The organism is Lachnoanaerobaculum sp. ICM7, assembly GCF_000287675.1.
Lineage (GTDB): Bacteria > Bacillota > Clostridia > Lachnospirales > Lachnospiraceae > Lachnoanaerobaculum.
The window spans coordinates 1-57,671 of record NZ_ALJL01000038.1 but is presented as its reverse complement, the minus strand read 5'-3'; the positions used below and the strand labels follow the sequence as shown (position 1 = coordinate 57,671).

The window sequence follows — 57,671 nt, the reverse complement described above, 5'->3', positions numbered from 1 at the left end:
TGCTGAAGTATCAAGCATTGCCTTTCCGGATACCACTATTCCGTCAAGCGGTATTATCTCACCGGCTTTTATCTGTATATATGAGCCGACTTCAACGTCATATGGATCCACTGTTTCCACACTGCCGTCTTCTTTTACAAGATTTGCATAATCGGGTCTTATATTCATCATATCCGATATGGATTTTCTGGATTTATTTACTGCCAGAGATTGTAAGAACTCGCCCACCATATAAAAGAGCATAACTCCGACAGCTTCCGGATATTCACCTATTATAACCGCACCTACGGTAGCAATAGTCATAAGGAAGTTTTCATCAAATACCTTACCTCTTTTTATATTTGAGAAGGCTTTAAGTAATACCTCCTTTCCCACTATTATATATGCCGCTATGAACAGTCCGAAACTGATTATATTTGACATGGAAAAGTTTATTTTTGAAACTATGACGGCGATTATATAAAGACTTGCCCCAATAATTATTTTTCTTAACATCTTCTTTTGCTTATCGTTCATATTATCCTTCTATCTAATGAATACACCTGCATTAATTAAATTATGCTCTCTTTACCTCTACATCAGGCTCTTCAACCTTTATAATTTCCATAGCCTTTTCAATAATCTCATTCATCTTCTCAGCCTCAGCCTCAAGGGTGCATTTTAATGTCATAAAGTTGATATTTGCACTTGTAATACCGTCAATGGCGGCAAGCTTTTTCTCAAGCTTTGCAGCACAATCAGCACAATCCAAACCTTCTAATTTATAAACTCTTTTCATTTCTTTTCTCCTTTAAAAATCTGCTTTACATCTATGAGAGACATGTACGATACCTGTTTCAAATATCTCCTTTACATGTTCGTCATCAAGTGAATAATATACTTCCTTACCTTCTCTTCTTGCTTTAACAAGCTTGGCTTCCTTAAGTGTACCAAGCTGATGTGATACCGCCGACTTTGTCATTCCCAGCACTTCACAAATATCAAGTACACATAAATCATGTACATTTAATGCCCAAAGTATCTTTATCCTTGTCGGATCTCCTAATACTTTAAAAAGCTTTGACAGAGAATCTATCGTTTCAGCCTCAAGCATATTTATCTTTGCTCTGTCTATTGCCTCTTCTCTGCTTAAACTCTCTACTTCAACACACCTCCCTTTAGTTGAATATATGTTCAACTGTTATGTTGCTATTATAGTTGAATATATGTTCAACTGTCAAGTGTTATTTTAAAATTTATAAAAAAATTCAATCAAAAAATCCAAGCTTGATTTTACAATCTCATATAAGATCATAAATAAAGCTTGGATTTAAATTTTAAACTTTATTATTTATTGTGAAATCTATCTGCCTGTGACTTTATCAACTCTACATCATCAAAGTAATTTATTCTCATAGCATTCTTTACTTCTGAAAGTGTATTTGCAGCTTCATTTCTTGCAGCCTCACAGCTTTCCTTAAGCATCTCATAGATTGCCGGAATATCTTTTTCAAATTCCGCTCTTCTTGCTCTAATCGGTGCCAAGGTTTCTTCCATTATGCTTGCAAGGAACTTCTTTACCTTCATATCTCCCAATCCGCCACGTGTATAATGCTCTTTGAGCTCATCAAGTGAATTATAATCCGGAAGATACTCTGCGAAATGCTCCGGTCTTGAAAAGGCGTCCAGATATGTAAATACCGTGTTACCCTCAAGATGTCCCGGGTCGCTTACCTTTATATGTAAAGGATCTGTATACATAGTCTTTATAGCTGATGCAACAGTATCTGCATCATCTGAAAGATAAATACAATTTCCAAGCGACTTACTCATCTTTGACTTACCGTCCGTACCCGGAAGTCTCTTAGCTGCATCTTCCTGTGGTATAAGCGCTTCAGGCTCTACCAAAGTTTCACCGTATACTGAATTAAACTTTCTTACTATCTCTCTGGTCTGCTCAATCATAGGCAACTGATCCTCACCCACAGGTACTGTAGTTGCTTTAAACGCTGTAATATCCGATGCCTGTGATATAGGATATGTGAAAAATCCTACCGGAATACTGTTTTCAAAATTTCTAAGACCTATCTCAGCCTTTACTGTAGGGTTTCTTTGAAGTCTTGAAACAGTAACAAGATTCATATAGTAAAATGCCAGTTCTGTAAGCTCCGGTACCATTGACTGTATGAATATAGTAGACTTCTTAGGGTCGATACCGCATGCCAGATAATCAAGTACTACCTCTATAATATTCTGTCTTACCTTCTCAGGATTTTCCATATTGTCGGTGAGTGCCTGAGCATCTGCCACCATTATAAAAATCTTTTTAAATTCTCCTGAATTTTGTAATTCAACTCTTCTTTTAATAGAGCCGATATAATGTCCTACATGTAATTTCCCTGTAGGACGATCTCCTGAAAGGATTATCTTATCCATTTATAACTTCTCCTTTGTCTCTAAGTATTGCCACCATGATACTTAGGAATATCCATAAAAATGGTGTTACCACAGGTAAGTTCAAGTTTACGACAGCCTGAGTGGCATAGCAAATTACCGCAATAGCACATGCATACAAATATGGCAGCATTGTATTGTCTCTAAGATAAAACAGTCTTGTTCTTAGCGCTTCAACACTTGGAAGTATAAGTGCCAGAATATAGGCTATTGTAGCTATAGGTCCAAGAGTAAATAAAAATTGTATATACTCATTATGTGTCGCATCAAAGAACTGACCGGTTACACTTGTCATTTCTTCGTTTCTAAGTAAACCGATATATAAGCCGAAAGTATCCGGTCCGCTTCCGAAAATCTTGTGAAGCAACGGGAACTTCATATACTCTTCCACAGCGGCTCTCCATATATAACCTCTGAAAGTACCCCATGAATCGTTAAATACAAAATAATCTGCAAGAGCACCGTACTTTTCTTTAGCAGCAGTTACATCCGAGTTTATCTTCATTCCCATAAATACTATTGCCGCAAATATTATAACAAGTATTGCAAGCCAGATATATCTTAAGCTTCTTAAAAGCACTTCGTTGTCTCTTCTTTTTTCTTTCTTTCTGTATTCAAGTACATACATGATAATAACTACGATTGCCAAAGCAACAATTATTAAATCCAGATATTTAAAATCACTTATAAAATCGTATAAACCTGAAATACCGAGCACTTTGCCCGCATAGCTTATATTTATCAGCTGTATTATCTTTATTCCGAGAAGATAAGTAAAAATTGTCAGTAAGAATCTTCTTACACCCTCCATAGTTCTGAATGCCACAAAAGGTACAAGACCGAAGAATGCGGCAAGTGTAAGATAACCGTTATCGGAAGTACCCATTGCAAGTGCAATAAAGTTCATAAGCATTATCACATAGTAGAAAACTATTTTTCCAATGCTCTCACCTCTGCCGTTGTCACTTTTAAATGGAGTAGTAATGAACAATGTTCCGGCAATTGCAATATAAAATGCCAATACAGCGGTATATGTATTTATATTTCCGATGGTTGAAGTGAATATAGGCCACTGCTCAGGGCTTATTTTCTCCTTAAATCCCAATATGTCCATATTGAAATAATCGGTGTATCCAAACAAACATACAGGAATACTTACTGCAAGGAAAACTGTAAAGTAGACCTTGCCAAATGAAAACATGCGACTTACTGTAAAATAAAGTATCACATAGATAGAAATAAGTAGGAGTCCCGAATATCTTCCCTTATCTCCTGTAATGGATTCCATTATAAATCTTCCTGCAAATGCTGTAGAAAGTGCACTCATCAGCCAGAATACCATTATACATATATCCCATATGCTGAATTCTTCTTTGAACCATACGACAAACCCTTTTTTATTCAGATTATCAAAGAAATTTTTAAATCCGCCTGCAAAACCGCATATTACAATCAAAGCCAAAATCATTATTATTGAAAGAGTCAATACCGTATAATATTTTGTCTGCAAGATGTCAAAATAAAAATCATTGTAAATCAAAGGGAAGATGGTAAACATAGCCATAACCCAAAGTCCGACTATAACATTTGATGCATTCATCAGCTTTCTTTTAGATTTCATATAACCTCCATATCTACAGTCCTAAAAATACCGCTATAGGGTTCATTCTTGATAAAAATACCAAAATCGGGCTGCATTCCAACATTTCAGAAAGATTCGCCCCCATCTTTGTTGTAGAAAGGGCGATGATAAAAATACAGCCGACCCAGAATATTATCAATGCAAAAATAAAACCTGTAAAAGCTCCCAGCAGCTGATTGACTCCGCCCAAAACCGGTATCTTGCTTAGAATCTTGTTACCTTTAAACAGTATCCCAAGCACCAGCCAAACCAGTACAAATGAACCGATGAAACTTATAGAATTGACAGTCATCTGAGTAACATAGCTTGCAATATAATCTGAAAAAGTATATACTCCGAGCTTTTCATAAAATACTCTGTCATCATTTTTCTTCAAAACATCTTTGACCTTTGTGGGTACATTCAGTTTATCAATCGCCTCTCTTCTTCCATCGGCATTTGATGAGTCTTCATGCATCTCATTAAGTCCTATTTTTTCATAAATTGTGGTCAAAACAAGTTGGTTTAGTTTGGTGTTTTGCTGCAACTCATTTCTAAGATATGGATTCACAAAATTCAAAGCAATTACACTTGATATGAGCGCCAGCATTGTAATGGATATTTTTAAAAGGCCCTTCATATACCCTCGCGCTATCATACCTATAAAAAACAGTAATATACAGACCTCCAGAACATTAAAACACATTATATCCTAAAATGCTCCTCTCTTAGAATCAATCTGCCTTCTTTATCATACTTAGGATTCATAAATCCGAATATAGCCTTCACAACCCCCGGCCTTTCAGCAAGGTCTGCTGCGTGATCTATAAGATTTCTGGCATTCTTTCTGGTCAATGGAGTTTTATCCTCCTTCATATAATCCGCTCTTTCTTCAACAGCATACTTTGCCTTGTTGTAAAGCACGCATTCTATTTCCTTTGCATAACTGAGTGCATAGTTAATAAAATCGTCCACATCCATAGGAACGTTATCCTCACCGTCTTCTTCCTCATACGCTATATCGGCTTCTGCCTTCTCTTCAATCTGATTAGGCTCTTCATCCGGTGTCTCAGCTTTTTCTACTTCTTTATCTTCTTCCTTTACAGTCTGTGACATAACAGGCTCAATCTTAATGGCCTCTTTTTCTTCCTCTTTCACATCAGACTCCGGTTTGTTGTTTGCATGTAAGGTAATGCTGTCCGAGCTTCCGATTTCCTGCATTTCAAACTGAAAATCCTCGCCATATTCCTTCTTTAAAATATTCGCTATGATTTCAAGGTCCGATAATTCTTCAGTACTCTGCGGCTCTTTTTCCGTATCGTCTTCCTCAACAACTTTCTCCTGTGCCTCCTTGCTTTCTTCCTTCTCAGGCTCCTTTGCTTTATCCTTCAGCTCAATATTTGCCACAATATTCTTTCTCTTTACAGGAACCTCTTCCTCTCTCATAACAAGACTCATTCCATGCAAAAGATCGTTTGCTTCTATAAGGTTTGCAATACCTTCGATTGTATCCGCAAATACTACAGTCTCCTTACCGTCTCTGATAAACTCTATGAGTTCCGCAATAGTATTATCATCAAGGTATCCCGCATCAACTATAATAAGATCTTTACCTTTAATCTTATCAATAGAGTTCATCACTCCTTTTGCCTTAAGACTCTTTGCCTTGATTTTTAATACTGTATGTTTTATCTTTGTAAGTTCATTTACCTCTCTCAATACCTCTATGGCATTTTCAAGAGCCTTTTGTCCTGTTATACCCTCTACCATTATGGAGCCCGGTCTTCTCATCAAATATTCCTTCGGCTCTCTTGATTTTGGCGCTTTTGCTTTCATTACCTTTCCGTGCACAGGTAAATCAACCTCCCTACTATCATCATTTGCAGCCTCTTCCACACTCTCTTCAATAACAACGGTATCGCCCTCTTCTTCATCTTCAGGTGAATCGGATTTTGCAATCTCTTCAGTTCCCTTTTTTTCTTCCCCTTGAATATCTGTTTCTTTTGTTGTATCCTCTTGAATATCGTTTTCTTCTATCATAACGGTACCTTCATCCTCGGCTTCCACTTCTTTATACTCAGGCTCTATAAAGATTTCCTCAGGTTCTTCACCCTTCTTTACCTTTGTTACAAAAGTTCTTTCTTCCTTTGTGTAATAGATTTCTTCATCATCTACCACTTCCATTGTTGTTTCACTTTTTATACTGCTTTGGACCACATCTTTTTGCTCTTTTCTTTTGGCCATAACAGATGAAACGGTAGGTACACCCATGTCTATTTCATCGTCAAAATAGCTGTTTATTAAATCATCCTTATCAAATATAGGATTCTTCTTTTCCGGGACATAGTTTTCCAATACCTTTGTTGAGGCCGTTTCTGTAACCGTGATATTCTCTACAGGCGGTTCATCAGGTATATCCTCTATGAAATCATCATCCTCATCACTTTGATCCGTATTACTTTGAAGTACATCACTCTTATTTGTATTTATATTTATCAAATCAATCTTATCGTTTTTTTCTTCTTCGATATCCGACTCAACCGCAACATCAGCCTCGTCTACATCAGCTTTGACTACTTCATCAGCCTGCTCTTTTATATTTTCACTGTCTTTGGCCTGCTCGGCTTTAGTAACCGTATCTTCTAAAACAGGCTCCGCAAGGTGTGAATCTTCAGATGTATCGTCATTGTCTGAAGACTTTCTTTCCTCTTCATCGCTTATCCATGTGTTTTGTACTTTGTCCATGCCCTCACGTTCATCTCTGCTTCCGTGAGTTTTTGGAAGTCCCATACTGTCAAAGTGATTACTGATTCTGCTTTTTCTTCTTTCACCCACGACCGGTGGAGCATTAAATCTTCCCTGTTTGATTCTCTCCACTCTTTCCATATGTGCTCTGACTTCTTCATCTATCTCTCTCATAGATGCATGATCGCCTTCAGTCTTCATCTTATTCAAATTTTCATTTGTGATTGCTATGGCTCTCTTGAGTTCTATTTCAAATTCCGGGTTCACGTTTTCCCCCTTAAATGTTGTTTCTGATATCCTTATTTCGTTTACACCGACAGTCTTTGGAAAAAGCTCAGTATTTATGGAAGCATCCTCATTTGGACTTTCTTCCTCATCAATCAGACTTATAGTAGTTCTTTTTTCCTCTCTGGGTTTATATGCACTCATATCATCCAGATTAAGATTCGGATAATTCTCACTTTCATACTGTTTTGCAAGCGAGTTTAATCTGTCCTCATAGAACTCCTTGTTATCAACCTGCTCCTGCTGCTTTGAGCTCAAAGGACAGCCTGTTGACTCCTTCAAAGCCGCGGCCTTTTCCACATACTCACCGACTCCGAATAAAAGCATTATTTCATCACAGGTCTTTATACAATCATCTATTCTTCCTGCCTGAGCATAAAGCTGTGCGAGTTCGTATTTCCACTGCTCGTCCATCTTCTCGATATCACTGTACTTCTCAAGAATTCTAATCTTCTTATGTATGTCTTCACCCTTTGCCACAGCAATATGATATTCCATAAGATATTTTCTGCTGTCTTGAGGTGATATCTCGATATATTCTCTGTAGTAAGCTTCAGCCTCCGCTATATCTCCCTCTTTTATCGCAAGCATGGTAAGCCTGTACAAAGCTCTTTTACCGACCGGTGCTCTGTCATAGGCCAAAAGCAATACCTCTCTGGCTTCCTTATACTCATCGTTTTTTTCATAGACTTCTGAAACGGTTGTCAATAAGCCTGCATTATGAACTCTACTCCAGTCGATTGTATCGGTGATTCTCATGGCAGCCTTGTAGTCACCGCTTTTCACCAATTTATTCAGTTGTTCAACCTTTAAATTAAATTCATATTTATCCATACTTGCACCAAACCTCAAGATTTTTTACTTTTGCACCCTAGAGTGCTCTTCTTCCTTCAAGTGCCCTCAACAGAGTCACTTCGTCAATATATTCCAAATCCCCGCCTACAGGGACTCCGCTTGCTATCCTGCTCACCTCTATACCTGTGGGTTTTACAAGTTTTGCTATATACATTGCCGTAGTCTCACCCTCAAGTGTGGAGTTTGTGGCAATTATAACTTCATCTACATCACCCTCGAGTCTTTTTATCAGTTCCTTCAGCTTAATATCCGCCGGACCTATTCCAAGCATAGGTGAAATTGCCCCGTGTAAAACATGATATACTCCATTATACTTTCCGGTCTTTTCATATGCCGCCAGATCCCTTGTGTTTTCCACTACCATTATGGTCTTATGATCTCTTTTTTCACTGGCACATATAGGACAGACTTCTCCGTCTGTCAAGGTATAGCATTCTTTGCAATAATTCACATTGCCCTTGGCATCTTTTATTGCCCTTGACAATGACTCTACCTGTTCACTTGACATTCCAATTATGTGAAAAGCAAGCCTTTGCGCGGACTTTGCTCCCACCCCCGGCAGCTTTGAAAGTTCCTCTATAAGCTTGCTGATATGACTGCTGTAATAATCCATTAGAATGGCAACTTTCCTGCTCCACCTGCAATGCCGCCCATCAGTGCGGAATGCTCTTCTTCCATCTTTCTGAGAGCCTCATTTGTAGCCGCCATTATCAAATCTTCTAACATTTCCACATCGTCAGGATCTACCACTTCTTTATCTATAGATACCTTTGTGATTTCCTTTTTACCTGAAACGGTAATGCTTACCGCACCGCCTCCGGCACTTGCGCTAAACTCCTTACCTTCAAAGGCCGCACTTTGCTCTTCCATCTGCTTTTGCATCTTCTGAGCCTGCTTCATCAACTGATTTATATTACCGGGCATCATGCCTCCACCGAAACCGCCACGCTTTGCCATAAATATCTCCTTACTGTTCTATAATAATGTCTGTGTTTATAACAGATTTTATCTCGTCTATCGAAACATATCTTGTGTTTCTTACAACCTTATTTTCTCTTAAAGAAATCCGGATTGCAATATCTTTTCCGTATTTTTCACTTAAAAATGTACGCAAATCTAAGATTGTCGTCTCCTTATTTCCCATATCGTAAAACATCTTGTTAAAGAAAATAACATCGATACCGCCTTCTTTTACCGGCTCTATCTCAGCTTCCTTATAAACACTGCCCGCCTTGCCTCCAAGATGTTCCACTATGCTGTTCCATTCCTTCTTTATTGCCATGAAATCATCATAGGTCGCTTTCGGAAGCTCTATGACTTCATCCTCTATCGGAATATCCGCCTTTTCTTCCTGACTTCTTTGTACCGTATTAACAGGCCTTACTCCCGACTCAAGTCTTGAGAGTCTCTCAAGCACACTGTCCAGATTATCCTCCATCTCAGGAGTCATAAGTCTTATAAATTCAAGTTCCGCCACAACTCTTTTTTGTGTGGCCGTCTTTAATTTATTGGAAAGCTCCGACAAATTTCTAATATACCGCATAAGCGTTTCTTTGGAAACAGTATTTGCTTTTTCTTTTAAATTTTGTAAGTTCTGTTCCGACATGTCAACCAGCGAACTGTCATTTTGTGTGGACTTAAGTATCAGAATATTTCTCAGATACCATAGAAAATCCGTCACAAACTGCCCTATCTCTTTTCCGTCTATTATGGAATTATTCAAAAGATTCAACACTTCTATAGTATTGCCCTCAAGTACTCCGTCCAAAAGCTCATTAAATACACTTATATCTGAAGCCCCAAGTATATCCAGTACCGCTTCATAGCTTATCTTTTCATTTTGTAAAAACGAAATACATTCATCCAAAAGGCTGAGTGCATCTCTCATAGCTCCGTCTGCAGACTTTGCAATATACTCAAGCGCCCTGTCTTCTATATCAACACCTTCACTCTTACACAGGCTCTTTAACCTTTCCGATATGGTGTCGATGCCTATTCTTTTAAAATCATATCTTTGGCATCTTGACAGCACTGTAACCGGCAGCTTATGTACCTCTGTGGTTGCCAGAATAAATATAACATATTGCGGCGGTTCTTCAAGAGTTTTTAAAAGTGCATTGAATGCTCCTGTAGAAAGCATATGCACCTCATCTATAATAAACACTTTGTACTTTCCGAAAGTTGGCGGATATTGTACCTGTTCCTTTATATCTCTTATATTGTCCACACCGTTATTGGAAGCCGCATCTATTTCCACTACATTTATGGAAGCTTCGCTTAATATTGACTTACAGGTTGGGCATTCATTACACGGTCCCGCATCTGTAGGATTTTCACAATTGAGTGCCCTTGCCATTATCTTGGCTATACTTGTTTTTCCTGTACCCCTTGTTCCGCAAAAAAGATATGCATGTGATATTCTTCCGGTCTTTAACTGATTTTTTAAAGTTCTTGTTATAGCTTCCTGACCTACTACCTCATCAAAATTTGAAGGTCGAAACTTCCTATATAATGCTGTATAAGCCATTTGCTTCCTTTCTATTTGTCGCCAAAGCTTATTCCCACAAGTCTTGCCTCTCTTACAAGTGAAGACTCGGGATCTACATATTTTAATTTGCCGGCAGACTCATTTAAAGCAATATCTGTAACCTCTGTGCCCTTTAATACCACAAGACGACCGAACTTTTTTCCAAGTATAAGTTCGGCTCCATGCGCACCAAGCCTTGTAGAAAGAGCTCTGTCATAAGGATTCGGGTCTCCGCCTCTTTGAGTATGTCCCGGAACCGTCACTCTTACATCCACATCTGTCTCGGCACTTAGCATATCTCCTATTTCATAACTTATAGAAGGATATCTTCCTGCGTCTTTCAGCTTCTTCTTTTTTAATTCTTTTTTTGAAAGGGCCGCATCTTCCTTTGATATTGCGCCCTCTGCCACTGCAAGTATGGTAAACTTCTTACCTTCCTTTTCTCTTATCTTTATAGCTTCGGCTATTTTTTTGATATCATAAGGTATTTCAGGTATCAAAATGATGTCCGCACCGCCTGCAAGACCTGCATACAGTGTAAGCCACCCCACCTTATGCCCCATTACTTCTACAATAAAGACTCTGCTGTGAGAAGCAGCTGTAGTATGTATACAGTCAATAGCATTTGTAGCTATTTCCATTGCACTTTGAAAACCGAATGTCATATCCGTACCGTAAAGATCATTATCTATAGTCTTTGGAAGTCCTATGACATTTAATCCCTCTTCACTTAAAAGATTTGCGGTTTTTTGTGATCCGTTTCCACCAAGCACCACAAGGCAATCAAGTTTTAACTTCTTATAAGTTGATTTCATTGCCTCCACTTTATCCATACCGTTTGCATCGGGCTCTCTCATAAGTTTGAAAGGCTGACGACTGGTTCCGAGCATAGTTCCGCCCGTTGTCAATATACCCGAAAAATCTGAAGGTTTCATTACTCTGTATTCCTCATACATAAGCCCCTTGTAGCCTTCAAGAAAACCTATTATTTCCACCTCTTTATCAGATTTGTAAAGACTCTTTGCCACACCGCGCATTGTTGCGTTTAAGGCCTGACAATCTCCTCCACTTGTTAGCATACCAACTCTCAGCATATATAACTCCTTTGCACAAAGTCGAAACAAATTCACTGCTTTTGCATTTAAGCATTGTCTTTAATTATAACCTAATTTTATTCATTATACAACAAAAAAAGCCCTTCCCAATAGCTCACTGTCTATCAAGTAGGACCTTCATGCGCCTTCAGGGACTCGAACCCTGGACAAATAGATTAAGAGTCTACTGCTCTACCAACTGAGCTAAAGGCGCTTTTTCATTTTTTTGTGTTCTGTGTTTTTTGAACACTTCGATATAATACAATATATAAAAGTTGTTGTCAACATGTTTTTTAAAAAACTTTGAAATTATTTTTATTTTTCTTTTTATACAGTTAACTAATCTTGCACAACCATTTATTGACTTTATCTATAAATAAACCTATAATTATATTAAAGGAGATAATTTATGGAATTCAGACAATTGGAGGCTTTCGTGGCCACAGCCGAATTAAAGAGTTTTTCACAGGCTGCAAAATATTTATATCTGTCACAGTCAACTATAAGCTCACATGTTCAAAACTTAGAGGATGATTTGGGAAGAAAGCTGCTTTTAAGAACTACAAAGTCCATTACTCTCACACCTGAGGGTGAGACATTTCTCTCCTATGCCAGAAAAATAGTGGAGACCAAGGATCAGGCTGTACTCTCACTGCAGCAGTCATCAAAAAGTATGTTACATATAGGTGCTTCCTCCATACCTTCAGGCTATCTTCTTCCTAAGATTATTGCAGGCTTTAAAGAGAAATATCCTGAAATGCATTTTAGTATCTGGCAGGGAAGCAGCGACGAAATAGCAGAGCTTTTACTTAGCGACAGCGTTGATATAGCATTTACCGGAAAAGACATAAACTCACCGCTTTGTGAGAGCCTTAAGGTATGTCCGGATCATCTTATGCTGGTTACACCTGCAACGGAGGAATACAAAAAATTAAGGGACAGCCATGCCAAAATATCGGATATATTAAAATATCCTATGATATTAAGATCCAACGGCTCCGGCACACAATTTGTAGCCAGCAAGCTTCTCGAAGGGCTTGGCATAAAGAAAAGCGACTTAAATGTTATTGCACAGACAAATGACCTTGAATCAATACAGCAGATGATAGTTCACGGTATGGGCATAAGTATCTGCTCAAGATTTTCCACACAGAATTTATTGGATAGCGACAAGGTGATAACATATCCGCTTGATAATGCAAATATGAGACATTTTTCATTACATTATATGAATATAAAGAAATCCCATCCTACAATTAAGCTTTTCCTTGACTATGTGCAAAACTTAGTAGATGAAGATATTTACAAATAAAACAAGAGCCGATGAAATCGTTTTGATCTCACCGGCTCTTATATCTCATCTGAAAATTATGTACATGATTCCACAAATCGATACAGTGATTAATACAGTAACAATTACTGACAGGATTTTTTGATATGGACGCTTTGCATTTTCTTCAAGTTTCTTTAATTCATCCAATCCTTTTCCCTCTGTAAATGCTACAATTTCCTTATAGCTTTGAATATTATTGTTTTTCTTGATTCTCTCTATTTTAAACGCAAAAATCATTGCAGTCATCCATAATATAAAGCATGGAATAAACGCATAAACACCAATAAATTTAAACAACGGAAATATTGACCCTACCGATAGAAAAAATAAAATCAGCATCATTAGAGAATACAACTTCATTTTCTTAACTTCTTCCGAATGGATTTCAACCTTCATCAAATCAACATCTCCTTTAATCAAATTATCAATAGATACCTCTAATACTTCACTCAATAAGATTATACTGTTAATGTCCGGATAACTTTTGTCATTCTCCCAATTGGAAATAGTCTGTCTTGAGACAAAAACTCTTTCAGCAAGATTATCCTGTGTAAAAGACTTCTCATTTCTGTAGTATTTGATTCTTTTACCAAGTTCCAAAATTAGTACCTCCTTTCTCGATAATATTATTGAAGATGTTATGATTTTTCTATCAAATGCTCTTTACATACATATGTTTTTACCTGTCAAAGCTCTTTTACGTACTCGTGGAAATCAAGTTTTCAATGTCATTCTCATCTTATACCAGATAGTATCGCCATGATTTGACTGTGATACGCCCTCATCCTCATATCCAAATTCTGCATAAAAAAGTCTGAGTCCGTCTTTACAAGTAAGTACTATTCCTTTTCTTCCTCTATCCCTACAATCCTCTATTACCTTATTCATCACCTGATTTGCAAGCCCCTGACCTCTGTAAGGCTTTTCTGTAACTACGGAGAATATCATCTGCCACTCTCCGTCTTTTTTATGCATAGAGGCATCATCATACATAATATCTGTAAGGTCCTCTTCATCTGTAGCCATACCGTTTATGAAACTCTTTATAATCCCATCCTCTTCCAGTATCCAAAAGCACTCCGGAAAACTTTCCATTCTCTTTTTTATGCTTTCCCTACTTGCCGCCTCAGCTTTCGGATAAGAATCCGCCTCTATCTGTGCCAGTCTGTCCAAATCCTCCGCTTTTACATGTCTGATCATAACTCCTCCTTTAATTCATATAATATCCTGCGACTTCCGTCATGCAGATATACAATACCGAGCTTTTTAAACCCTATATTCTCCAATGCTCTTTGCATTGTGATATTGTCCTCATGAGTATCTATTCTCAACAGTCCGTCTTTCTTTGTAAAATTTATTATTTCTCTTACAATTCCTCTTTCACTTCCATCACTCGCCACTCTATGTATTATTCCATAGTCTTTACCACATGAAAAATCACGCTCATAGCTCTTTTCACGGCCTTTCATAAAAGTAAAACATGCAAAAATATGACCTTCTCTTTCAATTACGTAGCATGCTTTATTCTCTATATCGTCTTTTACAAGCTTTTTACTTGGATAGGAATTCTTCCACTGATATGGATTGCCTGTTGCTCTCATATATTCTCTTGCTGTTTTATATATCTCAAGAAGCCTGTTTATATCCGAGAATTTTGCTCTCCTAATATTCACATTCTCTCCATTTAAAAAGGCATATTATAGACAAAGCCTATAACATGCCCTATATCTTTATGGTCCTACCGAAACCTTGATTCCAAGCTGTCCATATGGCCAGATAATATCCATTACATCATTGCTTACAGCCACACAACCCGCTGTAGGTACACCTTTTTGATAATTTCCGTGGATCATTATTGCACCGCCAAGTGCTGTATTCCATGGAGGACATACCTTCTTATCAATAGCTGTGTAGATGGCATCCTTTTCTTCCTGTGTAATAATTCCCTGTTCAAATCCTCTGTCGGCTGCCGCCTTGTCAGGGTAAGAAAGTCCAAGAGATAAATGATATGCACTCTTATCATTTCTTACACAGATATAGTAATCGCCATTCGGAGTTGTTCTGTCACCCTGCTTTTGCTTTGTTCCGTTTGCTGAAAACTCTCCAAGACTACATGGCCATTTACCTATTACCTTATTGTCGGCTATAAGTGTAAGCTCCTTGCTTGTCTTACTTACATAGATTCTTGTAGCAGGCTCAGTCTGCTGCGGTGTGTAATTGCTTGTAGTTACCTTTCTTACTGTTGCGGCATATACACTAAAGCTCATAAGTCCTATAATCATCGACAAAACAAGTAATGCCACAATGCTTTTTCTCATCTTCATAAAAACCCTTTCTAAAAATACATTTAATTTATAAACATCGCATCCCCAAAACTGAAAAATCTGTATTTCTCTTTTACAGCCTCCTCATAGGCATGCAATATATTTTCTCTTCCTGCCAATGCACTTACAAGCATTACCAAAGTGGACTCCGGTAAATGGAAGTTTGTAATAAGTGCATCCAAAACCTTAAACTTATATCCGGGATATATGAAAATATCTGTCCACCCCGACTTTTCTTCAAGATGTCCGTTTTCATCCGCCGCACTTTCTATAGTTCTGGTACTTGTGGTTCCCACACAGATAACCCTTTTTCCATTTTCCCTTGTGCTGTTGATTATATCCGCAGCCTCTTTTGATATTTGGAAAAACTCAGAATGCATATGATGTTCATTTACATCCGTAACCTTTACAGGTCTAAAAGTACCAAGTCCCACATGCAAAGTAACCTTTGCAAGTCTGATACCCTTTTTCTCAATTTTGTCAAGCAGCTCCTTTGTAAAATGCAAACCTGCTGTAGGCGCCGCAGCAGAGCCCTCATTCTTTGCATATACTGTCTGATATCGGTTTTTGTCCTTCAGCACATGTGTAATATATGGTGGAAGCGGCATAGTTCCAAGCTTATCTAAGATCTCTTCAAAAATCCCTTCAAACTCGAATTCTATGATCCTGTTACCTTCCTCCACAATATCAACTATTGTTCCCAAAAGTAATCCGTCTCCGAAATCAATCTTCGCTCCGACCTTACATTTTTTCCCCGGCTTTACAAGGCATTCCCAGGCGGTCTTTGACTTTCTCTTTAAAAGAAGTATTTCTATCGCCGCTCCGGTATCCTTTTTAACACCCATAAGTCTTGCAGGTATTACCTTGGTTTCATTAAGTACCAGGCAATCACCTTCATTTAAATAATCTATAATATCAAAAAAATGCTTATGACTGATATCTCCGCTTACTTTATCAAGTACCAAAAGCCTTGAAGATGCTCTGTCTTCAAGAGGGTCCTGTGCTATAAGTTCCTGTGGCAGATCATACCAAAAATCTCTTACATCCATATCAGTTTCCGCTCTTTGTCTCGGCTATTGACACATTAGCTTCCTCTTTATCGGTTTCTGTAATACTCTCTACAGTACTTTCTTCTACAGTTGTTTCTGTAGGTTGCTCTGAAGTTTCCACTGCAGCACTGCTCTCATTTGTAGACGCATTTTGCACCCAAATAGAATAAAGTGTTCCAAGCTGTATATCACTTGTTACTGCAGTTGCAAGGTCTTTTCTCATCTGTGCATCAAGAGCAATAATATCTTCCGACTTGGAAACCTCATCCACATACTGCCTCTCTTCAGCAGTCAGCTTGTCAGTCTCTACCATATAAAAAGCATCCTTAGGCTCTTCTTTTACATATGCCCATGTAAGCATCGGTGCTTTTGTATCAATATCATGGAACTTTACATTTGAACTGATAAATACCACATATGAATTATCCTCATATCCCTTTGTTACATAGGTAACAGTATCATCAAATGATTCGTATACCTTTGCCTCATCTGTAAGTTTTGCCTGCAAATCCGCAAGTCCGTCCTCATCGCTTCTTCCAAAAACATTGTACATTCTTCTGGCATCCGCATTTACTTTTGCGTACTGATAAGCCTTCACAAGCTCTATAATTCCCGGAATCGGATCCTTTTGCATACCATATGTTTTATAATCCGATAATACTCTTTCCTCTTCAGACATGGTAGACTCGGCAACTGTTGTGGTCTCCTCAGTGCTTACTGCCTTGCTTGTATTGCTGCAGCCCGTAGCAACCGCCATCATCACTGCCATCATACCTATTCCTGTTATTATTTTTTTATTTCTCATAAATGCCTCTTTATAATTAATTTATAACCTTTTGATTCCGGTATTATTTTATCAAATATTATTGCAAAAAGCACCTATCAATTTATTATAAAAAATGATATAATTTTGTAATATTTGTTTGTATCAATAGCGTATTGGATAACGCATCAGACTCCGACTCTGAAGACTGTGGGTTCGAATCCCACTTGATACATTATTTTTTATACAACATATAAGGAGAAATATGTTAAAGAATGAAGTTTTAAAAATCTTATTATCAAATAACATTCATGTATCCGGTCAAGATATTTCAGAAAGTCTAGGTGTCTCAAGGACTGCCGTATGGAAGGCTATTTCCGCACTAAAAAAAGAAGGCTACAATATAGAATCCGTCAATAACAAAGGCTATCTTCTTTTGGCAAAAAGTAATATTCTAAATCAAGTGGAAATAGAGCAAAATATAAGTTCTTATAAACTCTCCAATGCACCACAGATAATATATCTGGATGAAGTCGACTCCACCAATAACTATGCCCGACTGATGGCAGACAAGATAAATTCCGACTTCCTTGTAGTAGCCGATATGCAAACTTTGGGAAAAGGCAGAATGGGAAGAAGTTGGAGTTCACCTGCCGGAATCGGTATCTTTATGAGCCTTTGTATAAAGCCTGAGATTGCTGTAGAAAAGGCTTCTATGATCACTCTGGTAACCGCCATCTCCATTTGTGATGCTATAGAAGAGCTTTACCCTATAAGCGCCACCATCAAATGGCCGAATGATATAGTCATAAATTCAAAGAAAATATCAGGTATACTTACGGAAATGAGCTCAGATATGGACGGTATAAAATACATTATTTCGGGAATGGGTATAAATGTTAATAATAAGGAATTCCCTGATGATATAAAAGATATGGCATCATCTCTTTTGCTTGAAACAGGTATTTTAATGGACAGAGCTAAATTAATTGCAGGTATTATATATCACTTCTATAAGAACTTTAATACTTTTTTAAAAACAGAGGATATGAGCGGACTTAAAGAAAATTATGAAAAGCATTTGGCAAATATCGGTAAAGACGTGAAGATTCTTGACCCTAAAGGTAGTTATCAAGCCGTCGCACTTGGAATTGATGAAACAGGTGCTTTGCTTGTAAATTCCGAAGGAAAAATAAAAAGAATTATCAGCGGTGAAGTCAGTGTACGTGGACTCTATGGCTATATATAAAATGAGCAGGGAAAACTGCTTTTTTGTAAGCAAAAATCGTTGACATACAACTCAAGATACAACACATAAAAAATAACCCTTGTAAAATCAAGGGTTATACTCAAGCTGCTGACGGGACTCGGACCCGTGACCTCCTCACTACCAATGAGGTGCGCTACCACCTGTGCCACAGCAGCATCTAAGTAATAGTAGCATAAACACAAATTGCTGTCAATATGATTTGAATACCCGGCATTTAATGATTTGGATACCTGGCATTTAATAGAAAAAGCCACGAGCTGCAACTCGTGGCTTTTTCGTTTGTAACACTATGATTAAATATCTTTTCTCACTTGTTGCATTTAATATACTACAAAAATTTATGTTTTTCAATAGCCCTTGACTTTTCTCTCTCACATGCTACTCTTTACTTAAATAATAAAAATATTGGAGGTACTATGTTTAATATAGCTGATAACAGAATATATATGAATGATGAAAACGGTAAAATGATTGCTGAGGTTACTTTCCCAAATTTGGATGATAACACAATAGTTATTGACCATACATTTGTGGATGACTCTCTTCGCGGTCAGGGCGTTGCAGCCAAGCTTATGCTTGAGGTAATAGACTATGCTAAGTCAACTAATAAAAAAATAAAGGCTACATGTTCATATGCGGTAAAATGGTTTGAGAAAAACAAAGACGAATACAAAGACCTTTATATAGGATAAAAATAAATTGTTACATCACTATTTTCATTTCTGTCTTATTATTTACTTGATTTACCTATTACCTACCTGTATAATAGGATTATAAATTAAGAAGTAGGTGACTCATATGAAAATTTCAACTAAAGGGCGATACTCACTCCTTGTTATGATTGATTTAACAGAGAATAAATCTGATGATTTTATACCATTACGAGATATTGCCAAAAGACAGGACATTTCAGAAAAATACCTTGAAAGTATAATAAAACTTCTTGTAAAGCATAAGCTTGTTGTAGGGCTACGCGGTAAAGGCGGCGGCTACAAACTAACCGGACATCCAAGCGATATCACTGTTGGGGAAGTGCTTAGAATTGCAGAAGAAAATATAATGATTGATGATGAAGATACCGAAAGTATGTATCGCACAAGCGAATACCGTACTATTGATATGTGGAGTAAACTCTCAAAAATGATAAACGATTATTTCGACAACATTTCCATTGCCGATCTGATAGTAGAGGATCCGGGAAATGACTTTGTGATTTAACATATCAACTTGTATCTGATAATTTTAAACTAATAACTGTAAAAATTTTTATAGGTCTTGACAGTTTTTAAATTTACTATCCACCTTTGCTTGGGTGGATTTTTTATTTTCCACCTTTTTTGTCTAAAATAGGTTATATTTTTAATATAAAACTGCTAAACTATAAACAAACATATAGTTCGTAATTTTTAGGAGGAAAAGAATGAAAAAGATACTAAAAGCAGCTTTATTATGTTCAGTTCTGTCTTTGGGTCTCATGGCCTGCTCCGGCAGTAAGCCTGAGGAAAAAACAGAAAAAAGCGAAACTTCGGCTACCGAAACAACAAAGGCAGCCGAAAAATCTGAGGACACTCAAGAAGAGAAAGTGCTGGTTGTTTATACAGCAAGAAGTGAAGCACTTAACAATGCCGTGATTCCTGAATTTGAGAATGCAACCGGCATTAAAGTTGAAGTTGTTGTTGCAGGAACCGGAGAATTGTTAAAAAGAGCTCAGTCAGAGAAAGAAAATCCGCTTGGAGATATATTCTGGGCTGCAGATCAAACAATGCTCTCTTCTTCAAAAGATTTGTTTGAGGAATATGTGTCATCAGAAAATGATAATATGATAGAACCTGCAAGAAACACAACAGGATATTTCACTCCTGCCTTTGCCGATCCTACAGTTATGATCGTCAATAAAGATTTAGCCGGAGATATGAAGATTGAAGGATTTGCAGACTTATTAAATCCTGAACTTAAAGGAAAGATCGCTTTCGGTGATCCTGTTAACTCAAGTTCAGCTTTTCAATCATTGATGGCAATGCTCTACGGAATGGGAAAAGATCAAGATCCGCTTTCTGACGAGTCATGGGCCTATGTTGATAAGTTCTTACAGAATTTAGACGGTAAGATGTGCAACAGTTCCAGCCAGGTTTATAAGGGAGTTGCAGAAGGTGAGTATATTGTAGGTTTAACTTGGGAAGATCCTGCTGCAAGCTATGTAAAAGACGGAGCTCCGGTAGAGGTTGTATTCCCTAAAGAGGGAGCTATTTTCCCGGGAGAATCAGTACAGATTTTGAAAAATTGCAAGCATCCGGAAAATGCAAAAAAATTTGTTGATTTTATGTTGTCTGAGCAAGTACAGTCTTATGTAGGTCAGAATTTGACTGTTAGACCATTAAGAGCAGATGTGAAATTAGCTGATTACATGAAGCCACAAGCAGATATAAAGTTATTTGATAAATATGATGAGGGCTGGGTTGCTGAACATAAGACTGAAATCACTACAATGTTCACAGAGCATATCGAAAGTTCAATGAACTAAGGATCAAATTTATTAAATATCAAAATTAATTAATAAAAACAAAAAGTGGGTTGAAGGGCTGTTGCAGTAAGGGAAAATTTTATCTCTAAAAGCATCAAGCCCTTTTACCTTTATTTAGGAGAAAAATATGAGTGTAGCAATAAATATTGAGAATGTAGTTAAAAGATTCGGAAAAGATACAATTATAAACGGTTTATCACTAAATATAAAAGAAGGTGAGTTTTTTACACTTCTCGGACCATCAGGCTGTGGAAAAACAACTCTTTTACGAATGATTATCGGTTTTAATTCTATTGAAGGCGGAGAAATCAAGCTTGATGAAAAGCTTATCAACAATATACCTACCAATAAAAGAAATATGGGTATGGTTTTTCAAAATTATGCTATCTTCCCACATATGTCAGTAAAGGATAATGTTGCCTTCGGTCTGAAGCGTCAGAAAATGAGCAAGAAGGAAATCGATGAAAAAGTAGATGAAATATTAAAAATTGTTAAAATAGATCATTTAAAAGACAGAATGCCTGTAAAACTCTCCGGTGGGCAGCAGCAAAGAGTTGCTCTTGCCAGAGCAATTGTCATACATCCGGAAGTGCTGTTAATGGATGAGCCTTTAAGTAATTTGGATGCAAAACTCAGAGTCGAAATGAGAAATGCAATAAAGCGTATACAACAACAAATCGGAATCACAACTGTTTATGTTACACATGATCAGGAAGAGGCACTTGCAGTTTCTGATAGAATAGCCGTTATGAACGGAGGAGTTATTCAGCAAATCGATACTCCTAAGCGTATTTATCAAAGACCGTCAAATACATTCGTAGCAACTTTTATCGGACAATCCAATATCTTAGACGGTCAGGTGATTAAAAATAATTCAGAAGAAGGAATAAAAATTTTTGATGCATTCTTTGCCATGACAAATTTATCAAAAAATTGTACAAACATGGAAGATGTCAAAGTATCCATACGTCCGGAAGAATTTATCTTAAGCATGGATAACAAAGATGGCATTAAAGGAGTAGTTAAGAGCAGTGTCTTTTTAGGCATCAATACAAACTATTTTATAGAGCTTGAAAACGGTAAGGAAATAGAAGTAATTCAAGCTTCGGATGCACTGGAAGCAATACCGAATGACAGCACTGTATATTTAAAATTACAAACAGAAAAAATCAATGTATTTAATAATGAAGGCACAAATAGTTTAATAGAGGGGGTATAGTATGAACGGTACAAAAGAAAAAAAGTTGAATATCTGGAATCTGTCCACCTTCATTATTATGGCTTTTGCTATTCTATTCATTATTTATCCATTGGTTTTGATTTTGTATAAAAGTGTGATTTCAGGTTCCGGTAATTTAAGCTTTGCTTATTTTACAAAGTTTTTCCAAAAGAAATATTATTGGAGCACTCTGATAAACAGTTTCAAGGTAACTATTGTGGCAACCGTAATATCTACTCTCCTTGGATTGATGATGGCTTATTTACTGCGTTCCATAGTGATTGCCGGAAACAAATATTTAAATATAATGATTGTCATGTCATATTTATCCCCTCCGTTTATCGGAGCATATGCATGGATACAGTTGCTTGGAAGAAACGGATTTATAACCAGAATTTTAAATACCTTTTTGCCTGTGAAATTTACCGGAATATACGGCTTTGCAGGTATAGTGTTGGTTTTTTCTCTTCAATCATTTCCTCTGGTTTATATGTATACCTCCGGCGCTCTTAAAAGCCTTGATAACTCTTTAGTTGAAGCTGCTGAAAGTCTTGGCTGTAATCTATGGGACAGAGTGAGACTAATTATAGTACCTTTGGTAACACCTACATTACTTGCAAGTTCCTTACTTGTTTTTATGCGAGTTTTTTCCGATTTTGGAACTCCAATGCTTATCGGAGAAGGTTATAAAACTTTCCCTGTTATGATTTACGGTCAGTTTATGGGAGAAGTCAGTACAGATGATCATTTTGCAGCTGCATTATGTGTGATCATTATCGGTATTACTTTACTTTTATTTTTCTTACAACGCTTTTTGAGTGCTAAATTTACTTATTCAATGACAGCACTAAAACCTATGGAAGCGGTCAAAATCGGTGGAGTAAAAAATATACTGGTGCACCTTTTGGTATATGGTATAGTATTTGTAGCAATCCTTCCGCAACTAACTGTTATAACAACTTCGTTTTTGAAAACCGGCAGTGGCGGACTTTATACCGGCGGTTTTACACTGGAAAATTATTACAACACACTATTATCAAAAAATAATAACTCCGCTATTTTAAACACCTATCTTTTCGGATTTATGGCAATAGTTATAGTTGTTGTTTTGGGTATTATAATTGCATACTTAAGTGCAAGAAAACGTTCATTTTTTACATCTACACTTGATACCTTAACTATGCTGCCTTATATTATACCGGGCTCCGTACTAGGTATAGCATTCTTGTACGGATTTAACACCAAGCCTTTACTACTGAGCGGAACTGCTATAATAATGATTATTTCATTATCTGTCAGACGTATGCCATATACAATTCGTTCAAGTACTGCCATTATCGGTCAAATCAGCCCAAGTGTGGAGGAAGCAGCCGTAAGTCTTGGTTGTAATGAATTGCAATCATTTTTGAAGATAACGGTACCTATGATGCTGACAGGTGTCTTATCAGGAGCAATCATGAGCTGGGTCACTTTAATAAGTGAACTGAGTTCTTCTATAATTTTATATACAAGTAAAACTCAGACTTTGACAGTCGCAATCTATGCCGAAGTCATTAGAAGCAGCTTCGGTAATGCAGCGGCTTATTCTACAATACTAACAGTAACCAGCATTTTATCATTATTGATTTTCTTTAAAGTCAGTGGTAAAAGCGATATCAGTATTTAATTGTAAACGGAGGGAAAGCATGAAAAGTATTACATATAAAAAATATATAGAGTATTCATTTTTAAGGTATGCTTTATCTATTATTGTCATATTATTTATCATGATGATAGCCTTTCTCTCCGTTAATTTTAAAGTAATTGAAAATCTTGAAAATAAAAAGAATACTCAAAAGTTGTTACAAGTACTTGAAAAACAGTTTTTAATTTATGATTCTGAACTGGAGAATTTATCCACAGATGAAGATATTATTAGACTTTTATCAGGTGGTGACAACAGTAAACTAAGTAAAGTTAATCAAACTTTGTATAGCTTTGTAAACGCCCAAAATTTAAAAGCAAATTTTATTTTACTGGATAAGGACCTACATATAATATCTTCCAATTTATTTGAAGGCAATAAAGAGCTGTTTTTGGAGAGTCGTGTATTGGAAAAGGTTAAATCCGCTCCTTTAAATCACACCTATATCACCCCCAGCCGAATGAATTATGACTATGAACAGGAATCAAGCCTGATATTTGCTCATGCAATAATGGATGGTAAAGAAACGGTTGGATACCTTTTTTTTGATGTTTTAAGTAAGGATTTTGAATATTTGTTTATGCGCTCTCCTATAGACAGTATTGTATTAACCGACAGATATGATCATATTATTTTTTATACCGGGAAAAGAAATGCAGATTTAACCTTAAAATATCCTGCAGATAAATATATGGATAACTTTTCAAAAGACAGTGATATTGACATCAACGGAACAAGATATCAAGGACATATTAATACCTTTATTGACGGTCAATTTACATTATATACTATGATATCCAAAGAGATCCAAAGGCGTTCTTTCTATTACGGTATATTGTTTATAATATTATCAGCGCTTATAATGCTTTTTATGATTCCATATATTACCAAACGTATTTCCGAAAAAAATGTGTCTGCCATTGAAGAACTGATTATATTGACTGATAAAATGAGTAAGGGAAACAAAGTAGATAATCCGATTATTTTTGAAGAATTTAATATACTACTCTCATCATTTGATAAGATATTGTCAGAAAAAGAAACTTTAATAAAAAACAATTCCGAGCTTTCGGAAAGAAAGCGTATTATGGAAATCAAGCAACTTGAAGAACAGTTTAATCCACATTTTTTATTTAATATCCTCGAAACTTTAAAGTATCAAATTATGATTGACAAAGAAAAGGCGGTAGAGATGGTATTGGCATTTGCAGGGTTGATGCGTTATAGTATTTATTACGGAAGCACTGTTGTAGCACTTGGAACAGATATTGAATACATTAACGACTATCTGATGTTACAGAAATTACGTTATAACAGACGTTTAACTTACAGCATTGATATACCTGAGGAATTACAAGAATGTATGATACCCAAACTTTTATTACAGCCTATTGTTGAAAATTCCCTGGCTCATGGTTTGGTAGATGTAATTCATATCACGATAAAGGCGGAACACACAGAAGATATACTCACTATATCGGTAGAGGATAACGGCAAGGGTATTGATCCTGATAATTTAGAGTTGCTTCGAAACAGTTTGGAGAAGGATTCTATTTACAAAGAGCATATCGGTTTATATAACTCCCACAGAGTTATTAAATTGCTTTATGGAAATAGCTATGGACTGGAAATAGATAGTTGTAATGGAACAATTGTAACTATCCGATTGCCTTTTATGTTGGAGAGTGAAGATGAATAAAGTATTGATAGTTGAAGATGAGGACATTATCCGAAAAGGCTTGATGTTTATGGCAAAGTGGAGCCAATACGACTGCGTTATAGTTGGAGAAGCAGTAAACGGATATGACGGATTAAGACAAATTGAAGAAAAAAGACCGGATATAGTGATTGTCGATATAAATATGCCTGAAAAAGACGGACTAAGTATGATAGAAGAAAGTATAGAACTTTACGGCTATGATGCTGTTATAATTTCAGGATATTCTGAGTTTTCCTATGCCAAAAAAGCAATCAGTTTGGGAGTTTGTGAATATTTGTTAAAGCCTATTAACTTTAATGAGTTGTATCCCATTTTAGAAAAAATAATTGCAAAAAGAAATCATTTGCAACGTTTAAGTCAAGACAAAAAAAAAATTGATATAGAAAAAGCAAGACTACATCTCATTTCCGGTGAAGAACCGTCTCATTCAAATAAATATGTGACAATAATGCTTGAGAGTATACGCTCACGATATCAAAACAGATTGTCATTGACCGATATCAGTATAGAATGCGGTATGTCTTGCACTTACTTAAATACTAAGTTAAAACAATATACCGGCTATACTTTCAATGACTATTTAAACAGATATCGTATTCAGCAAGCTGTAAAGCTCTTAAACGACAGTGACTTAAAAGTGTATGAAATAGCGGATGCAGTGGGGTTTTCCGACTACAAATACTTCATAAAAGTCTTTAAAAAATACATAGGCATCTCACCCGTAAAGTTTATTGAAAGTGAACATTTCAAAGAAGAAAACTTTGAATCTATATAAAACAGCAAAAAGCGGACATCGTTTTCCTTTCGATGTCCGCTTTTCAATTTTATCCCTCAGCCGCTATCTTTGCTATCTCCACAATAACATCTATAGCCTTTTGTATTGACTGAACACTTACAAACTCAAATCTTCCGTGGAAGTTCTCTCCGCCTGCAAATATATTCGGTGTAGGAAGTCCCATAAAGGATATCTTGGAACCGTCTGTTCCGCCTCTTATAGGATCTTTATTTACTGTTATTCCAAGATTTTCCATTGCCTTTGTAGCAATGTCCACACTTCTTGGATCATTCTTTATGATATCAGCCATATTGCGATATTCATCATGCATCTCCAGCTTTACTCTGTCTATATCATATCTTGAATTGATTTCTTCACAAATCTTTCTTACGGTATTCTTCTTGTCCTCAAAAAGCTCACGGTTATGATCTCTGATAATATAAACAAGACTTGCATTCTCCACATCTCCATGTGCCTCTATCAAATGTATAAAGCCCTCTCTGCATTCTGTTGTTTCAGGTACTGCAAACAGAGGCATTGCCATTTGAATATCTCTTGATATGGTAAGCGCATTTATCATCTTATTCTTGGCATCACCCGGATGTACACTCTTACCTAAAATATCGATTTTAGCCTCTGCGGCATTAAAACATTCAAACTGTAATTCACCTACAGAACTTCCGTCCATTGTATAAGCAAAATCACAGCCGAAGTCTTCCACATCAAAATTGTTGGCTCCGACACCTATTTCCTCATCACATCCGAAGGCAACTCTGAGTTTACCATGTTTTATCTGCGGATTTTCAATCAAATATTCCATAGCTGAAACTATCTCGCAAACTCCGGCCTTATCATCCGCACCAAGAAGTGTGGTTCCGTCAGTAGTGATAAGAGTCTGACCGATGTAATTTTTTAAATTTGGGAACTCCTTAGGAGAAAGCACAAATCCGCTGTTTCCAAGTGTGATATCTCCTCCGTCATAGTTTTCATGTATCTGTGGTGAAATATTCTCAGCATTAAAAGCCGCTGTATCCACATGTGAAATAAATCCTATTACAGGAGCGTTTTCCACATTTGCAGGAACTGTTGCTGTAAGGAATGCATTTTTCTTATTTATCTTAACATCTTCTAAGCCTATTCTTTTTAACTCCTCGCTAAGTTCCTCCAAAAATTCCATCTGTGAAGGTGTGGACGGAATAACTATCCCCGCCTTACTCTCATCAGATCTTGTATTTTTCTTTACATAACGCAAAAATCTATCTACAAATCTTTCCATTGTATCTCCTCTCTATAATTCCAATTTAAATTTATTCTGCTCATTGAACACAGAATCCAGTATACTCTTTATATATAAAGATGTGAAGCTCTCATGCTGATCTTCCCAAAGTCTTATGCCTTCTTCAAACCCCGTAGTATCAAAAATCTCTCCGGCAAAATAGCATTCATTCATCCTGAGAAAGGCTCTGCCCATCTTTTCAATATCTTCTTCTTCATCATTGTCAAAGGTATGAGTATTAAACAACTTATTCAATTGTCTGCTTCCAACACCTTTAAATAACTGCCTGCTGTAATTTTCAAAATCATTTACAGCCTCCACCTTCAGACATTCTGTAAAATATTTAAAAGACTTCCCGTCATAAATAATATTTGCAAAATGATTCGGTGACACCGCCAATGAGGATGTGACAATCTCGGTTATAAGATTCTTTTCAATATGCTGAATATGCATATGGCCGCTAAGATTCAGCTTTACATTGTATTTGGCATAAAGAGCTTCTATTTCCTCCGCATTTTTAATCATAAAACCTTCAGTAAACATATAATTTTGCTCAAGAAGATTTTGATGGCTTACTGCAAGTATTTGCGCATCCGCTTTTGACAGTCTAAAAAGCACCTTATCCAACCAAAGAAGACTTTCCTTGCACAAATAATTTGAATGATAGGAATTGGTATCCAGCATTAGCAAATATAAATCATCCCTAAGTTTTGAAATATAGCTTCCGGAATACTCATCATAGTACTCATAATTTTTATAACCGCAGTCGGCATATATCTCTCTGAAATCTTTTGCACACATGCTGTCAACCTTATATATTTCATTTCCGCGAAATCCGAAGCTTCTTTCATAATCTATATCATGGTTTCCGGGTATCAAATATATCGGTATACCCTCTTTCACTATACTGTTAAGCTTTTGTGAAAGTTCCAAATGGCTTACTCTCTCTCCGTTAAAAGTTAAATCACCAAGTAAGAGTACCAAATCCGGTCTTCTTTTTTTAACTTCATTGCAGAATGCATCCACTATTTCTTCAATATATGTCATTCCCTTACCGTCGCCCTTTTCCATTACATTTGCAAAGGCCTCTCCTCCGTCATTTATACTCTTTGAAAGGTAGTGGAGATCGGTAGCTATCATAATATTCAAAGTTTTCTCACTCATACAAGATAACCTCTTAATCGTAGTCCTCCAAGAAAGAGTGTTTTACCCCGTTTTTCTTGTAGGCTATTACTGTATCCAAGCTGACATTTTCCACACTTCTGAAAATATTCTTCTCAATATATGGATTTTTGGCAGCCAACTCTCTTATAAGTTTCTTTACTTCCGCCCTCATAGATCCCTTATCACCGGTCTCTGATATAGAGCAATTATCAGTCAATCTGCAGGCACATCTTATAAAATTCAGCTCATTATACTTTGCCCAATGTATAATGTCCTCTTCCCTTACAAGATAAAGCGGTCTGATAAGCTCCATACCCTCAAAGTTTGTGGAGTGAAGTTTAGGCATCATTGTCTGAATCTGGGCTCCGTATAACATTCCCATCACAATAGTTTCTATAACATCATCAAAATGATGTCCAAGAGCAATCTTATTGCAGCCCAGCTCCTTTGCCTTCGCATACAGATGTCCTCTTCTCATTCTTGCACAGAGATAACATGGCGATTTCTCATCCTCTGCCACAATATCATATATGGAAGATTCAAATACTACTATAGGAACATCCAAAATCTTAGCATTATCTACTATAGTTTGATAATTTATATCATCATATCCCGGATTCATCACAAGGAATACCAACTCAAAATTCCTCTTTCCATGCTTTAAAAGCTCCTGAAAGAGCTTTGCCATAAGCATAGAATCCTTTCCTCCGGATATGCATACCGCAATCTTATCACCGTCTTTTATAAGTTCATATTCATTTATGGCGGCGGTAAACTTTCTCCAGATACTCTTTCTAAACTTCTTTATAATGCTTCTTTCGATATCTCTGCTTCTTTTATTCGACTCATCTTTTTTACTTTCCTCTTTTAGAAACTCATTTAATTTAAGTTTCATATAGGCCTCATATCCGCCTTTCAGATTATATATATTCTCATAACCCTGACTTTCCAGTTCCTCAGCCAGATACTCAGTCTTATTGCCTGTAGCACATACCAGACAGATAATATCGGTTTTATCAAAATCTTTTATTCTCTCAAGTATATCTTCTTCCGCTATATTAACAGAGTCCGGAATACTTCCTCTTTTGAATTCATGTTCGGGCCTTATGTCTATTATCTTTTTATTCTGTAACTCCGGTAATTTTCCTATCTCAATTTCCATTACATTTGTTTCCTTACTATCAAATAGTCATCATTACTTCTATAATACGGGCAGGTGGAATAATCACTGCTTCTCATTCTTGCATAATCATCCTCATCCATATCCACATCACAGATATACCCCTCTGCATCTTCGTCATATATATAATTAATACAATAATCGCAAATCATGTTTCTTCCTGTCTCTGCTCTCTTTTGTATACCTCCTGCTTATAATCCTCAGGCGCATACTCCTTAAGCCAAATCTCTTCACCCTTTTCCAAAAGCTTTTTACCGCTAAGTACGGCTTCAAAAGCCAGATACTGTGAAGCTCTCTCTTTTCTTGATAACGGAACCTTCAAGCTTGGAAGCTCCATATCTATAATATCACTGTAATCTCTTTTTATTCCATTCATAATGATTCTAATATACTATAGTATATACTTACAAGTCAAACAATCGAGCAGGAAAACCTGCCCAACCACATATAAAAAGAGCCCCTAAGGGCTCTAAATAGTTTTATTTAAATATTATTCCTGAGAAAACTCATCCTTGCCTACGCCACAAAGTGGGCAAACAAAATCATCCGGAAGATCTTCCCATTTTGTTCCCGGAGCTATTCCGTTATCAGGATCTCCAAGAGCCTCATCATATTCCCATCCGCAAACATCACATACATACTTCATAAATTATACCTCTGCTTTCCATAAACCATGTAAATTACAATACTCATAAGCTGCTATCAGCTTCTCACCATCCTGTAATGCGAACTCAGCATGTGGCTTATCCTCAGCTGTAAGTCCCTTGTACTGCTTTCCAAGGTTTGTTTCGATCATGATGAAGTTGATAAGATGCTCAGGTGTCATAGGATGATCTACGCTACCTACATTAACAACAACCTTATTACCATCAACAGTTACTACAGGTACATGCTTCTCTTTAGCTGCATCTGTTGTGTTAGCCTTTAAGAGCTGCATAGGCTCTCCACAACATCCAAGTGTACCACCACCATCAACTACTACTGAGACAATCTTTCCACAGTGTGCACAACGATAAAAACTCATATTTCCTCCTTAGTTCTTTGCTTTTAATAAATCTCTAATTTCCTCCAGAAGAACAACATCATCAGCCTTTGCAGGTGCTTCCTCTACCTTAGCATCCTCTTTATCTTTTCTCTTAGTCTTCTCTATAAGCTTTACAAATAAGAAGATACAGAATGCAATGATAAGGAAATCAACTACATTTTGGATAAAAGATCCGTAAGCGATAGCATTCTCAGCTACGTCACCATGTGCAGGAGTAATAACATACTTAAGATCTGTAAAGTTTAAACCTCCTGTCAATATAGATATGATAGGCATAATCAAATCATTTACCAAAGATGTGACAATCTTACCAAAGGCCCCACCTATGATAACACCTATCGCCATATCCAAAACATTACCTTTAAACGCAAACTCTTTAAAATCTTTTAACATCTTGTCCTCCAATATCCGGTTGTACTTGAGCAATTTACTTACTTAAATCTCAAAATCATTAGATTTAATTTTGCACAACCACAATGTGCTTTTATTATGAACTAAAATATCAAAAAAGTCAAGTACTAATAATGAGAATTATTCCTGTTTTTTATTAAATACAATTTACATATGATAAAATCAAAAAAGAGGAATACCTCCTTAGAAAGTATTCCTCTCGCATTAGATTTATCAGATGCCATGAGGCTTCGCTTCGCTCCACCTCAAGCCTATATAAAATCTATTTAATTAACTGAGATTATTCCTCAAGACGTACCCAATCTACTGTGTAGTTAGATGTCTTAACCTTGTAATCATCTCCGTCCTTCTTTGTTCCGCTCTTAACCATAGCACCTGTTGTGTTAACAACATAAGCCTTGTGTCCTGTTGGAAGACCTGTGAACTTATACTCTGTATAATCTAAGTCTCCGTTTGACTTGAAGTGCTGAACGCCACCGTTACCGTAAGCTGCAAGAGCATCCTCTACAGATGACTTAGCAACTAACTTGTTGCTGCTGTCAAGGATAACGATCTCGATCTTGCTGTCAGCATCAGCTGTTGTAAGCTTTCCACCAACATAGAACTTGTGATCTTCCATACCGTTAAGACCAACACCCTTGTTAGAACCGTTCTTAGCGAACTCGAATGTGTACTTTTCGCTATCAAGCTCTACAGTCTGCTTTCCTGTCTTCATAGAACCGTCATCGCTTCCACCGAAGAAGTAAGACTTAAGCTCTCCTGATCTGAACAAGCTGTCGTTAGCCTTTACAAATCTGTTGTAGTTGTCGCCTGTATCATATGTACCGTCAGAATCCACCTTCTGAACGATCTTCTTTGAGCTGTAACCTGAACCTACAGTGTTACCTTCCATCTGAAGTACAACGAATCCGCTGATCATTCTACCATAGTTGTCGAATGCATACTTCTTACCGTTTACTGTCTTGATTTCGTTAACTGTAAGCTTTCCGTTACCGTCTGAGTAGTACCAGTAATCTGATCCATCCTCATACTTATCTCTCTGGAGGTAGTAACCAGGAGTTACCTTGAACCAACCCTTTGTAGATCTTGCACCATCCTCAGGTGTTGAGTAGTATAAGAATGAGTTAGAGTATGTAGCAATACCCTGTGAACCGCCGTCAGCAGCCTTAGTATTAGATGCTGTAGCTGTTGTGATCCAACCGGCGTTCATACGGCCATACTCATCGAAGCCATACTTTCTTCCGTTGATTGTCTTACCTGTCTGGCTCTTCTCCTTCTTTCCTGAAGCCTTGAAGTAGAACCATCTTGTCTGATCCTCATCCCAGTAGTTGTCACCAGGCTGAAGGTCTGCTGCCTGATCATCCTTGATAGCGATCTCTTTCCATCCTTCTGCCATAGAACCGTCGTTCTCATCGCCGAAGAAGTATTCTGAATCCTGCCAAGCGTTGTCATCATGCTGTGTCTCGCCGTCTTTTACCCAACCATACTGCATCTTACCGTCAGTATTGAATGTGTACTTCTTACCGTTGATAGTCTTTAAAGAAACGTCACCTGTAGATGAATCGCTTCTCTTGTAAGCCTTACCGTTAGCTCCGAAGTAGTACCACCACTGATTTGGCTCGTTCTCTTCGCCTGCGTTCTCGTTGTCAACTGCAACCCAACGATTTGTAACCATAACACCGTTAACGTCAACATAGTATGTATCTCCGTCATCGTCGATAAGTGAATCTGTAGCCATCTCGCCGTTATCGTCAAGATAGAACCAGTAGTCACCTGACTTCTGCCATGTCTCTGTTACTTTCTCTTCGTTTCTGTTATAATATACCCATGTACCATTCTCCTGTTGCCAGCCTGTAGCAGCGAAAGCTGTCATAGCTCCACCAACTGAGAGAACAGCTGCTGCTGAAATTAATGCAGCAATCTTTGTTTGCTTTCTCATAATGAATGCATCTCCTTTTTGAAATCCTTTTTAAAATCTAATGCGTCCCGTAAAGGCTCTTATCAGTCCTTTATCTTAAGACAAAGCTAGTATATAACTTTATTTTATTACTTACAATATATTTTCTTTTTCTGATTTCTTACAAAAATATTACATTTCTGTTTTTTCTAAGATATATATGTATACTTATACCCCCTGTTATGCTAATATGTTCAATAAAGATATATTTTTACTATTTTTGAACTTAATGTTTATTTTATTATATTGGGAGCTTATATGAACAGATACGCATATTTACTCAGAGAAATATTTGAATGTAATACTATTACTCAAAGAGAGCTTGCAGAGAAGTTAAACCTCTCTCTTGGAAGCATCAACTCACTTATAAAAGATGCTATGGCATTAAACTATTTGTATAAGGAAGGAAGTAGTATGAGTCTTACCGAAGCCGGACTTGAATATCTATCTCCTTTTAAGGTGGAACGTGCCGTTATCATGGCTGCAGGCTTCGGGTCAAGGTTTGTTCCGCTTACATTTGAAACGCCAAAGGGACTGCTTGAGGTATTCGGTGAGAGAATGATTGAGAGGCAGATCAAGCAGCTCCATGAAGTCGGCGTCTTTGACATAGTAATAGTTGTGGGATATTTAAAGGAGCATTTTGAATATCTTATAGATAAGTACAATGTAAAGCTTGTTTATAATCCGGACTATTCTACTAAGAACAATATTTCCACATTGCACTACGCATGTAAGTATATAGAAGATTCCAATGTATATATACTTTCTTCAGATAACTGGATGAGAGATAATATGTATCACAGCTATGAGCCTTACTCCTGGTATTCTTCTATATATATGGAAGGAAATACGAATGAATGGGTACTTGATTTCAATAAAAAGCGTGAAATAACAGCTATAAATGTAGGCGGTAGCGATGCCTATGTAATGTACGGACCTGTATATTTCAGCAAAGACTTTTCAAAAGAGTTTATGCCGATACTGGAAAGAGCATTTGCTACTCCGGGAAGCGATGACTGGTATTGGGAAAATGTACTCATGAGTGAACTGCAAAAGAAAAACTCTACACTGCCTGCCATGCATATCAATCCACAGCCCGAAAATCAGGTCTATGAGTTTGAAAATCTGGAAGAGCTTCGAGCATTTGATGATAAATATAAGGAAAACAGTGGAAATGTGGCTCTTGAACTTATTGCAAAGGTTTTTAATATCCCCGAGAGTCGTATAAAAGGTCTGCGTACATTAAAAGCCGGTATGACAAATAAATCTTTCCTTTTTGAAGTGGATGATAAGAGTTATATATGTAGAATACCCGGAAAGGGCACAGATGTACTTATAAACCGTTCAAATGAGTATGATTGCTATATGGCAGTCAAGGATTTGCATATTACGGAGAAAATAATTTATTTTGATAAGGAAAGCGGTTATAAGATATCAAAGTTTTATGACGGTTCAAAAAATGCCGATGCCTTTAATAAGGAAGAAATGTCAAGATGTATGGAACTTTTAAGGACTTTGCATGAAACTGATGTAAAGGTCAGCCATCGCTTTGATATAGCCGAGAGAATAGATTATTATACCGGACTCTGTGAAAAGAGCGGTGGAATATCTTTTGAAGATGTAGAAGAGGTTCACAAAAATATGATGCTCTTACTCGATTTACTTAAAGGAATGAAATCCGAAACTTGCCTCTGTCATATAGACAGTGTAGCCGATAATTTTATCATCACTGCAGATAATAAGATAAAGCTTATTGACTGGGAATACGCCGGAATGGCGGATCCTGTTATAGATGTGGCGATGTGCGCTATATATTCTTATTATGATAAATCTCAGGCTGATGAACTTTTAGAATCTTATCTTAAAAGAAAGCCTTTTACAGATGAGTATAAGAAGCTGTATGCTTATATGGCACTCAGCGGTTATCTTTGGGCACTTTGGACCGTATATAAGGCCAATGTAGGCGAAGAATTCGGAGAGTATTCTCTTAAAATGTACAGATATGCAAAGGACTTTTTTAAAGAAGTAATGAAGCTTTAATAAAAAGCATAAAAAAGCAGTCGGGATTTCCGACTGCTTTTAACTTGCAATAATTCAAATTTATTAATCCACACTCACTCTGATTCCGCCACCTCTCTCGCTTGGCTGAACCAGTACTGTCACAGGCTCATTTCCTGACCATTCAAATGAATATGACTCGCCTGAGGCCTGACCGATAAATGTCTTCCATGATATATCCGCTTTTATCTGTGGATCTCCCATTCCGTTCTTGCTGAACCAGCATATTACAGCATCCGGATCTACCGCAAGTGTATCTCTTGACTTCACGTTTGAAACAACAAGTGGGTTTCCGTCTGAGAGCAATGCAACATAGGCATTATTTCCTCTACCCACCAATGTGGTTGTAGCCAAACCTTTTTGTGAAAGTACGCCTACTCCTAAAAATCTTACAGAGTAATCACAGTCATTTGTAAATGCGAGTATATTTTCAGACTCTACTGAAACCGTCTCACCCGGTGCCAGCTTATATACTACTACATGCTGTCCGTAGTTAGCATAGTATGTTGTGGAAGCTCCGTTTAAATGTACCTTCATAAGAGGTATATTCTCACCTGCAACTCTTCTTACAAGCTGTCCGAGTAATGCCTGTCCTATACTTCCACCCGGTCCAAGTAACATCTTTTCAAAAGTATAGTTCTTTCCTCCCGGATTCTCTCCTGCTATAAATGCACCTGCTTTTGCAATCAATGTATCATTTCCCTCGCAGGTAACCTTAAGTGTCAACTCGTTAATTACTTCAAATGTCAGCATATTCCCCTCCTTATTCGACTTGTACTCCGTAAAATTCACAAAGTCCCGCCAAGTCCTTATTTACTCCGTTTCCTATTGCATTAAACTTCCATGCACCGTTGTGCAGATATACTTCTCCCATCATCATGGAATTTATATTGTTGTAATATTCCTCCACAAGGAAAGAAGCCACCTCGGTGTTTGTCACCGGATCCACGATCTGAATGTATGCGTCTTTTAGCATACTGAAGTTCAGTGCATTTTCCAACGCATCATTTATAGTCATTACAAAGACTATTTTTTGTACAGCCGGATTTAATATAGAAGTGTCTATATCAAATACCTGTAATACATTCGCCTCTTCAACATTTTTAAAGAGTACACTTCTCTCAGGACTGCTCTCCTGTCCGTAGAATACAAAAAAGTCATCACCGACTACTTTTCCGCTTCCTGCCAGTAAAAAAGCTGAGACATCCACATCACAGGCTGCATTGTTCACATTCCATCCAAAATTCACCTTTATCTTGTTTGAAGAAAAGGTAAGCGGGACTTTTTGCCCCTTTGAAACTCTCTTGCTTAATGCCGGCAATGTTATTCGCCTTACATCGGCATTTTGTCCAGTGCTTTGAGCCTGTCCGGTGTCCTGACTTACTGTAGTACTGCCTGCAGTAACAGAATTTTGTGTACTTGCAGTGTTTCCCGTTTTTTTATAATAGGAAGTATTCAAAATATCTACATTGTCACTATTTAATACAACACCTTTTTTTTGGTTCAGATTCTCCAGTTGTTCCGCACCTATAGGTTTTGTTACATTCATCGGATACATACTCTTATTCACCTCACTTTCTTTAAAGTAATAATATTTAAATTTTTAAATACTAATCATTTGATATCTCTCAACCTACATCCAGTCCTGAATGATAGGAGTAATTTCCTATATTCTCAAGCAGTCTGTGAAAATCGGTCTCTTCCATTCTATCCGGCACTATTTCAGTGTTCAGTATCTTAAATATTTCCTCACATCTGTCAATGCACTTATCAAAAAGTTCCGGAAAACTTTCATTTGAATGAACACTCTTATTCCACGGATTTATCCAAAGTTCATGGTCAAGATTTAGGGCTCCTTTTACATCCGGTACCTCATCTGAGAGTATCTTCTGTGAAACTATAGGCTTTTTTAAAAACAATGATTCTATGGCATTTATCCTGTCTTTTTTTCTGCCCGTGGGATCGGCAAGAGTTCTTACTCCAAATCTCATTGCAAGTACTGACCTGTGTACCATGGCAGGTGTTACTCTGAAATTATTCTTATATGTAATCGGATAATAGGTTTTATTTATCACTCTTGCAAGAAAATCCGAAACAAATTGTATCTCAAAACCGTTTAGTGCAAGAGTGGCTGCCTGATTGAACTCCGATGTTTTCTTTTTCTTGTACTTTTTTAAAAGTATGGTATCTATATCATTTTCAAGTGCCGCATGAAGTCCGTATACATAGGCGCTGTTTTTTCCGTTTTCATGCCCTATTCTTGCGTAAATATAAGGATGGCAGATATAATCACCCACATAGTGACATAAAAAACCTGCAATATAGCTTATAGCCTGCTGTTGCTTTTGTTTTGATTCCATCCCCTGTATTTCACAAAGTGCATTTGCAAAAAAATCATTTACATGGCTCTCATGCATATATGAGCCGACATTTCTGTAATCCCTGTGTCTCAGTATCGGAATATTGTAAAAAAACATATCCGGTCCCTGAAGTCCCAGCTGATACAACCATCTGTATTTAGATATAATATATTTTAAACCTGAGTTTTCTAAGCCACCATATGCCTTTAACCCTAAAATATAGTGAGTTGTAAATCCCGGCATTTCCTACTCCTTAATATATTCTAAAACCTTTTCCAGATAAAAATCCGAAAAAAGTCCTTCATAATCATTGAAAATATTTTTACTTATATTCAAATCCTTATGTGCAAATCCGATGTCTGCAAGCTCTATCATTCCGATATCAAACTCCGTATCTCCGGCCGCAAATACATGATCTTCGCTCTTTGCATATCTTTTGACAAATCTTTTAACCGTATCCGCCTTGTTTAAGTTCTTCGGCATTATATAAAGCTTATCTTTATTGTACAAAACCTCCACCTTTGTCATATCCAGTATGCTTTTAAGATCTCTTACAACATCCTCAATCTCATTGCATTTTGTAAAGATAAATAAGTCATCAATATTTCTGCATTCAAACTTTCTTCTTTTATCTTTTTGCAAAAACGCATATGCTTTTTCTCTCTCATCTGATGAAGGCTTTACTATATCAAGACTTTCTTTATACCATTCATCCGACTTTATGCCGTCTTTTAAAAGTATTCCTCCATTTGCACATAGTACATACTTTGGATTAAAACCAAGATCTATTCTGCTGTATTGAATATAGGTTCTTGTGGTAATAGGTACTATAAGGAGCATCTCATTTAACTTATGCAAAAGCTCATAGGAGTATTTTGACATAAAGCTGTTTATCTCTCCGTTATAAAGCTCCACCGGTATCTTTTCTTCTATATTCGTTTTCTTTGAATAGATCAAAGTATTGTCCAAATCTGTAAATAAAATATTCATATGGCTAGTTTAACACTTTTTTATAAAATAGTCATTTTAAAAAAAATTAAATATTAAACCATCTCTTGATTATACAACACTAAGTAGTTATACTTTAATTGTAAAAAAGAGATATTTGTACCATATGTACACATAGCGAAAGCCTCGGGAAGTTGCTGTTCCCGAGGCTTTCTTCTTGTCAAGTCACTATCTCTTCTTAAATACCAAAAGCATTGCTCCGCATGAAGATATCAGTAATATCATATATTTGAAAAGGTCTGTATTATCTGAGGTCTTAGGTACCGGGAGTGGGCGTCTGTCTGATACAGTCTCCGCAGTAAACTTTTTCGGATCCTCTATGATAATTTCAGGTTTTACAGGCTCAACATTTATAGCATCAGCCTTTATTTCTTCTTTTTTCTCTACAACTGTCTGTGTAGGTCTTATAGATGAGCTTCCTCCCGATCCGCCTCTTCTTCCGTTTGAAGATGTGGCTATTGAAGGTGTAGCTATAGGTCTTATAATGATATCATTGTTTCTGTCACCCGGACGATTTATCTGGCTTGGTGTAGCCGGATGTAGCGGATCCGGATAGATTATAACACTTGGATCTTTAACATATACATAGTTTATCTCTATTTGTGCAGTTGAGAACAATCCGCTTTCAGCGCCTTCAACTCTCTCCAAATGATATCCGGCAATAGCTTTTGCACTTGTACTGTAGGCAAGGCCAAGTTTTCTGCTGCCGTCCAAAACTTCATCTGCATCTAACGCAACTCCCGCCGGATTGATATAATGGGCAATTACATCTCCCGCATCCTGTCTGCGATAAATATATGTTACTCTTTGTGTTCCCGGATTAAATACTCCATTCGCATTTGCAGGCATTGAAATCAAGTCATAATAGTCAAATGACTTAAGTTCTGAAGTATAAGGAACTCCGATTTGCTCACTACCGTTTAAAACAGTAGTCTCAACAAGCGGAACGTTTCCGTTCTCATCCAGATATTCAATAATAACATTTCCTGCATCCTGGCGCTTATAGATATACTCAACATTTATCGGTGATGTTGTGAATACTCCTGTTGCATTTGCAGGATTTACCACAAGATCATAATAAGGTATTGCCTTAGGTGATGTTGTATAATTAAGTCCAAGCTTATTTGCTCCGGAAATTGTATCATCACTTTCTATGCTGTTTCCGTGAACATCCAAATATCTTACAGTCACATCTCCTGCATCTTTTCTTCTGTACAAGTAGGTCACAGTCTGTGCTCCATGAGTAAATACTCCTGTTGCATTTGCAGGCATCGTATCTATATCGAAGTTTGCGATATTTTCCGCACTGCTTGTATAGGCAAGTCCAAGCTTTTCGATACCGCTAAGTACTGTAGGTGCTACCAAATCACTTCCGTCATGTACAGACTTGTGATATATTGTCACATCCCCTGCATCATCTCTCTTATAGACATAATTTACTACTTGTGGAGCAATCGTAAATACTCCTGTTGCATTTGCCGGTGAATTTACAAGCACAAGACTTCCAATAGTCTTAGGTGCTGTAGTATATGGCAAACCAAGTTTATTTGTTCCTGACAGTATGTCTCTTGTGTCCAGTTCATTACCGTCTCTGTCGGTATACATTACTGTCACATCTCCAGCGTCATCTCTTCTGTATTCATAGGTAACAATATAGTTTGTTCCTACCGTAAATGTTCCGATATGATTTGCAGGTGTAGGATTTACTACCGTAAAGTTGGCTATACTTGCAGGACTTGTCGTATAGGAAAGTCCGGCTTTACTTACTCCCGATAAATTCTCATCTGCCGCAAGAGAGTTGCTTGTTCCGACTTCAAAATGATGTACTGTTACATTTCCGGCATCATCTCTCTTATAGTAGTATGTAACCACTGTAGTTCCGTTTGCCGGATATACACCTGCATTATTTGCTGGTGTTGCATTTACTACTGTAAAGTTGGCAACAGTACCTGCATTTGTTGTATAGGCAAGTCCTGCCTTACCTGCACCTGACAATATCTCATCAGGTAACAGTGAATTGCTTGTTCCTACCTCAAAATGATGTACCAATACATTTCCGGCATCATTTCTACTGTAATAATATGTAACCTCTGTAAGTCCTGTAGCAGGATAAGTTCCTGTATATCCTGCAGGTGTTGCATTTACTACCGTATAATACGGTATGTTTTTCGGACTTGTTGTATAAGTAAGTCCCGATCTCTCCGCTCCGGATAAATCCTCTGCCGGTGAGAGTATATTGTTTGTTCCAACTTCAAGATGATGTACTTTAACATCTCCCACATCATCTCTCTTATACTTATAAACCACTTCTACAGGCGCATTTCCAAATGTCACTGTCGGATTTGCCGGTGAGCTTACAAGATGGAAATGAGGAATATTCATGCTCTGTGTAGTATAAGTAGTTCCAAGCTTATTGGTTCCGTCCACTGTCACAGCCGCAGGTGTTCCTCCCGGGGTTTGTGAATACAACTCATTTGTAGTTCCGTCTTCATAATAATGAATAATTATCGGTGAAGCACTGTCTCTTTCATAGTAATAAATCAGCTCTGTAGGTGTTGTGGTAAATGTTACCTGTGTAGGATTCGGTGACTGATACAAATGATAATTTGCAATGTCCGCCGATCTATCCTGTGACTGATAGGTAAGTCCAAGCTTATTTGTACCGCTTATAACTTCCGGTCCGACAGCTCCTCCCGCTACCGGAGCATAAAGCTCTGTTGTTGTGCCTTTCTCATAGTGATGAACTGTAATATTTCCTGCATTTTTTCTTCTGTAGGAATATGTTACAGAGGTTGTTCCGTCTCCGAAAACTCCGTTTGTAGGAGTAGTACTGCTTACAAAATCATAATTGTCTACAGTAAGTACATTGCTGCTCCATGCAAGTCCCTCTTTATTTGTTCCTGACAGAACAGTAGGAGTATTAATCATTACAGTACTTCCAAGACTCTCAGGTCTTGTAAGATTTGCACCTGTATCAATATCTACATATTTTATTGTAACATCCGGTGCATCATTTCTTTCATAGAAATAAGTAACGGTCTTTGCCGTTGCATCAAATGTTCCGCTTGCAGGACCTGTAGGTGTTCCTACAAGATGGTAATGAGGTATAGGATAGCTTCCCGCCGTACTCACATCTCTTCTGTAAGTCTGATAAGGCTTACCCATCTGTCTTGCACCCGAGAGTACTTCAGCCGCAGGTGTTGCTGTCGCTGAAACTGCATAAAGTTCATCGGTCTTTCCTGTTTCGTAGTGATGTACGGTTACATCTCCTGCATTTCTTCGTAAATAATGGTATGTAACTGTTGTATCTGCAGTATAACTTCCGTTTGCATTTGCAGGAAGATTTGCAGTATCCACTTCAAAATTCGGATCTGTAGTGATTGCCGCTGTTGTATATGCGGTGTCTTTCGGCTCTCTTGTAACTACATCCGGCACAAGATTGCTTCCGTCCTCATCCTTGATATGCTTTACCGTAAGATTATAAAAATCCGTCTTAAGTCCAAGGTTCTTGATAGCACTTGGATTATCTATTGTTAAGCTTATATCCACAGTTGACCATGGTGTATTAGGTACCGGAGTCTGATTTGCCTTGATTACAGATGCCTTTGTAGTAAATGAAGTAAAATCATTTCCAACCACAGTGGCAGTACTTGCCACATTTGGTGAAGCAAAGCTGTCACTGGTCAAGTTCTCCACATAGAGCTTATAATTACCTGCATTGCTGAGCTTATTTGTAAATGAAATATTTCCGTTTGAATCTGTTGTTCCCGATTCAACCACTGTCTCATTCCCCGTTGCATCAAGCTTTACAAGTATATATGGTCTGTTTGCAATATTTAAATCAGTGCTGTCATAGACTCCGTTATTATTTAAATCATAGAAGGCATGAGTTGCGATATTATACTTATGAGTACCTACCTTTGAGTCGGTAAACTCATTTGCACCGTCAATATTATTACCTCTCCATGACGCTACGGAGTTATTTGCAGTATCTGTAGCGAGATTATCCTTTGTATCAGGCATCTCCACCTTATAATTAAAGAGTACCTCTTCTCCTGCCGTTATACTCTGTCCCGACTTTAAATCGGCCTTAAACATGGTAACTGATGACCAGTCTGTAATACTTGCGGCAGGTAACCATGTCGCTCCTATATTTCCCTCTATCGTTGCACTTGGAGCGTCTGTAGAGTAGTAAATATCAAACTTAGAGTTATTGGCAGTCACTCCCGACATAGCCTTCGGATATATTTTTGAATCTCTGTCAAGATAATTTCCGCTGCCGTCTTTTACTATAAATTTATCATTTGCATATGGGAAAACATCCATTACATGAAGATCTTCCACCGGATCATTGGTATTGTTCCATACTCTTACCTGATAATCTAAGATATCTCCCTTATCGGCCTTTATACTTGTTTGGTATACACTGTCTGTGGAAAGTTTTACTTTCTTTCCGAGTACCATTGCCTGTGGCGGTACAAAGGTGTAGTTATATGTCAATGTGGAAAGTCTGTCTGTTGTATTGCCGTTGTTATTGGCATCATATGTGTCAAGGTAGTCTGCGGTATCTGAAGAATATATAATTCCCGGAGCCGCGCTTGATGCGGCTGTAGTGTTATTATCCCAGCTGAGTATTACCTTTATCTCATGTGGACCTCCGTCCATACCCGCTGTAGGCTTAAACGAAAAATTTAAATGATCGATTCTGTTCTGTGTATAGTTTCCGTAACCCGGAACTGTAGAACCCGGGAATGTCAGTCCTGTAAGTTCAAACTCGTACGCTGTCTTTCCTACATTACCTTTATAATTAGGTATAACCGTAGGAGTAGGATTAACAGTAAATAAATTGGCATTCATCTGCGGCTGCACACTGTCAAACGCAAGGTCCGAATCGACTACAACTACCATCTTAGGATTTACGGCAGCTCTTGGGTCCCAAAGTATACTGTTATACCAAATACGTGGTGTTATTTTTATAGTTCCTCCGACACTTACGGTACTTGTAGCGGAGGTGCCGTTTATACTCATTCCGATATTTTGAAGGTGCATACTTGCATACGGATTTCTTAAATATGCATCCGCCAATGAATAACCCAGTTCCTGACCGGCTGCATTTCTTACTCTACCGAAATTTCTGACAAGCTTCCAATATACATCATTGACATGCGCATTCAAATCGTTGATGTAAGCTGTATGTGTGGCAGGTGTAAGCTGTGTCTGAACTATAAAACCTACTGCATCCTCTTCAAACTGTGAGATGGTTATATCATCATCAAAGACAAGTCTGAAATACCTGTACTCCGGCGGTGTGGCCAATGTGGTAGATACAGAGTTTGCTCTGTAGTCTGCGGCATTACTCACCTGAACAGGTGTAATATTTGTAGCGATAGTAGTCCATGTGGTTCCGTTGTCGGAGCCTATCAGCTTATTGTGTGAAAGCTTTACAAGTTCTGTCGCAGTAAATCTTTCCGGTCTTACTCTAAGCTCATATCCTGTAAGAAGGCTTCTTGCCTGCGGTTCATCCTCTATCATTCTGAATGTAACACTGCTTGCAGTCTGCGGTCTTGTACCACCGAACTGATCGACACTTACCAAATAGTTATATTTATAGTCTGCATCCCTCGGTACAAGATTTCCCTTATCTCCGAGTAATGACTTCCTTATACGAATTCTTCTGACATATGAAACATGATAGTACAACTCACCGCTTCTTCTTGTAGAGTTATCTAAAGTTCCGTCATCATTTACCAATGTAGTGACCTGTTGCATAATTATTTTCGTCCATGTAGGAGCTAAAGTAACAGGTTGATTTCCGTCCCACTTAAGCGAAAAAGGTGGCTGTACTACTGTTGCCAACCCTCTGTCCACTATCTGTGTGATAGTTCTGTCCGTACTGTTATATGTCCAGTTCGAGTTGTTTGGAAGTGAAGAATCCCATACTGCGGTAGCCGGAAGAGTAATCTTAAACTCGACTTTTCTCTTATCCATACCCGCACCGGTACCTGACGGTACTTGTGATACACCGCCGTTGGCTGTATTTGCAGGACCGCTGTAACCGTATCCGAACAAACTTGATACAAAGTCTGTCGACAGTCGGTCATTCGTGGCATTGGTTGCATCATCCGATATGTATTCGCTTTTTCTGTTGTTATTTGCAACTGTCGATGTGTCTGCTGACATAATTCCGACCGGATATGCCTTTGCAACAAACTGATCGTTTGAACTTGCCAGAGGCGCATCTGTAGCGGGATTTTTACCCGCTTCAAAAAGCTTTACCGGAATATGGAAAGTCTCACCGTTTTGCACTGCCGAATTCTTCAGCGTAGCCTTTATCGGTATTGCCGCATATCCTGTATCCAGTCTGGAATAATTTATCTTTACAATATAATAGTTCGGATCTGAATATATAATATTTACACTGCTTGCACCTGATGCCAAGGTAACGTCACTGACAACAGGGGGTGAAAATATACTCTTGTCAAAATACACATATGAAAACGGATTGTACAGTGTAGATACCGCTCCGGAAAGTGTATTTGTAACATAGTATGACTCCTTTTGTGCAACTAAAGATGACGTCTGCCCGGATAAACCGTACCTAACATCCGTAGTTATCGCACTACCGCCGGCGCCTGTAGCATATGCTTTCCCCGGCGGGGCAAACACCGACAGCAATATTGAAAAAATCAGTAATAAAAAATAATGCAGTGATTTTTTTCCCATATTTCCTCCGTAATAAAATTATGTATATAAAAAATGTTATTATTTGCCGTATACAAAACAAGCAAAATTTTAACATCATTATCCTTTTACATTTTATAGTAATCTAGGAATAATTACTATAGTTAAATTCTTACAATATCTTTTCAACAGTTGTCTTTTAATGTAAAAAGCCCGACACTATAGTCCGGCTTTTATTTATCTCTATAATGAGATCCACATTGTACTATTCTTACAATATTTCCATCTATTCTGTATACCAATCTGTTACAGTCATCAATACGTCTACTCCAATAATTCGACAATTCGCCGGAAAGTCTCTCTGGCTTTCCTATTCCATCATACCCATTTCTGTCTATATCTTTTAGTAACTGTAATATTCTCTTCAATGTCTTCTTATCTTGTCTTGTCCAATATTCAAAATCTTCCCATGCCTCATCTGTCCATGATTTAATCATCCAGATTTACCTCATGTATTGTACCGCCTGTCCTCTCCATTTCAGCAATTGATCTTTTTAATCTGGATATATTTTCCGAGCTGTAGAAAGGATCATTATCCGCTGTGATTTCAAAGGGAATTCTTCTCTCTCTAACAGCTTTTTTTGCAAATACACAAAATGCTGTCGTCATACTCATTCCGATATCTGAACAAAATGAATCAAATTGCTTTTTCAGTTCTTCATCCATACGTATATTTACATTCGTCTGTGCCATAATATTTACTCCTTTTTTATATTATTTTATATATTTTTATTTACAATGTCAATAATTTAAATATCAAAAAGCCCCCCGGCAAATTCCGGAGGGTGAAATTTATCTTTCTTCTTTTTTCTTTAATGCAAGTACCATTGCCGCTGCAATTGAGCTCATAAGAATAAACATATATCCTCTTACATCTCTTTCATCAGCTGTTTTCGGTACAGCCAAAGCCTTTCTTTGATTCTTATCAAATCCTATCTTCTTTGTATCGGTCTTATCTGTATTAATAACAGGCTTGTCTATAACAGGCTCCGGAGTAGTAACTCCTCCCTTTGAGTTTATATCATTTACTGTTACAGTCTTACCCGGTCTCACTACAGAATTTCCACCTGAAGATCCACCTCTATTTATATTTGAAGGTGTCGCAATAGATGGTGTAGCTGTAGGCCTTATAATAATATCCTGATCTCTTCCAGGAATATTTATCTGGCTTGGTGTAGCAATCCTTGAAGGATTCGGATTTACAGGTGTTGACGGATTAATATTACTTGGGTTAACAGGTATTGAAGGATTAATAACACTTGGAGTTACAGGATTGATGACACTTGGATTAACCGGTGTCACAGGAGTTAAAGGCCCCGGTATGATTATCGCACTTGGATCCTTCCTGTAAATGTATGTTACTACAATTTCTCCTGTTGTAAATATTCCTGTATTTGCACCCTGTATCAAGTATAAACTGTATCCGGCAATAGCCTTCTCAGTTGTTGCATACGGAAGTCCGAGGCTTCTTGTACCGTCAAGTACTTCATCACTTTCTATCGGCAGTCCTGCAGTATTTAAGTAACGGGCAATTACATTTCCTGCATCTTTTCTCCTATATACATAGGTTACTGTTTGACTTCCGCTTACAAAAGTTCCGTTAGCATTAGTCGGTACAGATATTACATCAAAGTTATCAAATGACTTTACACTTGAAGTATATGGCATTCCAAGCTTCTCTGTTCCGTCAAGTACCTCCGGAGTCTCAAGAGGAACGTTTCCGTTCTCATCCAAATGCTCTATAACAACATTTCCCGCATCCTGACGCTTATATATGTAGTCAACTGTTATAGGCGCTACTGTAAATACTCCGTTTGCATTGGTCGGTACTATTATAAGATCATAATAAGGAATAGTCTTAGGTGATGTAGTATAGGGCAGTCCTACATTCTCTGTTCCTGTAATATCATCCGGTGTTTCAATGCTGTTTCCATGATTATCAAGATAATTTACTCTTACTCCTGCCGCAGTCTTTCTCTTATAGAGATAAGTTACTGTCTGGGCACCGCTTGCGAATGTTCCTGTTGCATTAGCAGGTACAGTATCTATCTCATAGTCTGAGTATGTCTCAGGGCTTGTTGTGTATGGAAGTCCGAGTTTTCGTGTTCCGTCAAGTACTGTCGGTGCACTGAGGTCACTGTTATCATATTTTGACTTATGATAAACTGTAACATTTCCGGCATCACTTCTTCTATATACATAGGTTACTGTTTGCGGTCCTGTTACAAATATTCCTGTTGCATTTAATGGTGTAGATACTAAAGTGAAATTAGGTATAGTTTTGGCTGATGTGGTATAGGGCAATCCCAACTTTCCAATTCCTGACTGAACATCAGGTGTATCTATCTGATTTCCTTCATCGTCTACATAAACTGTTGTTACATCTCCTGCAACCATTCTCCTATACTCATATATTACTGTCTGAGTTCCTGTTGCAAATGTTCCGTTCTTATTAACCGGCTGGGCTACCAATTCATAAGTCGCAATATTCTTCTCTGAAGTAGTATATGGCAATCCGAGTTTTCCGGCACCGTTTAATACATCATCTGTATCAAGCTGTGTACCGCTTCCTTGCTCAAGATGCTTTACAATTACATTTCCTGCATCATTTCTTGTGTAATAGTAAGTTACTACTACTGTTCCTGTTGCCGGATAATTTCCTGAATGGTCTGTAGGTGTAGCATTCACTACTGTGAAATTAGCTACTGTAACAGGACTTGTTGTGTATGTAAGTCCAATCTTTCCTGCTCCCGATAAGTTCTCATCCGCAGAAACCTGATTGGTTGTTCCGTTCTCATAGTGATGTACCAGTACATTTCCGGCATCATTTCTCTTATAGTAATAAGTTACCGTTTGATTGCCTGTTTGGAATGTACCGTTTTGATTTGTCGGTACTGTTACTACGGTAAAGTTTGGAATTGTCTGGGTATTTGTTGTATATGGCAACCCAAGCTTACCCGTTCCGCCAAGTGTCATATCAGGTACCAACTGAGTAGTGGTTCCCTGCTCATAGTGATGAACTATAACATCTCCGGCGTCTTTTCTCTTGTATTTATATATTACTGTCTGTGCAGTATTTCCATGTGTAAGAGTTGTCTCACCGCTTGCGCCCGGTGCTGTAGCTGATACAGCTGCACTTACATCAACTCCGACATAATCATAATTTGGAATATCTGCCGCCTTATTTGTAAGGTCTTCTGTAAGTCCCAGTTTACCTGTTCCTGAGATTGTAACTGCTGCAGGAGCGCTTGCACCCGCCGGCTTGTAAAGCTCTGTCGTTGTTCCGTCCTCATAATGGTGAACTGTGATGTTTGCTGCATCTTTTCTCTTATAGAAATATGTTACAGTCTGTGGTGCGACCTTATATGTAAGTGTTGTTGCACCTGTAGATGTAGGTGCTGTAGGTGAAGAAGCTCCGCTTACATCAATACTTGCATACTCAAAATTGGTGATATCGGCCGCCTTATTTGTAAGATTTTCTGTAAGCCCGAGCTTTTCTGCACCCGAGAAACTTTCAGCACTTGGTGCCGCAGCTCCTGCCGATGTATAAAGCTCTGTATTTTGTCCTACCTCGTAGTGATGTACTGTAATATCGCCTGCAGTTTTTCTCTTATACTTAAGTATTACAACATTTTGTCCCGGATTAAGTGTCCCTGTAAGCGGACGACCGTTTGTAAGATCAGGTTCCAGATACTCAAAATTTGTAACTCCGGTCAATGTAGTCTGTGGAGTAACTGTGTATGCGGATCTGAATGCCTGAACACTGTCTGTATCAGCTACATTTCCGCTTCCGTCATCAAGTGGAATAGGATTTCCTGCAGTATCCACATATTTGATCTTCAATGTTGAATTGGTTGCTTCAAGTGCAGCATTCGCAGTCTTTTTATCATTACTTGGTGTAACTGTTACACTTGCTTCAAATACAGGGTTACCTGCCAGAGTACCGTTGTTAAAGTCATTACCTACTATTAAAGATGTAGATGTAACATGTATTCCGCTTAATGTATCTCCAACTCCCGGTGTAACTACTACCTTATATGTACCCTGTCTTGCAATATTGTCAAATGAATAATCACCGTTATTATCTGCACTGGTAGTCACAGGATTTCCGTCCGCACCGATTACAGGCGTTCCGTCTGATTTGTATAGCGCTACCGTTCTTCCGATTGCAGGTGCATCACCGTCAGCTGTCAGATATGTACCGTTTCCGGTGCCTCCTACAGGAGGTATATCATAGTATATCTTACCGCTTATTTTATACTTCTTCGGTACTACAGTATTTGCCAGAGCCTCAAATGCGCCTGTATAGCTGTCACCTGAGAATCCTGCGAAGGTATTTACAGCCTTATCTGTAGTATCGAGAGGTACGGTATCCGGCATCTTAGCCTTAAATGTAATTGTATCCGTATTATGACTTCCAAGGCTGTAACCCGGCTTCATCTTTGCTCTGAACATTGTTACTGCCGACCAGTCGGTTACTGTTGATGTCCATGTAGCTCCTGTATAGTTTGCAGCTATATTTCCTTCCGTAACCGGAGTTGTACTGTATTCAAATATATAATTCGGATGTGTATCTACCGGTCCTGTAAGAGTTACCTTATATGTGGAACCTCTGTCGGCATAGTTTCCTCTCTGATCGGGAGCTATCGACTTATCTCCAACATGTGGCAATATATCAAAGAATGTAAATCCGCTAACCGCTGTAATAGAGTTATTAAATATATTCAGCTGATAATCTACAACCTGCTCACTGTCAGGCGTTGTAATGGATGAATACTGCACTGCCGCCGCATCCGCTCTCTTTGATCTCTTTGTAAGTATAAGCTCAAGAGGAGGGCTGTATATATAATTTTCCTTTTTACTTGAGAATTTCTCTGTAGTATTACCGTCATTATCAAGGTCCAATGTATCGGCATAAAGTCCCGGAACACGTGTAGCCGCCGGTGCCTCCTCATTATTATCCCATTCAAAATAAGTATCTATAGTTCCCGGACCTGCAGTAACATTTCTTGTAAACTTAAATTTAGGATAAATGTTTATATACTTTGTTGAACTGTTTCCCGCAGGTATGTTTATATCCGGCAGGTCCCATATATATGCGGTCTTACCTGTGTTTTTAAAGTTATATTCAACTCTGTAATTACTCAAAACAGCAGGTGTGATTTCAGGTGTATAAGATGCACTTACATCAATACTCTGATATTCAAATCCCGGATCTACAAGTACATAGTATTTAGGATTCTTTAAATCTCTTCCTCCGTCACCGAGATTATAATAATATCGTATATCATCATTGACCTGTACTATTTCATCTATATACTTTGTACCGAGGTTACGATTTTGAGTGTAATGGTCAGACTCATATACATATTCCTTTGTCCATCTTGCATAATCTCTGCCTGTAAGTGTAGTAGCTGTATCTCCATAAAGTGTTGCTTTATTATAAGTTTCTACATAACTTGAAGCGTTATTTGGCTTAGGAGCCAACTGAGCTTTTACATTATTATAAGCTCCCTGCTCCAAGCGGAACTTATAAGTTAAATAAATAGCATTTCCGGGTGCCTGTATCTCAATAGGATTATCAAATTTTAATTCTATTTTTTTATAATGCTTAGGTGCAGGCAATGTAACTTCTGTGGATGCTGCTGTTATAGATACATTGGTAGCTATTATCTCTGTACTTCCGTCCGCCTTTGTTCCTATAAGTTTATTCTGTGAAAGTGCAGCCTGTTGCGCTGAACTCAAAACCGGTACACTCTCATACGAGGTCGGTCCTGTTGATCCCATCACATATCCTGTATTATTGGAATATTTAATGGTATAGGATATAAAATCCATATCTACTTCAGGAGTATCTTCAATAGTTTTTATTGTATGATGATAAGTACCTAAAGCAGGATATTGAGACGGGTTTCCGCTACTCCAGCTCCATCCCGCACTCATAGTATAACTGTGTACAGATGTATCTTGAGCACCTAATAATATTACCCATGGTGAATTTGTACTTTTACTGAAGTTTAACCCGTTATCAGTCGGAGGTGTGCCCGGATATGAAGTAAACTGTATAAATGCTTTAGACTTCTCAAGCGATGCCGCATCCAAGCTGCCGTCATCATTTACATACTGCCATGTGATGGGAAATTCCACCGTAACCGGTGCGGCATTTGTACCTACAGGCTGATTGTTAAACTTTACATAAGTATAATTACTTGAAGCACCGTACGAAGAATATAATATATCTTTCCATAATGTACTTGTAGCCGCATTGTACTGCCAACCTGCATTATAGGTATTTGCGGTATCAAGGCTTGCATTAGCCGGTATCTTTATACTGACTCTTGTCTTTCTTCTGTCTGCACCGATATTCTTATTTGTTGTACCATGAAAGGTACCTGCAGCAGGCCAGTCTGTTCTGTAAGAATAAAAATCAATCTGTGCGGAAAAATCATTTGAAAGTGTAGTATTATTTTGTAAATCACTGCTACCCTGTAAAAAGCTGTAATACCTTGTGTAATTGTATGTTTCGCTGGTATAACCTATCGGGTATGTTTTCGCGGTAAATGTATTATTTGTGCTTTCAAGCAATGTATCATTGGCATCATATACCTGCCACGGTATAACATAGTTTTCATTATTTGCCAATGCATGTTCCTTTATCTGTGCTTTAAAAGGTACGGTCTGAGTTGTACCTCCGGCAAGACTTCTGTATTTCATTGTAACAACATGATATTCGCTGTTACTTGTACTGTCTATATCTAAGTAATTTGAGTCCGGTCTGTTTATCCAAGTGGAAATATTTGATGTACCCACATTGGCAAACACTGCCTTTGGCAAATATAGCTTCGAATAAGCTCCCGGAAGACTCCTTGTTGCTGATGACATCGTAATATTTGCATAAAACGGTACTTCCTCACCAACATAGTAATCTGAATTTCCTCTGGCCGCTATAGCAACCGCATCATATGTGACATTTGACAGTATATCCGGGTCATCTTTTAAAGCCGGTGGCCCCGCATATGCTGTAAACATATCGCCCATTGATAATAAAATCATAATAAACGACAATACAAACGCTAAAAAGCGTTTTCTAAACTGTTTCATTAAACCTCCTTATCAAAACCTCTCTTGTTACAAACCAAAACAGGAGTCATCCAAACAGATCACTCCAAAAAACCTAGCTTTGCAATATTGCTTTCATCATAACAACTCCTCCTTTTCACTCTCTCACTATAGGTATAATCATAACATAAACAATTGATAAATTAAATATCATTTTAAACTTTTATTAATAAATTTTTATTGTTAATATTAAGATTCTTGAATTTTTATACACTACGTTTTATTTGAAGTTAAATTTTTTGAATTTTTCACACAAATAAAAATTTAAGCCATATTTTGCCATCAAAAAAGCCCCGGGGTTTTGCCGGGGCTAAAAACTATCTTTCTTCTTTTTTCTTGAATGCCAGTGCCATTGCAGCTGCGATTGAACTTAAAAGTATAATCAAATATCCTCTTAAATCTCTTTCATCAGCTGTTTTCGGTACAGGCAAAACCTGTCTTGTGCTTGTAGACGTTGCGATGGGAATGTCCTTTGGCTCAGGTATTGGTTTCGGTGTGTCAATAAGGATAACCGGATTTTCGTTCGGTCTATTTATATTAACATTGCGTTCCGTATTTTTACTTCCCGGCCCTTTATTTCCTCCCGAATTTCCTCCACCTCTGTTTATGTTTGAAGGCGTTGCTGTCGACGGTGTGGCCTTCGGTCTGATAACTACTCTATCGTCTCCACTTGGGATTATCACCGGATTTGGAGTTACAGGCCTTATGGGTAAAGGTGTTATAGTAACCGGAGTACTTGGTAATGTAGGTGTACTCGGTACTGTCGGGGTACTTGGCACTACAGGAATGTTTGGTGTTACCGGAGTACTTGGTGTCGCAGGTGTGCTTGGCACTACAGGCGTACTTGGCGTTGCAGGTACTATAGTGACAGGTACCGCAATCCTTCTATACCTGTAAATTACAGTCTGCAAAGACGAATTATAAGTTAAAGTTGTATCACCCAAAGCTGTTGGAGTACTTGCACTGTCTGCATTACTTACATCTATACCTACATACTCAAAGCCTGCGATGAATGCTTCTTTGTTTGTAAGGCTTTCTGTAAGTCCATGCTTTCCCGCTCCGAAATAAACTTCCGCAACCGGTGAAGTTTCTCCGACAGGTATATAAAGTTCGGTACTTTCTCCGTCTTCATAGTGATGTACGATTATATTTCCTGCATCTTTTCTTTTATACTTAAGTATTACCGTATTTTGTCCCGGATTCAAATTTCCGGTCAGAGGCATTCCGTTTATAAGATCCGCCTCGGCATACTCATAATCAGCCACTCCTATAAGATTAAGAGGAGGTATAACAGTATATGCTTCTCTAAGAGTATGAATACTGTCGGTATCCGCTACATTTCCGCTTCCGTCATCAAGAGGTATAGGATTACCCGACATATCCACATATTTTATCTTTAATGTGGAATTGCTTGCTTCAAGAGCCGCATTGGCAGTTTTCTTATCATCGGTATTTGTCAATGTAACACTTGACTCAAATACCGTATTCCCTCCGATATTGGCATTTAAGAAATCATTTCCGATTATACTTGAAGTCGAATTTACACTGTTTGTACTGAGAGTATCTCCTGCTTCCGGTACTACTGCGACCTTATATGTTCCCGCTTTTGAAATATTATTAAAGATATAATCACCATTTGAATCGGATGTGGTAATTACCTGATTTCCGTTTTCATCAAGTACAGGATTTCCCGCCGAATCCAAAAGCATTACTCTTTTTCCGACTGCCGGCACATCTCCGTCAGCTGAAATATATGTACCGTTTCCGATACCTCCTGCAGGAGCTATATCATAGTAAATTTTTCCGCTGATTTCGTATTTTTTCGGTTTAACAGTATTTTCCAATGCTTCAAATGCACCGGTGTAATCATCACCCGAAAAACCTACAAATGTATTTACCGCTTTATCATTTCTTTCAAGCGCTGTTGTATCCGGCATCTTTGCCTTAAATGTAACAGTATCTGTAAAATTTTGTCCCAGTATATATCCCGGTCTCATCTTTATTCTGAACATAGTAACAGCAGACCAATCTGTTACCGAAGAGCTCCATGTCGCTCCTGCATAGTTTGCCGCTATATCTCCCTGTGTAACAGGTGTTGTACTGTATTCATATGTATAATCAGGATGAGGATCAATAGGTCCTGTAAGAGTCATATTATATGTAGAGCCTCTGTCTGTATAATTATTATTCTCATCAGGAGCTATTACCTTATCACCTACATGAGGTAAGATATCAAAGATAGTAAAATCTCCAACCGCCGATGTTGTGTTATTGAAAATATCTATCTTGTAATCTACAACCTGTTCACTGTCTGCTGTAGTAAGTGCTGAGTAATGACTTACAGGTGCATCATCTCTTTTGGATTTCTTACTGAGAATAAGTTCCAAAGGAGGTGTATAAAAATAAGTAGCTGTTTTACTGCTGAATTTTTCATTTGTATTTCCGTCATCATCCAAATCTAAAATATCCGGATATAATCCCGGTATCGCATCTGTAGCGGCTTCCTCATTATTATCCCAGATAAAGTATGTATCTATGCTTCCCTGACCGGCGTGTGTATTCCTTGTGGTCTCGAATTCAGGAAAAAATGCCAATTCTTTTTCTCTGCTGCCACCCGGAATATTTATAGTAGAAAGATCCCAAATATACGCTGTCTTTCCTGTGTTTTTGAAATCATACACCACTCTGTAATTATCTTTATAAGGTTCAAATTCCGTATTATAGTAGTGATGCATACGAAGATATTTAAACGCAAGGTCCGGATCAGCCAGTATAAAGAACTTCGGGTTCTTAAGATTTATACCGCCGTCCGGAAGTCTGTACTTAAATCTTATACTGTCTGTAGTTGATATATTCTGCTCCAGATACTTTGTTCCGAAATTTTCGTTTTGTATTGTATGCTCACTCTCATATATATAAGACTTTCCCCATAAAGCATAATCTGAAGCCATTCTCCTCCACACCGTCCCGGCACCGTTATCTCCGTTTACGGTTGCACGATTGTAAGTAGGGACATAACTGTTTTCACTATCCGGCAAGGCTTCCAGTTGAGCTTTTACAGTATTATAAGAATTTTCCGCCAATCTGAAGTTATAAATTATATCCATTATACTGTCATTTGGTGCCTGTATCTCTATCGGATTGGTAAATTTCAGTTCCAACTTCTTGTAATGAACAGGATTTGGCAATACATGTTCTGTAACACTTTCTGTAATCGCTATGTCTGTAGCTATTGTTTCAGTACTTCCGTCTGCCTTTGTTCCTATAAGCTGATTGTTAGACAGCGCGGCCTTTTGTGCATCTGAAAGTACCGGCACTGTTTGTTCATTCCCTGATGCATCAAGTACTTTTCCGGTATAGTTACTATAATAAATCTTATACGATATCAGTTCCAAATCCGATCTCGGATTGTCTTCTATTGAGATCAGTCTTGCATAATTCTCGCCAAGTTTGGGTGGCGTTTCCGGATCTCCCGGATCCCATGTCCATCCTGCAGAAATTCTGTAATCGTGTTTTGTATAGTCTTCACGGCTTCCAAATAAAAGAGTTCTATTATGTATCTCCTTTTTTATAAACAAACCTACATCGGTAGGCATTGTTCTCGGGTACCATCTATAATAGACTACTACCTTTGACTTTTGTAATGAAGTAGGATCTGTGGATCCGTCATCATTTACATACTCCCAGGTAATCGGAAATTCCACTTTTCCGGCATTTCCACCTAATCCTGTAGGCTGATTGTGATAACGGATATTAAATCCTTCACTGAAATTGGTAACATCAGGATAATTCTTTTCCATTACTATAGTATGGTTTACAGGATTATATGTCCAGTTTCGGTTACTGCCGTCTGTAGTGTCAAAATTTTCATTTGCAGGAAGCTGTACCGTTATTCTGGTTTTTCTTCTGTCGGAACCTATTGTCTTTTGAACAGTTCCATGATATGTACCGGGTGCCGGCCAATCTGTTCGCATTGTAATAAAGCTTATACCTGTAGACAGATCATTTGCCAGTTTATTGTCACTTTGTAATTGACTTGATCCTTGCGGATATCTATACGTCAATGTATTATTCAGATTCTCATCCGTATATCCTATCGGGTATGTCTTGACCACAAAATCATTATTTGTACTTTCAAGCAAAACATCATTACCGTCATATACTTGGAATGTTATTGTATAAACCTCATTATTTGCAAGTAATCTCTCCCATAAGAATCCTGTAAAAGGTATTGTTTGGGTAGTTCCGCCTCCAAGACTGTTGAACTTGAGTGTAACTATATGATAATCATTATCCGAACTGTCAATATTTAAATAATTATTGGCAGGTCTGTTTCCCCAGTCTGAAAAATTATTTGCACCTATACCTGCAAAACCTTTCTTAGGCAAGTAAAGCTTTGCATATGCTCCGGGTAAACTTCTTGTAGTAGAAGATACCGTAATATTTGCATAAAACGGAATTTCCTCTCCTACATAAAAATCACTGTTTCCTCTCATGCCTACAACCATGCTGTCATACGTAACTGTCGCCAAAATATCCGGATCGTCCACCACTCCCGGCGGACCGGCATAAGCTGTAAATATTTCACTCATTGATATAAATACCAACAAGAGTGATAAAAGAGCGGCCAAAAAACTCTTTATTATTTTCTTCATGTTCTCCTCTCTGTAAAAAAAGCCTCCGACTAAAGCCGGAGGCTGAAAAATTATCTTTCTTCTTTTTTCTTGAATGCCAGTGCCATTGCAGCTGCGATTGAACTCATTAGAATAAATACATATCCTCTTACGTCCTTTCTGTCCTCTGTCTTCGGTACTGCAAGTGCCACTCTTGTACTGCTTGGTACAGGGGTCACTTTCTGTGGCTGTGGATTCTTGTTAGCTGTTGGTGTGTCTATCAAGATCACAGGATTTTCTATTGCATTCTTTGATGTTACTTTGTTGTCTACACTTACCTGTCCCGGCCTTACACTTGAAGTTCCGCTTGAACCTGAACTGCCGCTTCCACCTCTGCTTGTGTTTGAGCTTGTCGCTATTGACGGTGTCGCTAAAGGTCTTGTAGGTCTTATAACTACATCCTCATCTCTTCCCGGTATTGTGATCTGGCTTGGGGTTGCCACTCTTATCGGGGTTGTAGG

Annotated in this window: 46 protein-coding genes and 3 tRNA genes (1 of these 49 running past the window's edge); 11 read left to right on the top strand and 38 right to left on the bottom strand. The window is 37.8% G+C overall.

The window, feature by feature from the left end; all coding sequences use genetic code 11:
* From HMPREF1140_RS13020 to HMPREF1140_RS12965, 12 genes are all read right to left on the bottom strand, one after another.
* On the bottom strand, nt 1-516 hold the start of the coding sequence (locus HMPREF1140_RS13020; protein ID WP_009664283.1) for a heavy metal translocating P-type ATPase. It extends 1,371 nt beyond the left edge of the window; 516 of the gene's 1,887 nt are visible here — the first part of the coding sequence; it begins with the start codon at nt 514-516; the stop codon falls past the left edge of the window.
* Between the two features lie 40 nt (nt 517-556).
* The gene (locus tag HMPREF1140_RS13015; protein WP_007594764.1) at nt 557-778 is read right to left on the bottom strand and encodes a cation transporter; all 222 of its coding nucleotides are present in this window, start codon (nt 776-778) and stop codon (nt 557-559) included.
* 12 nt (nt 779-790) lie between these two features.
* A complete protein-coding gene (locus HMPREF1140_RS13010) occupies nt 791-1,177 on the bottom strand; it encodes an ArsR/SmtB family transcription factor (protein ID WP_009664247.1) in 387 nt (128 codons plus the stop codon).
* Between the two features lie 149 nt (nt 1,178-1,326).
* Nucleotides 1,327-2,415, bottom strand: coding sequence for a tryptophan--tRNA ligase (gene trpS, locus HMPREF1140_RS13005; RefSeq protein ID WP_009664262.1), 1,089 nt, complete (start codon nt 2,413-2,415; stop codon nt 1,327-1,329).
* Nucleotides 2,408-4,054 carry an O-antigen ligase family protein gene (locus HMPREF1140_RS13000; RefSeq protein WP_009664289.1) on the bottom strand — a complete coding sequence of 549 codons (1,647 nt, stop codon included), beginning with the start codon at nt 4,052-4,054 and terminating at the stop codon, nt 2,408-2,410. The genes trpS and HMPREF1140_RS13000 overlap by 8 nt, the downstream gene beginning before the upstream one ends.
* 13 nt (nt 4,055-4,067) lie before the next feature.
* The gene (locus HMPREF1140_RS12995) at nt 4,068-4,694 is read right to left on the bottom strand and encodes a CvpA family protein (RefSeq protein WP_009664276.1); all 627 of its coding nucleotides are present in this window, start codon (nt 4,692-4,694) and stop codon (nt 4,068-4,070) included.
* Nucleotides 4,695-4,759: 65 nt separating this feature from the next.
* A complete protein-coding gene (locus HMPREF1140_RS12990; RefSeq protein ID WP_009664288.1) occupies nt 4,760-7,918 on the bottom strand; it encodes a tetratricopeptide repeat protein in 3,159 nt (1,052 codons plus the stop codon).
* Between the two features lie 37 nt (nt 7,919-7,955).
* Nucleotides 7,956-8,552 (bottom strand): recombination mediator RecR, encoded by a 597-nt coding sequence (gene recR / locus HMPREF1140_RS12985; RefSeq protein ID WP_007594776.1) that lies wholly within the window; start codon nt 8,550-8,552, stop codon nt 7,956-7,958.
* Nucleotides 8,552-8,896 (bottom strand): YbaB/EbfC family nucleoid-associated protein, encoded by a 345-nt coding sequence (locus HMPREF1140_RS12980; RefSeq protein ID WP_007594778.1) that lies wholly within the window; start codon nt 8,894-8,896, stop codon nt 8,552-8,554. The genes recR and HMPREF1140_RS12980 overlap by 1 nt, the downstream gene beginning before the upstream one ends.
* Nucleotides 8,897-8,906: 10 nt before the next feature.
* Entirely contained in the window at nt 8,907-10,466 is a 1,560-nt protein-coding gene (gene dnaX / locus HMPREF1140_RS12975) for a DNA polymerase III subunit gamma/tau (protein ID WP_009664253.1), read from the bottom strand.
* 11 nt (nt 10,467-10,477) lie between these two features.
* Nucleotides 10,478-11,560, bottom strand: coding sequence for a 6-phosphofructokinase (locus HMPREF1140_RS12970; RefSeq protein ID WP_009664286.1), 1,083 nt, complete (start codon nt 11,558-11,560; stop codon nt 10,478-10,480).
* 141 nt (nt 11,561-11,701) lie between these two features.
* Nucleotides 11,702-11,774, bottom strand: a tRNA-Lys gene (locus tag HMPREF1140_RS12965).
* A gap of 195 nt (nt 11,775-11,969) precedes the next feature.
* On the opposite strand from HMPREF1140_RS12965, the gene HMPREF1140_RS12960 reads away from it, so the two are divergent.
* Complete coding sequence (locus HMPREF1140_RS12960; RefSeq protein WP_009664279.1) at nt 11,970-12,872, top strand: selenium metabolism-associated LysR family transcriptional regulator; 903 nt, start codon at nt 11,970-11,972, stop codon at nt 12,870-12,872.
* Between the two features lie 45 nt (nt 12,873-12,917).
* On the opposite strand, the gene HMPREF1140_RS12955 is transcribed toward HMPREF1140_RS12960, so the two are convergent.
* The 6 genes from HMPREF1140_RS12955 to HMPREF1140_RS12930 form a co-directional block, all read right to left on the bottom strand.
* Nucleotides 12,918-13,493 carry a helix-turn-helix domain-containing protein gene (locus HMPREF1140_RS12955; RefSeq protein WP_009664265.1) on the bottom strand — a complete coding sequence of 192 codons (576 nt, stop codon included), beginning with the start codon at nt 13,491-13,493 and terminating at the stop codon, nt 12,918-12,920.
* A gap of 114 nt (nt 13,494-13,607) precedes the next feature.
* Nucleotides 13,608-14,093 carry a GNAT family N-acetyltransferase gene (locus HMPREF1140_RS12950; RefSeq protein ID WP_009664290.1) on the bottom strand — a complete coding sequence of 162 codons (486 nt, stop codon included), beginning with the start codon at nt 14,091-14,093 and terminating at the stop codon, nt 13,608-13,610.
* Entirely contained in the window at nt 14,090-14,566 is a 477-nt protein-coding gene (locus HMPREF1140_RS12945) for a GNAT family acetyltransferase (protein WP_009664272.1), read from the bottom strand. The genes HMPREF1140_RS12950 and HMPREF1140_RS12945 overlap by 4 nt, the downstream gene beginning before the upstream one ends.
* 57 nt (nt 14,567-14,623) lie before the next feature.
* Nucleotides 14,624-15,217 carry a L,D-transpeptidase family protein gene (locus HMPREF1140_RS12940; RefSeq protein ID WP_009664263.1) on the bottom strand — a complete coding sequence of 198 codons (594 nt, stop codon included), beginning with the start codon at nt 15,215-15,217 and terminating at the stop codon, nt 14,624-14,626.
* A 23-nt stretch (nt 15,218-15,240) separates the two neighbouring features.
* On the bottom strand, nt 15,241-16,266 hold the full coding sequence (queA, locus tag HMPREF1140_RS12935; RefSeq protein WP_009664278.1) for a tRNA preQ1(34) S-adenosylmethionine ribosyltransferase-isomerase QueA: 1,026 nt from the start codon (nt 16,264-16,266) through the stop codon (nt 15,241-15,243).
* Between the two features lies 1 nt (nt 16,267).
* Nucleotides 16,268-17,071, bottom strand: coding sequence for a hypothetical protein (locus HMPREF1140_RS12930; protein ID WP_009664284.1), 804 nt, complete (start codon nt 17,069-17,071; stop codon nt 16,268-16,270).
* 120 nt (nt 17,072-17,191) lie between these two features.
* On the opposite strand from HMPREF1140_RS12930, the gene HMPREF1140_RS12925 reads away from it, so the two are divergent.
* Nucleotides 17,192-17,264: transfer RNA gene (locus HMPREF1140_RS12925), tRNA-Arg, on the top strand.
* Between the two features lie 30 nt (nt 17,265-17,294).
* A complete protein-coding gene (locus HMPREF1140_RS12920; RefSeq protein ID WP_009664267.1) occupies nt 17,295-18,278 on the top strand; it encodes a biotin--[acetyl-CoA-carboxylase] ligase in 984 nt (327 codons plus the stop codon).
* A gap of 103 nt (nt 18,279-18,381) precedes the next feature.
* Here HMPREF1140_RS12920 and HMPREF1140_RS12915 read toward each other — a convergent pair.
* Nucleotides 18,382-18,454: transfer RNA gene (locus tag HMPREF1140_RS12915), tRNA-Thr, on the bottom strand.
* Nucleotides 18,455-18,703: 249 nt separating this feature from the next.
* On the opposite strand from HMPREF1140_RS12915, the gene HMPREF1140_RS12910 reads away from it, so the two are divergent.
* From HMPREF1140_RS12910 to HMPREF1140_RS12880, 7 genes are all read left to right on the top strand, one after another.
* Nucleotides 18,704-18,991, top strand: a complete 288-nt coding sequence (locus HMPREF1140_RS12910; RefSeq protein ID WP_334290628.1) for a GNAT family N-acetyltransferase — start codon at nt 18,704-18,706, stop codon at nt 18,989-18,991.
* A 106-nt stretch (nt 18,992-19,097) separates the two neighbouring features.
* On the top strand, nt 19,098-19,517 hold the full coding sequence (locus HMPREF1140_RS12905) for an RrF2 family transcriptional regulator (protein ID WP_007594809.1): 420 nt from the start codon (nt 19,098-19,100) through the stop codon (nt 19,515-19,517).
* Between the two features lie 202 nt (nt 19,518-19,719).
* On the top strand, nt 19,720-20,820 hold the full coding sequence (locus HMPREF1140_RS12900) for an ABC transporter substrate-binding protein (protein WP_009664248.1): 1,101 nt from the start codon (nt 19,720-19,722) through the stop codon (nt 20,818-20,820).
* A 127-nt stretch (nt 20,821-20,947) separates the two neighbouring features.
* A complete protein-coding gene (locus HMPREF1140_RS12895; protein WP_009664260.1) occupies nt 20,948-22,039 on the top strand; it encodes an ABC transporter ATP-binding protein in 1,092 nt (363 codons plus the stop codon).
* A gap of 1 nt (nt 22,040) precedes the next feature.
* Nucleotides 22,041-23,705 (top strand): ABC transporter permease, encoded by a 1,665-nt coding sequence (locus HMPREF1140_RS12890; RefSeq protein ID WP_009664254.1) that lies wholly within the window; start codon nt 22,041-22,043, stop codon nt 23,703-23,705.
* A 19-nt stretch (nt 23,706-23,724) separates the two neighbouring features.
* Nucleotides 23,725-25,422, top strand: coding sequence for a sensor histidine kinase (locus tag HMPREF1140_RS12885; protein WP_009664252.1), 1,698 nt, complete (start codon nt 23,725-23,727; stop codon nt 25,420-25,422).
* Nucleotides 25,415-26,218: a response regulator transcription factor gene (locus HMPREF1140_RS12880; protein WP_009664273.1), complete on the top strand. Its 804-nt coding sequence runs from the start codon at nt 25,415-25,417 to the stop codon at nt 26,216-26,218. Before HMPREF1140_RS12885 ends, HMPREF1140_RS12880 begins: the two co-directional genes overlap by 8 nt.
* Nucleotides 26,219-26,267: 49 nt before the next feature.
* On the opposite strand, the gene pepT is transcribed toward HMPREF1140_RS12880, so the two are convergent.
* The 9 genes from pepT to HMPREF1140_RS12840 all read right to left on the bottom strand — a co-directional run bounded on the left by pepT (nt 26,268) and on the right by HMPREF1140_RS12840 (nt 33,233).
* On the bottom strand, nt 26,268-27,494 hold the full coding sequence (gene pepT / locus HMPREF1140_RS12875) for a peptidase T (protein WP_009664275.1): 1,227 nt from the start codon (nt 27,492-27,494) through the stop codon (nt 26,268-26,270).
* Nucleotides 27,495-27,506: 12 nt separating this feature from the next.
* The gene (locus HMPREF1140_RS12870; RefSeq protein WP_009664266.1) at nt 27,507-28,658 is read right to left on the bottom strand and encodes a metallophosphoesterase; all 1,152 of its coding nucleotides are present in this window, start codon (nt 28,656-28,658) and stop codon (nt 27,507-27,509) included.
* Between the two features lie 13 nt (nt 28,659-28,671).
* The gene (locus HMPREF1140_RS12865) at nt 28,672-29,820 is read right to left on the bottom strand and encodes a rhodanese-like domain-containing protein (protein ID WP_009664280.1); all 1,149 of its coding nucleotides are present in this window, start codon (nt 29,818-29,820) and stop codon (nt 28,672-28,674) included.
* Complete coding sequence (locus tag HMPREF1140_RS13635; protein ID WP_009664255.1) at nt 29,820-29,990, bottom strand: DUF6472 family protein; 171 nt, start codon at nt 29,988-29,990, stop codon at nt 29,820-29,822. Before HMPREF1140_RS13635 ends, HMPREF1140_RS12865 begins: the two co-directional genes overlap by 1 nt.
* Nucleotides 29,987-30,214 carry a hypothetical protein gene (locus HMPREF1140_RS12860; protein WP_009664268.1) on the bottom strand — a complete coding sequence of 76 codons (228 nt, stop codon included), beginning with the start codon at nt 30,212-30,214 and terminating at the stop codon, nt 29,987-29,989. The genes HMPREF1140_RS13635 and HMPREF1140_RS12860 overlap by 4 nt, the downstream gene beginning before the upstream one ends.
* A gap of 114 nt (nt 30,215-30,328) precedes the next feature.
* Nucleotides 30,329-30,484 carry a rubredoxin gene (locus tag HMPREF1140_RS12855; RefSeq protein ID WP_007594817.1) on the bottom strand — a complete coding sequence of 52 codons (156 nt, stop codon included), beginning with the start codon at nt 30,482-30,484 and terminating at the stop codon, nt 30,329-30,331.
* Nucleotides 30,485-30,487: 3 nt separating this feature from the next.
* The gene (locus HMPREF1140_RS12850) at nt 30,488-30,862 is read right to left on the bottom strand and encodes a desulfoferrodoxin family protein (protein ID WP_009664277.1); all 375 of its coding nucleotides are present in this window, start codon (nt 30,860-30,862) and stop codon (nt 30,488-30,490) included.
* Nucleotides 30,863-30,871: 9 nt separating this feature from the next.
* A complete protein-coding gene (gene mscL, locus HMPREF1140_RS12845; RefSeq protein WP_009664269.1) occupies nt 30,872-31,276 on the bottom strand; it encodes a large-conductance mechanosensitive channel protein MscL in 405 nt (134 codons plus the stop codon).
* Nucleotides 31,277-31,574: 298 nt separating this feature from the next.
* Nucleotides 31,575-33,233 carry a cell wall-binding protein gene (locus tag HMPREF1140_RS12840; protein ID WP_009664258.1) on the bottom strand — a complete coding sequence of 553 codons (1,659 nt, stop codon included), beginning with the start codon at nt 33,231-33,233 and terminating at the stop codon, nt 31,575-31,577.
* 276 nt (nt 33,234-33,509) lie between these two features.
* On the opposite strand from HMPREF1140_RS12840, the gene HMPREF1140_RS12835 reads away from it, so the two are divergent.
* Nucleotides 33,510-35,291 (top strand): phosphotransferase, encoded by a 1,782-nt coding sequence (locus HMPREF1140_RS12835; RefSeq protein WP_009664282.1) that lies wholly within the window; start codon nt 33,510-33,512, stop codon nt 35,289-35,291.
* A gap of 63 nt (nt 35,292-35,354) precedes the next feature.
* Here HMPREF1140_RS12835 and HMPREF1140_RS12830 read toward each other — a convergent pair whose 3' ends face one another.
* The 10 genes from HMPREF1140_RS12830 to HMPREF1140_RS13630 form a co-directional block, all read right to left on the bottom strand.
* Complete coding sequence (locus HMPREF1140_RS12830) at nt 35,355-36,062, bottom strand: AIM24 family protein (RefSeq protein ID WP_009664256.1); 708 nt, start codon at nt 36,060-36,062, stop codon at nt 35,355-35,357.
* Between the two features lie 10 nt (nt 36,063-36,072).
* Nucleotides 36,073-36,867: a TerD family protein gene (locus tag HMPREF1140_RS12825; protein ID WP_009664249.1), complete on the bottom strand. Its 795-nt coding sequence runs from the start codon at nt 36,865-36,867 to the stop codon at nt 36,073-36,075.
* A gap of 70 nt (nt 36,868-36,937) precedes the next feature.
* Nucleotides 36,938-37,912, bottom strand: coding sequence for a zinc dependent phospholipase C family protein (locus HMPREF1140_RS12820; RefSeq protein WP_009664261.1), 975 nt, complete (start codon nt 37,910-37,912; stop codon nt 36,938-36,940).
* Nucleotides 37,913-37,915: 3 nt separating this feature from the next.
* Nucleotides 37,916-38,659, bottom strand: a complete 744-nt coding sequence (locus HMPREF1140_RS12815; RefSeq protein WP_009664281.1) for an HAD family hydrolase — start codon at nt 38,657-38,659, stop codon at nt 37,916-37,918.
* A gap of 186 nt (nt 38,660-38,845) precedes the next feature.
* Nucleotides 38,846-45,400, bottom strand: coding sequence for a MucBP domain-containing protein (locus tag HMPREF1140_RS12810; RefSeq protein WP_009664264.1), 6,555 nt, complete (start codon nt 45,398-45,400; stop codon nt 38,846-38,848).
* Nucleotides 45,401-45,591: 191 nt separating this feature from the next.
* Entirely contained in the window at nt 45,592-45,855 is a 264-nt protein-coding gene (locus tag HMPREF1140_RS12805) for a Txe/YoeB family addiction module toxin (RefSeq protein WP_009664259.1), read from the bottom strand.
* A complete protein-coding gene (locus HMPREF1140_RS12800) occupies nt 45,848-46,111 on the bottom strand; it encodes a type II toxin-antitoxin system RelB/DinJ family antitoxin (RefSeq protein ID WP_009664271.1) in 264 nt (87 codons plus the stop codon). Before HMPREF1140_RS12800 ends, HMPREF1140_RS12805 begins: the two co-directional genes overlap by 8 nt.
* Before the next feature lie 99 nt (nt 46,112-46,210).
* Complete coding sequence (locus HMPREF1140_RS13105) at nt 46,211-52,519, bottom strand: MucBP domain-containing protein (protein ID WP_009664274.1); 6,309 nt, start codon at nt 52,517-52,519, stop codon at nt 46,211-46,213.
* Between the two features lie 335 nt (nt 52,520-52,854).
* A complete protein-coding gene (locus HMPREF1140_RS12790) occupies nt 52,855-57,192 on the bottom strand; it encodes a hypothetical protein (protein WP_009664250.1) in 4,338 nt (1,445 codons plus the stop codon).
* 50 nt (nt 57,193-57,242) lie between these two features.
* On the bottom strand, nt 57,243-57,671 hold a 429-nt coding region (locus HMPREF1140_RS13630), incomplete at its 5' end, for a hypothetical protein (protein WP_035620689.1).

Bases quoted from the DNA above. Each gene is read 5' to 3' on its own strand.
- HMPREF1140_RS12895 (WP_009664260.1), top strand. From the start codon at position 20,948: ATGAGTGTAGCAATAAATATTGAGAATGTAGTTAAAAGATTCGGAAAA.
- HMPREF1140_RS12790 (WP_009664250.1), bottom strand. From the start codon at position 57,192: ATGAAGAAAATAATAAAGAGTTTTTTGGCCGCTCTTTTATCACTCTTG.
- HMPREF1140_RS12920 (WP_009664267.1), top strand. From the start codon at position 17,295: ATGTTAAAGAATGAAGTTTTAAAAATCTTATTATCAAATAACATTCAT.
- HMPREF1140_RS12855 (WP_007594817.1), bottom strand. From the start codon at position 30,484: ATGAAGTATGTATGTGATGTTTGCGGATGGGAATATGATGAGGCTCTT.
- HMPREF1140_RS12880 (WP_009664273.1), top strand. From the start codon at position 25,415: ATGAATAAAGTATTGATAGTTGAAGATGAGGACATTATCCGAAAAGGC.
- HMPREF1140_RS12820 (WP_009664261.1), bottom strand. From the start codon at position 37,912: ATGCCGGGATTTACAACTCACTATATTTTAGGGTTAAAGGCATATGGT.
- HMPREF1140_RS12890 (WP_009664254.1), top strand. From the start codon at position 22,041: ATGAACGGTACAAAAGAAAAAAAGTTGAATATCTGGAATCTGTCCACC.
- HMPREF1140_RS12840 (WP_009664258.1), bottom strand. From the start codon at position 33,233: ATGAGAAAGCAAACAAAGATTGCTGCATTAATTTCAGCAGCAGCTGTT.
- HMPREF1140_RS12980 (WP_007594778.1), bottom strand. From the start codon at position 8,896: ATGGCAAAGCGTGGCGGTTTCGGTGGAGGCATGATGCCCGGTAATATA.
- HMPREF1140_RS12830 (WP_009664256.1), bottom strand. From the start codon at position 36,062: ATGCTGACATTTGAAGTAATTAACGAGTTGACACTTAAGGTTACCTGC.
- HMPREF1140_RS12885 (WP_009664252.1), top strand. From the start codon at position 23,725: ATGAAAAGTATTACATATAAAAAATATATAGAGTATTCATTTTTAAGG.
- HMPREF1140_RS12835 (WP_009664282.1), top strand. From the start codon at position 33,510: ATGAACAGATACGCATATTTACTCAGAGAAATATTTGAATGTAATACT.
- HMPREF1140_RS13105 (WP_009664274.1), bottom strand. From the start codon at position 52,519: ATGAAACAGTTTAGAAAACGCTTTTTAGCGTTTGTATTGTCGTTTATT.
- HMPREF1140_RS12905 (WP_007594809.1), top strand. From the start codon at position 19,098: ATGAAAATTTCAACTAAAGGGCGATACTCACTCCTTGTTATGATTGAT.
- recR (WP_007594776.1), bottom strand. From the start codon at position 8,552: ATGGATTATTACAGCAGTCATATCAGCAAGCTTATAGAGGAACTTTCA.
- pepT (WP_009664275.1), bottom strand. From the start codon at position 27,494: ATGGAAAGATTTGTAGATAGATTTTTGCGTTATGTAAAGAAAAATACA.
- HMPREF1140_RS12990 (WP_009664288.1), bottom strand. From the start codon at position 7,918: ATGGATAAATATGAATTTAATTTAAAGGTTGAACAACTGAATAAATTG.
- HMPREF1140_RS12900 (WP_009664248.1), top strand. From the start codon at position 19,720: ATGAAAAAGATACTAAAAGCAGCTTTATTATGTTCAGTTCTGTCTTTG.
- HMPREF1140_RS12810 (WP_009664264.1), bottom strand. From the start codon at position 45,400: ATGGGAAAAAAATCACTGCATTATTTTTTATTACTGATTTTTTCAATA.
- HMPREF1140_RS13015 (WP_007594764.1), bottom strand. From the start codon at position 778: ATGAAAAGAGTTTATAAATTAGAAGGTTTGGATTGTGCTGATTGTGCT.
- queA (WP_009664278.1), bottom strand. From the start codon at position 16,266: ATGGATGTAAGAGATTTTTGGTATGATCTGCCACAGGAACTTATAGCA.
- HMPREF1140_RS12970 (WP_009664286.1), bottom strand. From the start codon at position 11,560: ATGCTGAGAGTTGGTATGCTAACAAGTGGAGGAGATTGTCAGGCCTTA.
- HMPREF1140_RS12850 (WP_009664277.1), bottom strand. From the start codon at position 30,862: ATGAGTTTTTATCGTTGTGCACACTGTGGAAAGATTGTCTCAGTAGTA.
- HMPREF1140_RS12800 (WP_009664271.1), bottom strand. From the start codon at position 46,111: ATGGCACAGACGAATGTAAATATACGTATGGATGAAGAACTGAAAAAG.
- HMPREF1140_RS13635 (WP_009664255.1), bottom strand. From the start codon at position 29,990: ATGATTTGCGATTATTGTATTAATTATATATATGACGAAGATGCAGAG.
- mscL (WP_009664269.1), bottom strand. From the start codon at position 31,276: ATGTTAAAAGATTTTAAAGAGTTTGCGTTTAAAGGTAATGTTTTGGAT.
- HMPREF1140_RS12870 (WP_009664266.1), bottom strand. From the start codon at position 28,658: ATGAGTGAGAAAACTTTGAATATTATGATAGCTACCGATCTCCACTAC.
- HMPREF1140_RS12950 (WP_009664290.1), bottom strand. From the start codon at position 14,093: ATGATCAGACATGTAAAAGCGGAGGATTTGGACAGACTGGCACAGATA.
- HMPREF1140_RS13000 (WP_009664289.1), bottom strand. From the start codon at position 4,054: ATGAAATCTAAAAGAAAGCTGATGAATGCATCAAATGTTATAGTCGGA.
- trpS (WP_009664262.1), bottom strand. From the start codon at position 2,415: ATGGATAAGATAATCCTTTCAGGAGATCGTCCTACAGGGAAATTACAT.
- HMPREF1140_RS12930 (WP_009664284.1), bottom strand. From the start codon at position 17,071: ATGAGAAATAAAAAAATAATAACAGGAATAGGTATGATGGCAGTGATG.
- dnaX (WP_009664253.1), bottom strand. From the start codon at position 10,466: ATGGCTTATACAGCATTATATAGGAAGTTTCGACCTTCAAATTTTGAT.
- HMPREF1140_RS12865 (WP_009664280.1), bottom strand. From the start codon at position 29,820: ATGGAAATTGAGATAGGAAAATTACCGGAGTTACAGAATAAAAAGATA.
- HMPREF1140_RS12815 (WP_009664281.1), bottom strand. From the start codon at position 38,659: ATGAATATTTTATTTACAGATTTGGACAATACTTTGATCTATTCAAAG.
- HMPREF1140_RS12860 (WP_009664268.1), bottom strand. From the start codon at position 30,214: ATGAATGGAATAAAAAGAGATTACAGTGATATTATAGATATGGAGCTT.
- HMPREF1140_RS12940 (WP_009664263.1), bottom strand. From the start codon at position 15,217: ATGAAGATGAGAAAAAGCATTGTGGCATTACTTGTTTTGTCGATGATT.
- HMPREF1140_RS12995 (WP_009664276.1), bottom strand. From the start codon at position 4,694: ATGAAGGGCCTTTTAAAAATATCCATTACAATGCTGGCGCTCATATCA.
- HMPREF1140_RS12825 (WP_009664249.1), bottom strand. From the start codon at position 36,867: ATGTATCCGATGAATGTAACAAAACCTATAGGTGCGGAACAACTGGAG.
- HMPREF1140_RS12805 (WP_009664259.1), bottom strand. From the start codon at position 45,855: ATGATTAAATCATGGACAGATGAGGCATGGGAAGATTTTGAATATTGG.
- HMPREF1140_RS12960 (WP_009664279.1), top strand. From the start codon at position 11,970: ATGGAATTCAGACAATTGGAGGCTTTCGTGGCCACAGCCGAATTAAAG.